This window comes from Natrialba swarupiae (genome assembly GCF_008245225.1).
In the GTDB taxonomy this organism is placed as follows: Archaea; Halobacteriota; Halobacteria; order Halobacteriales; family Natrialbaceae; genus Natrarchaeobius; species Natrarchaeobius swarupiae.
This window is the reverse complement of the sequence record NZ_VTAW01000010.1, coordinates 55,063-110,127: the sequence shown is the minus strand read 5'-3', so window position 1 is coordinate 110,127 and position 55,065 is coordinate 55,063. Positions and strand designations below refer to the sequence as shown.

The window sequence follows — 55,065 nt, the reverse complement described above, 5'->3', positions numbered from 1 at the left end:
GGTGGCGGCCGCGCATATCGGTCCAGAATCCGCCATCGAGCCACAGCAACGTCTCGTGGCCGGACCGGTAGACGACGTTTCCCTCCTCGGTCAGACCGTCGACTGCCAGCTGTCGTCCGGAGAGCTGTGCACGAGCCAGGACAGCAACGAGTTGGCGTCGCGAGACTGGCGCGTGAAGCGCAACCTCGTCGATCGTCCGGCCGAAATACGTCTCGGCGAGGTCACACGCCCTCGAGAACTCGTCGAACGCGACTTCCTGGTCTCGTGCGATTTTCATGGTACGGATGAACGCAGTGTCTCGGTAATGAATCGAACAATACAAAAATCTATCTCCGCCCGGACCGGTTTTGGCCGACGTCGACGGCTCGGATCTCACGCGAAGCCCGGACTTAGGCGAGTGCGCTCGCCGCCTCGATCAGTTGCTTCTCGCCGAATGCAGGGCCGACGAGTTGGAGACCGACGGGGAGGCCGTCGGTCTCGCCCGCCGGAACTGAAATTGCGGGCAGATCGGCGAGGTTGACCGGCACCGTGTTGGCGTCCGCGAGATACATCTGGAGCGGGTCCTCGAGACCCTCCCCCAGTTCGAACGGCGGAACGGGCATCGTCGGCGACGCGAGCACGTCGGCCTCCTCGAGCGCCTCGTCGAAGTCCTGTTTGACCCACGCGCGAGCGTCCTGGGCTTTCTTGTAGTACTTGTCGTGGTAGCCGGCAGAGAGCGCATAGGTGCCGAGCAGGATTCGTCGTTTGACTTCGTCGCCGAACCCCTCCTCGCGTGCCTTCGAGAACGCCTCGTTCCAGTTACCGTCGTAGCCACCGGAGTTGCCGTACCGGACGCCGTCGAATCGCGCGAGATTCGACGACGCTTCGGACATCGCGATCACGTAGTAGGCTTCCACGGCGTGTTCGACCGACGGCAGCGAGACTTCGTGGTACGTCGCGCCGCGGTCTTCGAGGTCGCCGATCGTATCCCAGAACGTCTCAACGACGCCCTCGTCGGCCCCCTCGAGGAGCTCCGTCGGTACGCCGATCGAGAGACCGTCGACGTCGCCAGTGGCCGCATCGGCGTAACTCGAGTGCTCGGCCGCTCGAGTACCCGAGTCGTGTGGCGGTTCCTGTGTCGTCGCGTCCCGTTCGTCCTCGCCCGCGATGACGTCGAGGAGAGCAGCGGCGTCCTCGACGCTGTCGGCGAACGGACCGATCTGTTCTAAGCTGTTGCCGTAGGCGACGAGTCCGTACCGCGAGACCAGTCCGTAGGTGGGTTTGATGCCGACGACGCCACAGAACGCGGCCGGACAGCGGATCGAGCCGCCGGTGTCCGACCCGAGCGCGAGATCCGCCTCACCAGCGGCGACAGCCGCCGCGGAACCGCCCGACGAGCCTCCAGGGACGTATCCGGGTGCGGCCGGGTTCTCCGTTGGTCCGAACGCGGACGTCTCCGTCGTCGTTCCCATCCCGAACTCGTCCATGTTGGCCTTACCGACGATGGTCGCACCGGCCTCCTTCAGCCGGCTGACGACCGTCGCATCGTACGGCGGCACGTACTCGGAGAGCATCTCGGAGCCACAGGTCGTTCGGACGCCCTCGGTGGAGATGTTGTCCTTGACGGCGACGGTTTGGCCGGCGAGTGGGCCGTCGTCGTCGCCTTCGATCGTCTCCTCGGTGATGAATAGGTTCTCGGTCATGATCAGGAGACGTTCGGTCCTTTGAAGTAGCCGTCTTCGGTGTCGGCTGCGTTCCGAAGCGCCTCCTCGCTCTCGAGGGAGTCGCGTTCCACGTCGGGCCGCATCACGTTCGCGAGGTCGGCTTCACGGTCGACTTCGGGCACCTCGTCGAGCGTCTCGAAATACTCGAGAATGTCCGCGAATTGGCGCGTAAACTGGTCGACCTCGTCGTCCGCGAGGCCGACGCGAGCCAGTTGCGCCACGTGGCGAACCTCCTCGGGGTCGGCGGTCTCCGGGCTCTCACTCATGCCCGAGAGCAGTCGCCTTCGCAGAGTAAGAGTTTCGATACCGGTGCGTGCCACGCTCGTGTGATACGGATTCCTGTCGCGACGGGTTACCAACCGACAGTAAACCGTCTGAATGTGCGATACACCGCCATCTTCCTCAGTATGGCCACAGTTTTAAGTGCTCGAGAAACGTTATAAATTATCACGGCAACCCGTTTTCATCGATATTTCACGGTTCCAATACAATGACCGACTCCAGCATTCGAACTCGTAGTGACGAGCGGGGCCAAACCACAGCAGAACAAGAATCATCCGAGCGAACTGACGAACTCGAGGCCTGTCCGGAGTGCGACGGTCGATTGGTCAGCGACGCCGAACACGCCGAGACCGTCTGTGAGGACTGTGGACTCGTCGTCGAGGAAGACGAAATCGACCGCGGGCCCGAGTGGCGTGCGTTCGACGCCGCCGAGAAAGACGAAAAGAGCCGCGTCGGCGCGCCGACGACCAACATGATGCACGACCAGGGGCTCAGCACGAACATCGGCTGGCAGGACAAAGACGCCTACGGCAAGGCGCTCTCGAGTCGCCAGCGACAGAAGATGCAACGGCTTCGCACCTGGAACGAGCGCTTCCGAACGCGAGACAGCAAGGAGCGCAACTTAAAACAGGCGCTGGGCGAGATCGATCGCATGGCCAGCGCACTCGGCCTCCCCGAGAACGTCCGCGAAACTGCAAGCGTCATCTATCGGCGCGCACTCGAGGAGGACCTCCTTCCGGGACGGTCGATCGAGGGCGTCGCGACCTCGGCGCTGTACGCCGCTGCCCGCCAGGCGGGCACCCCACGCAGCCTCGATGAGATCTCGGCCGTTTCCCGCGTCGAGAAAGACGAGATCGCCAGAACGTACCGGTACGTGGTCCGGGAACTCGGGCTAGAGGTCCAGCCCGCCGACCCCGAGAGTTACGTCCCGCGCTTTGCGAGCGATCTCGAGCTCTCGGACGAAACCGAACGTCGCGCCCGTCAGTTGCTCAAAACGGCCAAAGAGTCGGGGATTCACAGCGGCAAGTCGCCGGTTGGCCTCGCGGCCGCCGCCGTCTACGCCGCCGCGTTGCTCACCAACGAGAAGGTCACCCAGAACGAGGTCAGCGAGGTCGCCAGCATCTCCGAGGTGACGATCCGCAACCGGTATCACGAACTGCTCGAGGCCGAAGGCGGCGTACCGGCGTGACCGAACGAGGACACCCTCACTCCGTCTCGAATACAGCCGGAATCGGATCATCCACGCAATGCGATGTTGACGCTAGTTAGTACGGGCTTTCTCGAGGAGAAACCGGTCTAAGCGGGGCATACTCAAGGGGGTAGTCGGTGCCTTCGATCGATATGCACGCCGATACGACCGTGGCGACGGACCGCGACGAACCGAGCGTCGACAGGACGTGTGACAACTGCGAGTCCGACGCGGAGATCGCGTACACGCTTCGGACGTACGTCGACGGAAATCCCGACGAACCGATCGACCTCCACTTCTGTTCGAACGATTGTCTTCGCGTCTGGACGTGAGCGGGCTCGGGAGACGTCACACCCGGCTCGGTTCCACGTCGAACCGTATCGGCAACGTCGTCCGTCGAGGGTACCCAGTTTTGATGGGGTATCAGGACGAATCGCCGACGAACGAATGACGTCGATTCCGGCAGAGGACGACACCGCTATCGCGGCGAGCCAGCCCGCCGACCTCGAGTCGACGCACCACCGGGTGAACGGGGTTCGGCTCCACGCCGTCACCGCCGGGAAAGATACCGATCCGCTCGTCGTGTTGCTCCACGGCTTTCCGGAGTTCTGGTACGCCTGGCACCGACAGATCGAGCCGCTGGTCGAGGCCGGCTATCGTGTCCTCGTTCCCGACGGACGCGGTTACAACCGGAGTGAGAAGCCGGAGTCGATCCGAGAGTACCGACGAGAAACACTCGCTCGAGACGTTCTCGAACTGATCCGAGCGGACGGACGCGACGCCGCCCACGTCGTCGGTCACGACTGGGGCGGAATCGTCGGCTGGGATCTCGCGATCCGCCACCCTCGGGCGGTCGAGACGTTCACCGCGATCAACGCGCCCCACCCCGTCGCGTTTCGACGACAGCTGACGTCGAACCCGGAGCAGCTCCGCCGAAGCTGGTACGCCATGGTCTTTCAGCTCCCGTGGCTTCCGGAACGGGTCTGCCGGTACGACGACTTTCGACCGCTCGAGCGAGCGCTTCGAGGCCCCACAGCTCCCGGTACGTTCACCGATGCCGACCTCGAGCGGTACCGGCAGGCGTGGCGACGCGAGGGTGCACTCTCCGGAATGCTCGCGTGGTACCGGGCGAGCGCTCGGTACCCCTCGATGCTTCCGCGGACTGGTGTGGATACGCCGACCCTCGTGGCCTGGGGACGGGACGACGCCGCACTGGTCTCCGAACTGGCGATCGACAGCTACGACTGCTGTACGGACGCCCGCCTCGAGTTTCTGCCCGACACGAGCCACTGGGTTCCCCACGAGGAACCCGACCGAACGACGGCGCTGATACGTGAACGGATCGACGGGTGAGAACGATCGGCGAAATCCGTGCGATCCGTCCGTCGGTTCGCCGGTACACCGAGTCGGTTACCTATAGTAGCCACTGACCGTCAATGCACACCTGATCGCACGACAGCTGTGCGATCAGTGTGTAAATCGTTTCAGTTGTTACTATAGTGCTTTGGCAAGCCTGCACTGCAGGGTCGAACTCGGTGGCGTCGGGTCGGTTCGACCCGGCAGTCGACGTTTGGAACGGTACTAGAGAATTCGGTCCCGGAGCTGGTCGAGCTGTTTGGCGTTGTAGACCAGCTTTACTTCGTCAGTCGTCGGCGTGGCGACGCAGGTCAACCGCAGGTTCATCTCGTCTACCTCCTCGTCGGAGAGGCTACGGTTAACCTCCATCTCGACCTCACCATCAACCAGTGTCGCTGCACAGTTGATACAGCCACCACCTCGACAGAAGAACGGCCAGTCGTAGCCTTCGGCCTCGGCCGCCTCGAGGATGTACTCCCCTTTTTCGACAGTCATCGTCCCGTGGGTCTCCGCCGTCAGGTCGGCCTCGGCCGCCTTCTCGAAGAGGTCGTCGTCCTCCAGCGACCAGTCGTTGTCCGCTATGACTTCGTAGTCGAGGAACTCGACGGTGGCGCCGGCCGACTCCGGTTTCACGGAGACGACTGGGACTGGTGAGAACCGAACTGTGCGTTCTGTGACGCTCCCGAGCAGGTATCGTCTGAGACCGGTGCGGCCGTGGGTCCCCATCACGACCACGTCGATCTCAGCCTCTGCCGTGTACCCGGCGATCGCCTCGTGTGGTCGACCGCTTCGTGTAGCCGAAACGACCTCCACACCGGCGGCTTCGCCCCGATCACGTACGTCGTCGGTCGGCGACGATTCCGCTTCGGGTCCGGAGGTGACGTAGAGCGCGTGGATCGTCCCACCGGTTTCGGTCACGAGATCGATCGCGTGCTCCGTAGCGGCCTCGCTCCCCTCACTCCCGTCGGTCGGAACGAGGACGTTGTCTATCTCGAAGTCGATGACGGTATCCTCGTGAATGGTCACGACTGGAACCGGCGACTCCTGAAGGAACTGTTCGGCTACGCTCCCGAGCAGGAATCGACTGATGCCCGTCCGGCCGTGGGTCCCCATCACGACGACGTCGACGCCGTGGTCCTCGGCGTAGTCGATGATCGCCTGGTGGATCGCCGATTTCTCGTCGTCGATAATCTCGGTTTGAGGGGAGAGTCCGGCTTCGATCGCGGCCTCCTCGATATCTCCCACGGCGCGTTCTGCTTGCTCTTCGGTGCCCGGCTCTCGAACGGAGACGACGGTCAGATCCGCGCCGAAGAGTTCGGCCATTTGAACGGCGACGGTTCCGGCTCGCTCGGCTACGTCGCTCCCATCCGTCGGGACGAGTATCTCGTTGTACATACACCGAACAACATCTTCCAAACCTTATCAAACCCGTCCGTTCTTCCACTCGAGTGAGTGCCTCTACTCGTCGGATTCGTCAGAATTGGCGGGGTAGGCGATAGTAGCCACAGATACTGGCTGTTATCAGTCGTCGACGGTGAAACTGCAGGACTGCGTGCGGTTGCACTGGTACATCGGCACGGCAGACCGTATGAAAGTCAATGCATACCCGATCGCCCGACGGATCGGTGATCGGTGTGTACACCGATTCAGTTGTTACGATACTTCTCGACGACGTCCGATCCCGTTCGAAAGGAACGATACACCGTCGGGACAGGACCCGAATTCGGGTACGACTCTGGTAGTGGCATCCCGGTCCGAGAACGATTCGATGGCGCCCGAATCGAATATCTCAACACTTCTAGTACAAACATGTCCCCAAATTCACAAGCTCATCAGACAGTATCTGTACGGAAACGCTCGTTCTATTGGTCGGGGCACAAGTAGAATTTTAATGGAGAGCACCGAATACCGTCGTTGAGAAAGATATGTCGGTAGATACGAACAACGAACTCACCCACCATCTGGTTGTGGGTGCCGGAAGTGTCGTCTTCGCCGTGTTACTGTGGGTGGCTGGATATCACGAGCAGCGGGTCGTGGGTGCAGTTCCGTGGTTTCTCCTCGGCTTGGTGATGATCGTCGGGCCAACCGTACGGCTCTGGCCCGCTATCAGACGCCGGTTCTCGGGGAATTTCCCCGTCAACTGGCGGGCAGAGTTAGGGATCTGGTTCGCTATCTGGAGTGTCGTTCACCTGCTCTTCGTGTTCCAGGCGAGAGACTGGGACGTCGTCGGCTACCTGGCCGACATGAGTCCCTGGGCGTTCGGTTCGCTCGTGGCCGTGATCATCGCGGTTGGGCTCGCGGCTACCTCGAACAACAGCGCCTACGATTACATGGGCGGAAAGGCGTGGAAGTGGCATCAGACCGTCGGAGCGTACACGATCTTCTGGCTCGTCACCGTCCACATCTACGACAGGGCCTATCTCCGACCCGGGTTCCCGTCCGACGACCCGCTGCACTGGCTGTACCTGGTCACGATCGTTCTCGTCGTCGCGCTCCAGCTCGCCGCGTTCGCCACGGTTGTCTCTCACTACCGGAAGACCGGTGAGTATCCCTCCGGACTGAACTGATCGACTCAACAACGTGTTCACAGCCATCCCAGTCGTCGACTGACGAGCGACGTCCACCGCATGCGTTCGCCCAGCAGTGCAGGCGTGAGACGCCAGTACAGTGTTCGGCACCAACGACGCAGCATTCGGTATCAACGACGGCGCGATCTAAGCGTGTTCGAGGAGGACGTGCCACGTCCCGTCGTCTCGTTTCTCGCTGTCGTGGTCGAATCTCCGGCCGTCGAGGTCGCCGTAGAGCGGAGCCGGCTCGAACCGGGCGATCAACTCGAGCCGTTCGTCGTCCGCAAGGTCGTCGAGCGCGGCGACGATGTCGTCGAACGGTGGGCCATCGATCTCTCTGACGTCGAGCGTTCGGTCGGCGGCTGGAGACGTCATGAGCGAGCGAACGGTTCCGTCGCCAGTTGGATCTTCGGCCGAATCGGTTCGTGACGGGTTCCCAGTCGGTAGGAATGACGGCGAATATATTCGTAACTGTGGGTTCTCAGCCTTAGACAGTAGGTGTTCACCTCCAATGGCCCAGGCGACACTCACGGTGACGATGCCCGAACAGGTCTGGATCCAGCAGGTGTCCGTGGCGTATCCGGACGCCACGTTTCGCGTGCTGGCCGCGGTTCCCGGCTCCGAATCCGGCTTCGCACTGGTTCGGATTACCGGACGGAACGTCACTGATATCGTCGACGACATCACCGACCATCCCCAGATCACGGAGTTGACGCTCGTCGAGTGGAGCGACAACGAGGCGACGATCCACTTCGAGACGACGGCACCGCTTCTGTTGTTCTCCTCGCGAGAATCGGGAATGCCGATCGAACTCCCCGTCGAGATCCAGGACGGCGAGGCGACGATCGACGTCACCGGCTCTCGAGAACGCCTGGCGGAACTCGCCGAGCAACTCGAGCGGTTCGGTCTCCAGTATCGAATCGAGAACGTCAGCGACCGGTTACACGAGAGTCAGGTCCTCTCTGAGCGCCAGCTCGAAGTCGTCGTCGCGGCCGTCGAACAAGGCTACTACGATACGCCACGCCGGTGTTCGCTGACCGAACTCGCAGAGCATCTCGGGATCGCCAAATCGACCTGTAGCGAGACGCTTCACCGGGCGGAGGAGTCGATCGTCAAACGGTTCGTCGAGGATCTTCCGGGCCTCGAGGACGACGAACCGCTCGACGGACAGTTGCCGACGAACTGAGGCCGTCCCTGGGCGTTGGTATTAATATATACGAACCTGTTCGGTCTAGTTCTCACGGCGTGGAAATCGAGTCCATACTTCAACCACATCTAGTCGTGAGTTCGGGGTAGTGGATCCCAAATGAACGTATTCAAGTATCTGTCGCTGAGTATCCACTCCGTGAGAGAGACCGATGCCAGGAGGTGTGCTACGTAGATGAGTGCGGACGACGAATCGTTCCACCCGCTCGGCGAGGAGTGGGAGGGAGAGCTCGAGACGATGCTCGACGATACCGAGTACGACAGCGACCTCGGTATGGAGATGGCCAAAGACGCGATGCGCGTCACCAAAGGCGAGCTGTCCGAAGCCGAGTTCCACGAGATGTATCACGACGACGTGATGGAGGAGTTCGGCGAGGACAACCGCCCGACGGAGGAAGCCTACGAGGAAATGCAGGCTGCGGAGGAAGGGACGGTTTCCCGGATGCTCTCGAAGTTCGAGGGTGACGGCGAAGACAGTCGGCGCGACGCGATGAAGAAGATGGGGGCCGGCGCGGCGGCCGTCGGACTCGGTGCGTGGGGCACCGTCGACGACGGCGAACCCGAGGCGGCAGTCGCGGATACCCAACAGCAGGTCGAAGAACCGGACGGCACCCAGTGGGGGATGACGATCGACCTCGAGCGGTGTGACGGCTGTCTCTCCTGCGTGACTGCCTGTCAGCAAGAGAACCAGACCGACCAGGGCGTCAACTGGATGTACGTCCTCGCGTTCGAGGACGACACCACCGAAGGCGGCTCGCCGGCCCCCGACGTTCGAGGCGGGATGGACGGCTACAACATGCTCGTCCGACCGTGTCAACACTGTACAGACGCACCCTGTGAGAAGGTCTGTCCGACGACGGCGCGCCACACCCGTGAAAAGGACGGTCTCGTTCTGACGGATTACGACGTCTGTATCGGCTGTCGGTACTGTCAGGTCGCCTGTCCGTACGGCGTCAACTACTTCCAGTGGGACGAACCCCAGGAAGCCACCGAAGAAGAAATCGCCGATCAGATGGGTGTCGAACCCGGCGAAGAAGGCGATCACATGATGGACGAGCGCGGTCGATGGGTCGACAGTCGCGCACCCCGTGGCGTCATGAGCAAGTGTACGATGTGTCCGACCCGACAGGACGGCCTGATGGGCGACGACCGCATCGGAACGACGGCCTGTGAGGAAGCCTGTCCACCGGACGCGATCCAGTTCGGCGACGTCAACGACGAACGCAGCGACGCGCACCAGCACGGCGAGTATCCGAGCAAAAGCCGAGCAATTATCGACATCGTCCGCAACGTCCCGTCGCCGGAGGCGATCGACGGCATTCTCAGCGAAGACGACGATCTCGAGTCGGCGATCGAGGCGTTCGAGGATGACGAAGACGACGACCTCGATCGAGAACTCGTCAGCATCATGAAGGCGATCGAGATCGTCAGCGACAGAGAAGAGCCGCCCGAGGAGACGAACGACACCATCCTCGAGCAAGAACAGACGGTCCTCGAATCCGTCGACGCGCTCGAAGAGTACGTCGATCTCGAGAGCGAGGACGTACTGGCCGAGTTACAACTCGGTGACGGGAGCGAAGACGACGCCAACCTTCGACTCCGTCAGTACGCTGGGGTCGCCGGGTCGTCGTTCAAGCTGCTCGAGGATATCGGTACGAATCCGAACGTCACGTATATCGGACAGAACCCCGGACCGAACGCCGAACAGGTCGACGGTCCGGTCGCCTACGACGACATCGGTCAGACCGACGACCGCAAAGAAGTCCTCGACGAGGGGACCGTCGGTGACGCCGGGGTGTCGCTATGAGCACGAAGACACCCACCGAAGAAGACATCCTCCGACCGACCGAGGGATTCAGCAAGAAGTACTTCGTCCTCTTTGGCGTCTGTGCGCTCGCTCTCGGAGCGTTCCTGGTCGGATGGATGATTCAGCTCAGAGACGGGATGGTCGTCACCGGCCTCTCCGACTGGGGCAGCGGTGGCGGCGTCACCTGGGGGCTGTACATCGGCGCGTTCATCTGGTGGGTCGGGATCGCCCACGGCGGGATCATCCTCTCGGCGGCCGTTCGACTGCTCGGCATGGATCGGTACATGCCGGTCGCTCGTCTCGCGGAGATGTTGACGCTGGCTGGCCTCTCGGCGGCCGGCTTCTACATTCTCGTCCACATGGGTCGACCCGACCGGATGGTCACGAGCGTCCTCGGTCACTACCACATCACGGTGAACAACTCGCCGCTGGTGTGGGACGTGACGGTCATTACGGCCTACTTCGTGCTGACGGCGACCTACCTCGGGCTGACGCTCCGATACGATATCTCTCGACTTCGTGGTCAGCTCCCGTCGTTTGCGCCACAGGTCGGTGGCGTCCAGTTTCCCGACCTTTACGGGAAAGTCTACGATATGTTGACCCTCGGTTACACCGAGAAAGAAGACGAGGTCATCGAGCGGATGGTCTGGTGGGTCGCGCTGGCGATCATCATCATGGCGCCGCTGTTGCTCCACGGCGGTGTGATTCCGTGGCTGTTCGCCGTCCTGCCGAACTATCCGAGCTGGTTCGGGGCCATTCAGGGTCCACAGTTCCTGACGATCGCGCTGACGTCGGCGATCAGCGGCGTTATCCTGGTTTCGTACGCCTTCCGTCGCGCCTACGACTGGGATCACATCATCACCGACGACATCTTCCGTGGGCTCTTGCTGTGGCTCGGCTTCTTCTGCCTGCTGTTCCTCTGGCTTCAGCTCCAACAGCTCACCGCGGGCAGCTTCGCGCCGACGGTCGACCACGCGACTGCGACCGACTCGAAGTTCTCGCACCCGATGTACGTCGTCCCGATGCTGATGGTCGTCAGCGTCCTCGCGTTCATCTTCGCGACGGTCCTTCGTCCATCGCTGTTTAGCAAAGGGCGAGCGATCGTGGCGGGCGTGCTCGTGCTGATCGCGACACTCGTCGAGAAGACGTACTTCGTTCTCTCCGGGTTCTGGTATCCGACGTTTAGCATCTACGAGGCGACGCCGGGGGACTACTTCCCGAGTGCGATCGAACTCCTCTCGCTGGCTGGAACCATCGGAATGGTGGTGTTGTTCTTCCTCGTCATCTCGAAGCTCGTTCCGGTCGTCGAACTCCACGCAGTCGAACATCTCCGTGGCGATCACGGCCACGGCGAGCACGAGCCATCGGATGAGCACGCGGGCGAACCGGAGGTGGAAGCATGATCGCCCCGGCGACGCTCATGAGCGCGCTCTCGTGGGTCCTCTATCACGGAGAAGGCGGAACTGAGGGACTCACCGGCTTCCCGAACATCGGAACCTACCTCATCTTCGGCGTCATCCTGGTTCCGGTCTACGTCATGATTATCGCGTGGTTCGTCGGCGAGCCACGTAACTCCAAGACCGGCCTGATGGGCGTCGGCTACCTGGTCGGAATTACGGCCCAGATGTGGATCGGGATGTTCATCCTGACGATGATCATCGCCGTCGTCTTCTACGGCGGACTTCCCGAACCCATCGGTTCCACCGGACCGTAACCCGACCGACCGCGTTCTCGTTTTCCGTCTCGATCAGTCGAGTCACGAGGCTCGTCTCCACTCACGCTGCCGTCTCTCGAGTCACACCGATCGCTTGACATCGACGCTGATGCGGTGGTTCCCTGTCATCCGAATCCGACCATGCGAGTGCAGGCAGTACCACGACCGTGTTCGGTGGTGGCACTAGCTGTAGACGCATGTCTCCGTCGTCCGCGCTCGCGATCGTCCTGTATCACGGCTACGAGGCCACCGAAGGGGTCACCGGCTTCCCCAACACCGGCTCTTGGCTCATCTTCGGGGTCGTTCTCGTCCCCATCTACGTCATGGTCACCGCGTGGTTCGTCGGAACGCCTCGCGATACGAAAACCGGGCTCCTCGGGGTCACGTATCTCGTCGGACTGACGACGACGATGTGGGTTTCCATGCTGGTCATGACCCTCGTTATCGGCCTGGTATTCTTCGGGCGACTGCCCGAACCCATCGGTTCGCCCGGACTGTAGCCGCGATCGAACGCAGTTCGTCCTCGAGTCGTCCAGATCGTCCGCTCTCGAACGCGACGAAACCGCCAGACGGAACGGGCTAGGGGCCCGAACCATCACACGTATCCCGCTCGACACCGTTCGTTCCGATAGGATTACCGACGCACTATGAGTATTACAGAACACGAACTCAAAATCGAACTCGAGGGGATCGAAGATCCGGACATCGGCGAGGATATCGTCTCGCTCGGACTCGTCAACGACGTCACCATCGACGACGAGACCGCACGGATCTCGCTCGCGTTCAACGCTCCGTACGCGCCCTCCGAGATGGAGATCGGCAACCGGATCCGGGAGGTCGTCGACAACGCCGGCCTCGAGGCGGACCTACGAGCACACGTCGGGACCGAACACGGGTTCGACGACGAAGTGCTCCCGCGGGTACGCAACGTGATCGCGGTCGCCTCCGGCAAAGGCGGCGTCGGTAAGACGACGGTCGCGGCCAACCTCGCCGCGGGACTCGAGAAACGCGGCGCGATGGTCGGCATTCTCGATGCGGATATTCACGGGCCGAACATTCCTCGAATCCTGCCGGTCGAGAGCGATCCTGGGGTCACCCCCAACGAAGACATCGTCCCGCCGCGATCCGACGGCGTCCGCGTCATCAGCATGGGGATCATGATGGAAGACGAAGACGATCCCGCGATCCTCCGTGGACCGATGGTCAACAAGTTCATGATGAAGTTCTTGGAGGGCGTCGAGTGGGGTCGACTCGACTACCTCATCGTCGACCTCCCGCCAGGGACCGGCGACGCGACGTTGAACCTCCTGCAGTCGATGCCCGTCACCGGATCGGTCGTCGTCACGACGCCACAGGAGATGGCACTCGACGACACCCGCAAGGGCATCCAGATGTTCAACAAACACAACACGCCGGTGCTGGGAATCGTCGAGAACATGAGCACGTTCATCGCGCCGGACACCGGCAAGGAGTACAGCCTGTTCGGCACCGACGGCGCCCAACAGATCGTCGACAAGTACGACGTGCCGCTTCTCGGTCAGATTCCGATCCACCCGGACTTCGGCGCCGATGGTAGCGAGGGCGCGATCGTCAAGAACGACGAGAGCGCGGCCCAGGAGCCCGTCGAGGACCTCGTCGCCGAAATCTCCAACCGCATCGGCGAGATCAACCGTCGAACCGTCGACGAGAACACCTCCGACACCCCCGACGACACGCTCCCGACCGAACTCGAGGACTGATACGGTCTGCTGTAACGATGTACCGGTGCAACCGCGACCCGTGCGGCGGTTGCACCGGAAATGACTTACAGTAAACCGTATGACGGGCTTTCGGTTCCGTTCGCCAGGAGTTCGGTTCGTCGTCTCTCCCCGGGGTATTCGTTCCCTCTCGTTTTTCGGGTGCTGGCAGCAGTCGACAGGTTTCACCCCCATCAGCCGACGCTCGAACCGAGCGGAGTCCCGAAACCGTCCGCTTGCGGTGTATTTTATACGGTCCGTCGTCGAACGTCTCCTATGAGCCTCGACAGATACGCCGATGCGATCGACGAACTCGAACCGGCAGACGGCGAGATCGAAACCACCGAACTGGTCGTCGAAGAGGACGTCCTCGTGAAGGCGTTCGCCCTCGGGCCGGACGCGCAACTCGAACCCCACGAGCACGGTGACAGCACGAACGTCTTCCACGTTCTCGAGGGGACGGTGACGGTGCTCCAGGACGGGGAGAGCGAGGCCATCGAGGCGCCCGGCGTCGTGCTTCACGAGCGCGGCGTCGAACACGGCGCGAGAAACGAGACCGACGAGACGGTGGTTTTTACGGCGAGTCTCTGTCCGTTGCCGTCCTGACGAGCGCCGGCGTCCCGACGACCGCCGTCCAGGACTACTCCTGGGCCTCGAGCAGCGACGCGATGTACTTCGAGACGTGGTCGTCCATCCGCCGCTTGTAGCCCGCCTGTCTGGCGAGGCGGTCGAGTTCGCGAGCGACCAGGCTGCCGTACTGGACGGCCTTCTTGTCCCGGGTCGCGACGTCCTCGGGGAGATACTGCGACGCAACCTGTCGGAAGCCACGCTTTCGCGTCTCCTCGTCGGCCAGCAAGTCGTCCGGCAGCCGGAGCGCCGCCGCGACGACGGCGTCGTGTAACAGTGGTGCAACCGGCTCGAGGCCGGCCGCCTCGATCGTCAGCACGTCCCGTGGAAGCTGATCGGGGAGGCTTCGAATCTGCTCGCGAACCGCGCCGCGTGTCGTCGCCGCGTCGACGCGGTGGTCGAGGCGAACCACCTTCTCGTAGCCGCCGAACAGTTCGTCCGCTCCCTGGCCGACCGCAAGCGCGTCGAAGCCGTCGGCGGCGACGCGCTCGGCGACGAGATAGAGTGGGAGCGCGATCTGGACGTCCATCGCGTTCGTCCGCCCCGTCGCGCGGACGATTTCGGGAACCGCGCGCTCGAGGTCGGCCGGCTCGAGTTCGACGACGGTCAACTCGCGTCCCATCGCCGTCGCGGCCGTGCGTGCGGCCTCAACGTCGTGGCTGTCCGGAAAGCCGACGACGTACAGCGGAGCGTCGAGCAACTCGGCGACGAGCGCCGAGTCGACGCCACCCGAGAACGCGACCGCAACGTCGAGGTCGGCCGATCGAACGTCGTCCGTAGCCGAACGAATCGCAGTTTCGAGTTCCTCGAGAGCGACGTCCCGATCCGACTCCGGCTTCGGATCCGGCACCGTCCACCGCGGCTCGGGGAAGTCGTCGATCTCGAGATCGGTTCCGACCGCGACGAGTCGGCCGAGTTCGTCCGCGTCGACGACCGTCCCCGCTGGCACTGGGACAGGTACCTCGAGTCGCGTCGGTTCGAACGCCCACGCAGCTCTCGAGTCGGACGACGATCCGCCCTCGACCCCGGCGGCGTCGACGAACAGCGGAACCCGGCCGAGCACGTCCCTGACGAACGTTCCGTCGATCTCGCCCGCGAATCCACGGGTTCCTGGGAACGGATCGCCCGTCTCCAACGCCCGTCGGACCGTTTCCGGATCCGCGCCGCACAGTCTCATCGGAACAACCCCACGATACCGTTTCTGAACCGGCGTTTCGCACCGCCTGCGGCCTGGCGGACGCTGATGTGCCACGGCGTCCGCTTACCCTCGACGGAGGTTCGCCCGTCGCGGACCGCCGCGAGGATCGCGTCGACCGATCGCTCGTCCGCGTCGACTCTGGTCACTGCCTGGCCGACCATCTCGCTGATGTGAGCGTCGCTTCCGGCGGTCATCGGTAGACCGCGCGAGCGAGCGAAGCGCTCGGCCTGACGGTTCGCCCGCCCTGTCAGAAGCCGGGAGTTGTACACCTCGATGGCGTCACCCTCCGCGAGTTCGTCACGGGAAATTCGGGCGATCACGCCGTGGCGTGACTCCTGGAACGGGTGGGGAATCACCGCCAGCCCGTCCTGGGCGTGAATCGCCTCCAGCGTCGACTCGAAGGACAGCCCCGGCGGCACTTCCTCCTCGAGACCGAGGCCCAAGACGTGGCCCGCCTTGCTCGAGATCTCCATCCCCGGAATACCGACGAGCCCGTACTCCGGGGCGCGCTCGGCGGCCTCGAGGCTGGCTTCGATCTCGTCGTGGTCGGTGATCGCGATCGCGTCGAGCCCGACTCCCTTTGCCTGCTCTAAGATGAGATCGACCGGATCACGACCGTCGTAGGAGAGTTCCGAGTGGACGTGGAGTTCGATCGACAGCACGCGCTTACCTTCGTGTGGCTTGATGAAAAACGACTCGAAACACTCGACACGCTTTGCGTTCCTGACGACCCGTGTTTGCAGTCTTCGAAACGGAGAGAGTGCACTCGAGTGCCGATAATTCTCGAGTCCGGTGTCATCTCGTAAGCGTCGACGTTCGGGTGCAGAGGTCGCGCGAGAAGATACACGAACGTGCACATAGAAACCCCTTTACCGGCCACGGACCACCATTGACGTGAATGAGTTTAGCCGATTCGGACCGCGAACTCGTCGTCGAGGAACTCGAGCGCGAGCCCACCCCGGCCGAGGCGGCGCTGTTCGAGAACCTCTGGAGCGAACACTGCGCGTACCGCTCCTCGAGACCGTTGCTGTCGGCGTTCGAGAGCGAGGGCGAGCAGGTCGTCGTCGGGCCGGGCGACGACGCGGCGGTCGTCGCGTTGCCGGGAGACGACGACGGAGAGACGTACATCACGATGGGGATCGAGAGCCACAACCACCCCTCGTACGTCGATCCGTTCGACGGGGCGGCGACGGGCGTCGGCGGGATCGTCCGCGACACGCTCTCGATGGGCGCGTACCCGATCGCGCTCGCCGACTCGCTGTACTTCGGCGCGTTCGACCGCGAACACTCCCGGTATCTCCTCGAGGGCGTCGTCGAGGGGATCAGCCACTACGGCAACTGTATCGGCGTGCCGACGGTCGCGGGGAGCGTCGACTTCCACTCCGACTACGAGGGGAACCCGCTCGTCAACGTCGCCTGTATCGGCCTCACGGACGAGGAACGGCTCGTCACGGCCGAAGCACAGGAGCCCGGCAACAAACTCGTCCTCGTCGGGAACGCCACCGGCCGCGACGGGCTGGGCGGTGCGAGCTTCGCCAGCGAGGACTTAGCGGAAGACGCCGAAACGGAGGACCGACCCGCGGTCCAGGTCGGTGATCCCTACGCGGAGAAGCTGTTGATCGAGGCCAACGAGGTGTTGATCGAGGAGGGGCTGATCGAGTCCGCACGTGACCTCGGCGCGGCCGGCCTCGGGGGGGCCTCGAGCGAACTGGTCGCGAAAGGCGGCCTCGGCGCACACATCGAACTCGAGCGGGTCCACCAGCGCGAACCCAACATGTCGGCACTCGAGATCCTGCTCGCGGAGTCCCAGGAGCGGATGTGCTACGAGGTCGAACCCGAACACGTCGACCGCGTCGAGGAGATCGCAGAGCGTTTCGATCTGGGCTGTTCGGTGATCGGCGAGGTCACGGACGGCAACTACGTCTGCACCTTCGACGGGAGCGAAGCCCAAAGCGCCTCGGATGACCCTGACGGAGAGCAAAGCGAGCCGCGAAAGCGCGAGACCGTCGTCGACGTTGACGCGCACTTCCTCGGCGAGGGCGCACCGATGAACGACTTAGCACACGAGGAGCCGTCGGAGCCCGAAACCGATCTCCCCGAGGTCGATCTCGAGGCGGCGTTCGACGTCGTCGTCTCGAGTCCGAACACGGCCTCGAAGCGCTGGGTCTACCGCCAGTACGATCACGAGGTCGGCGTTCGGACGAGCGTCGGTCCCGGCGACGACGCGGCGATCGTCGCGATCCGGGAAGCCGAAACCGGCCTGGCGCTCTCGGCGGGCGCTGCACCGAACTGGACCGACGCGGCGCCGTACGAGGGTGCGCGAGCGATCGCCCTCGAGAACGCGACGAACGTGGCGGCCAAGGGTGCGACCCCGCTCGCCGCGGTCGACTGTCTCAACGGCGGTAATCCCGAAAAGCCCGACGTCTACGGCGGGTTCCGGGGGATCGTCGATGGGCTTGCTGACATGTGCGAGACGCTGTCGGCACCCGTTGTCGGCGGGAACGTCTCGCTGTACAACGACTCCGCGACGGGTCCGATCCCGCCGACGCCGACGCTCGCGCTCGTCGGGACGAAAGACGGCTACGATGCGCCACCGCTCTCTGTCGAGTCCGAGGGCGAACTGTTGCTCGTCGGCGACCGCGGCCTCGAGGCCGACGGGACGAGACTCGGCGGCTCGGAGTACCTCGCGCAGTTCGGCGGGAGTGACGCGTTTCCGTCCCTGCCCGAGACCCCATCGGAAATCGTCGAGACGCTCGCGGCGGTCGCAAACGACGAGGCGACGCTCGCGGTCCACGACGTCAGCCACGGCGGGCTCGCCGTCTCGCTGGCCGAGATGGTAAGCGAGGACGCCGGGCTCGAGGTGTCGATCCCAGCCGATAGCGAGCCCGCGGCCGCTCTCTTCCACGAACAGCCGGGTCGCGCGCTGGTCCAGACCGACTCCCCAGCAGCCGTCCGTGAGGCGTTCGACGGCGTCGCACCGGTCGTCGCCCTCGGCGAGGCGACCGACCGCGGAACGCTCGAGCTGTCTGTCGGTGATCGAACGCTCGAACGATCGGCCGGCGCGATTCGCTCGCTTCGGGACACGCTCGAGGCCGAACTCGAGTAACCTCGAACCGTCCCGCCGATTGTCGACGACGCGTTCGCTTTCCCGTATGAGCCCCTCCCGCCGTCGGTTTCGCCGGAGTTATCCTTTCGTTCGGTTGGATCCAACTGACGACGGTCCGGTATCTTGATGTGTGTACGGTACGCATGCGGAACCGAAAGGGTGGAGGGGGATCGTTCGATGGCAACCGACCGACCGTCCGTACTGATCGCCGAAGACGAGCCGGATCTCGCGAATCTCTACACCTCTCGGCTCGAGGAGCGATACGACGTCAGGACGGCCTACGACGGAACCGAAGCGCTCGAGGCCATCGACGGGGATATCGACGTCGTGCTCCTCGATCGGCGGATGCCCGGCCTCTCGGGCGATCTAGTCCTCGAGACGATCCGAGAGCGGAACCTCGACTGTCGGGTCGCGATGGTGACGGCGATCGAACCCGACTTCGACATCGTCGAGATGGGGTTCGACGACTACCTCGTCAAGCCGGTCTCGAAGCCGGAGCTGATCGAGGTAATCGATCAACTGTTGCTTCGATCGACGTACGACGAACAGCTCCAGGAGTTTTTCGCGCTCGCGTCGAAGAAAGTCTTGCTGGATAGACAGAAGACGGAGGCGGAACGAAAGAGCAGCGAGGAGTACGCCCGACTCGAGGATCGACTGGCGGTGTTGCGGGTACACCTCGACGAGACGGTCGCGGACCTCCTCGAAACCGACGACAGCAAACAGCTGTGTCGGGACCTGACGCGGGAATCGATCGCCGACGAGTGACGTGGTCGAGTGACGGCACTCGACTACGCGCGCGGCTCGAGGGTCATCACGCCGTCGACGACGATTCGCGTTCCGTTTCGTTCCGCCGTCTCGATCGAGAGTCGCCAGTCGTGAGCTTCGGCGATCGCTCGAACGAGGGTCAGTCCGAGCCCGTCGATAGCCGTCTGGTACTCGGTCGTCGGATCGAGCAGTCGATCGGTCGCCGTCGGCGGCGCATCGGCAGCGTCGTCTTCGATGTAGAACCCGCGGGGGGCGTCGGGGTCGTCGATTCCGGTAAGCCCGACACGAACCGTTAGATCATCGCCGGCCGTCCGGGCGGCGATGTCGTCGAACGCCGTCTCGAGGAGATAGATGAGACGGTCGGGATCCGCCCTCAGCGTCGCCGCTCGCTCGACGAACACTGTGCTCGCTTCGAGACGTGATGCACTCGCGGCCTCCTCGATTACGCGGTCGAGTCGGATTCGGCTGCGGGTTCGGACGGACGAAGCGTTGCGAGCGAACTCCCGGACGTCGTCGATGAGCCGCTCCGCACGGTCGAGCGTCGCTTCGACCGAGTCGTCCGAAAGTGGGAACTCCCACTTTTCGTGGTCCGTCCCGGTTCCACCACCGGTCGCCTCCGCTTCGGGAACGTCTCCGGTCGCCTCCTCATCCGAGCCCCAGACCGTCCCCGCCTCCAGGTCGCCCTCGCTCGCGGACACCTCGTGTTCGTCCACCTCCGTCTCCGACTCGAGCGGGAACTCCCACTCGTCGGAACCCGATCCGGATTCGTCGCTGGTCTCGGCCACCGTTTCGACGTCGCCACTGGCTCCGGCCGTCGACTCGGGTCCGTCACCGTCCGAGTTTGTCGCCGTGGCGTTGCTGTCTACGCTGCTCGCTCCGACTCCGTCGTCCGACTCCGAGCCGAGACCGACACTGCTCGAGTCCGTTTTCAGTTCGTCGGCGACGACCTGAAGCTGGCGCTTTAGATCGTTCGAGAGGACGTTCGCGACGCCCTCGAGACGTTCAGTCTGGCGCTCGAGTTCGTCGGTCCGTTTCCGGAGAACCTGCTCGCGATCGGCCCGATCGAGCGCCGCACGCGTGTTCTCGGCGAGCGTCGACACCAGTTCGACGTCGGTTTCGTCGAACTGATCGGCCTCGAGCGAACCGGTCATGATCACGCCCCGTGTACCGATGGGCGCGATGATCTCCGACCGAATCGGCGTCTCCCGATTGTAGAGACCGTCGACGGCCTCGAGGTCGTCGAATCGCTCGACTGAGCCGGATTCGAACACCTCCCAGACGAGCCCCTCGTTGGGATGAAATCGGGGGAGACCACCGAACTCGTCGTGAGCGCCCGCGGTTCCGGCGACGGGTTCGAGATAGCCGTGTTCCTGCTCGAGGAGCCAGACGCCGCTGATCGGGAGATCGAGCAGGTCGCTCCCGGCGTGGACGGCAATAGCACAGATCTCCTCTGGGTCGTCGGACTCGAGCAGCCAGCGGGTGATCTCGTGGAGCGACGCCGCGATGCGTTCGTACTCGTGTTGGTCGGTGACGTCTCGGACGACGACCGCGACGGTTGCGGTGTCGTCTTCGATCGGGACGAACCGGAAGTCACCCATCCGATCGGTTCCGTCGGCGTCGGTAAACGGTACCTCGACCTGGCGGCGACCTGCGGTCCCGATATCGACGTCGGTGATCGCACGGCCGATCTCGATGGCGTCCTCGTCGGCGATCGAAGCGAGTTCGGGAACGATCTCGACGTGTTCGCCCACCAGATCGTCTCGCTCGACGCCGAGAAACTCCTCGATGGCGGCGTTGACCGTCACGATCCGGCGATCCCGGTCGAGCGTGACGATTCCGTCGTGGACCGCTTCGACGACGGCCGCGTGTTGGGCGATCGTCGTCTCCTGGCGCTTTCGCTCGGTGACGTCGCGCATGTACACCGAGAGGCCGTCTTCGCCGGGATACGCCTGAGCTTCGAACCACGTCTCGAGTTGGGCGTGATAGATCTCGAAGGAGACGGGAACCTGCTCGTCCATCGCGCGGTGGAAGCCGTCAGGAAACTGGGTTTCGACGGTTTGGGGGAACTCGTCCCACATGACCCGGCCGATGAGATCGTCACGCGAACGTTTGAGCAACGTCTCTGCGCGGTCGTTGACGTACGTGAATCGAAAGTCCGTATCGAGCGCGAAGAACGCGTCGGTGACCCGGTCGACGATCGGGACAGATCGAGGCGTCACTGTCGCTGGCTCACCTCCAGTGGCGCGTTCGACGTCTCGTCGCCTCCGGGAGAGGCGGCCTTCGTGTTGAACATCGACGGACAGTCAGCAACTACTTTGCGAAGCCCGTATTTCAGTGTCGTGGCCGAGGAATCGGCCGCGATCGGTACCGTCCGATTGCTGGTCTCGTACCGACCGACTTATAATAAAACCGTCGTTCCGATTTCCGCCTCGTCCGCTCGATCCAAGACGTACTCTGCGGTCGCCGCGTCGAGAACCGCGGATCCGACCGACTCGAGGACGAGGATCTCGTCGTCCGAGTGCCGACCGAACTCGCCCGCGTGGACGCCGCCGAACGGCGCCACCTCGAGATCGGGATACTCGCGTAGATCGCCGGTTTCTGCGGCCTCGTCGGGAACGTCTCCGAAGACGCGATCCGCCCGTTCGATCGTCGTCGCGTCCAGTTCCTGCATCTCGGGGGTGTACGCGCCGACGGCGACCACGAGCGTGCCCGCAGCGAGCGTGTCGCCGGGAAACACCGGGTCCGCGCTGGTCGTCGCCGTAACGACGATGGTCGCACCGTCGACGGCTTCGTGGGGGCTCGAGACGGAGTCGACGGGAGCGTCGATCTCGGCAGAGAGGTCGGCCGCACACTCGAATCGTGAGTCGCTCGGCGCGTAGATCCGAACGGAGTTGAGGGCGGAGCCGATCGCGGCGGCGATCGCTCTGGTCTGCCAGCGGGCCTGTGTGCCGGCACCGATCACCGCCAGATCGATCGATCCGTCGACGGCGAGTTCCCGGGCGGCTAGTCCGCCAATACAGCCGGTCCGGGCGCTGGTGATCCGGTTTCCCGCCAGGTAGCCGGCGGGTTGACCGGTCTCCGCGTCGGCGAGTGAGATCTGGGCCGTAACGGTCGGCAATCCGCGTTCGGCGTTGTCCGCACAGACCGTCACGAGTTTCGTCGCAGTGTAGCTCGCTCCGTGGACGTACGCAGGCATACAGAGGCCAGTTCCGGTCGGCTCCGTCGGCTGGTCCGGGTTGAGCCCGGTTCCGATCGGGTAGTGAGGGCGATCCGGCCGGGTGACAGCCCCGACGTACTGGCGCTCGAAGGCGTCTGCGACGATCGGAAGCAACGCCTCGAGGTCGAGCACCGACGCGACATCCGAGTCCGAGAGGACGCGAACCATATTCGAACATCCTCGTCCGTCGACTTGAGTGTGATCGCAGATTGGAATGTCGATTGTGTGGCCGTTGAACAGAGCACGGTTCGCGGCGTGATCCAACGCGACGGAACGCTCGCTACCGACGATCTGGCCGCCCGACGCATCGCTAACGAGCGAGACGTCACCACCGTCGGATCGATCGGAGTACTCGTTCTGGGTGCAGATGAGAACGAGTCGACGGTCGGATCGACTAGTGCTTTGGCACGCCCACACTACAGGGTCGAATTCGGTGGTGTGGTCCGAGTCGACGCTTGTCGAAGTACTAGATCGCGGTTCCGGGCTGGTACTCGCCGAACTCCTCGCGGAGGACGGTACAGATCTCACCGACCGTCGCGTACGCCTTCACGGCGTCGATGATCGCCGGCATCAGGTTCTCGTCGCCGCGGGCGGTCTCGCGTAGCGCTTCGAGGGTCGCCTCGACGGCCTCGTCGTCGCGTTCCTCGCGAACGGACTCGAGGTGATCGATCTGGCGTCTTTGGTCTTCCTCGGTGACTTCCTGGACGTCCATCTCGGGGTCTTCGTCGACCTCGAACTCGTTGACGCCGACGATGATCCGTTCGCCCGACTCGATCTCCTTCTGGCGGTCGAACGCCGTATCCTGGATCTGGCGTTGGACCCACTGCTGATCGGCGGCCTCGAGCATGCCGCCCCGCTCGTCGACCGCCTCGAGGATGTCGTACGCGTCGGCTTCGACCTCGTCGGTCAGCGACTCGACGTAGTAGCTGCCGGCGAGGGGATCGACCGTGTCGGCCGCGCCGGATTCGTGAGCGAGGATCTGCTGCGTTCGCAGGGCCGTACGGACGGATTCCTCCGTTGGCAGTGCGAGCGCCTCGTCTTTGCCGTTGGTGTGGAGACTCTGGGTGCCTCCCAGAACCGCCGCAAGCGCCTGATACGCGACGCGGACGACGTTGTTCTCGATCTGTTGGGCGGTCAGCATCGAGCCTGCGGTCTGGGTGTGGAATTTGAGCTGTTTGGATTTGGGGTTTTGCGCGTCGAAGCGCTCTTCCATGATGTCGTGCCACATTCGGCGGGCGGCACGGAACTTCGCGACTTCCTCGAAGATGTTGTTGTGACCGTTGAAGAAAAAGGAGAGCTGGGGTGCGAACTCGTCGACGTCGAGCCCGGCGTCGATCGCTGCCTCGACGTACTCGATGCCGTTGCCGAGGGTAAAGGCGAGTTCCTGTGCTGCGGTCGAACCAGCCTCGCGGATGTGGTAGCCGGAGATCGAGATCGTGTTGAATTTCGGCGTCTCCGCGGCACAGAACTCGAAGATGTCGGTGATGATCCGCATCGACGGCTCCGGCGGATAGATGTAGGTGTTGCGTGCGATGTACTCCTTCAGGAGATCGTTCTGGATCGTGCCTCGCAACTCCGCGCGGTCGACGCCCTGCTCGTCACCGACCGCGATGTACATCGCGAGTAACACGGACGCTGGCGCGTTGATCGTCATCGACGTCGACACCTCGTCGAGCGGGATGCCGTCGAACACCGTCTCCATATCGGAAAGCGAGTCGATCGCGACGCCAGCCTTGCCGACCTCGCCGGCGGCCATCGCGTCGTCCGAGTCGTATCCCATCTGCGTCGGTAGGTCGAACGCCATCGAGAGCCCCGTCTGGCCTTGATCGAGCAGGTAGTGATACCGCTCGTTGGTGTCTTCGGGCGTCGAGAAGCCGGCGTACTGACGCATCGTCCACAGCCGACCGCGATAGCCCGTCGAGTAGACGCCGCGGGTGTACGGTGGTTCGCCTGGGTTTCCTAGATCGTCCTGATAGTCCAGATCGCCGACGTCGGCGGGCGTATACAGCCGGTCGACCTCCTGGCCCCCCGTATCCGTCGTGAACGTCTCCTTTCGCTCGCCGAACCGATCAATCACCGGCTCGACCGACTCCTCGTGCCACTGCTCGTGACCCGCGCGGATCTCCTCGAGCTCGTCGGGGTCGAACATTGTCGGAACGGAGGGGATGACGGTGCTTGAAGGTTGGTGACCTGATTCTCTAACCTGTTGGACATCTAACCCGAGCCGACGGTTGGAGGGACAAAAGAGACAGCCACGGCGTCATCGCGAAATCGGTCGACCCGCGTCAGCGGCCGGTGTCGTACTTGTAGGTCGCCGAGTCGGGATCGATGCCGAAGTCCTCGGGCGTCTCGTCGGTCGAGGCTTCCTCCCGTCCCTCCGGTGCTCGCTTGAACGCCTCTCGAAGCCGATCCGGCATTCGGAACTCCACGACGTCGATCGCGAGCGGCTTCGCATCGGGATCGACGCCGTCCCGTTTTTCCTCGAGGCGCCGTTGGAGCGGCTCCGGCAGTCGAGATTCGTCGATGCGCTGGAAGCCAAACTGGGCGAGGTAGCCGCCCTCGCCGGTCAGCGTGTAGACGGTCTCGAACCCCTGGTCGCTCGCGTACTCGACGAGGCGCTCGACGACGTGGGCCCCGACGCCTTGTTCGCGCCATCCCTCGAGGACGCCGATGCTGGTCAGTTCGCAGACCTCGTGGATTTCGTCGTCGTCCGAGTCGGGGCCGAACTTGTGGACGCGGATTCGCCCGAATCCGGCCTTTTCGCCGGACTCCTCGTCGATCGCGACGACGTAGTCGCGCGAGCGGAACGCCGTGTCGTCGAGCCCCATCGACTCGATGTGGTCGAGCAACCAGACTTCTTCCCTGTTTTTCGCGTCCCGCACGTACATACTTCGACGTAGGGCACGTGCGGGCAAAAGGGTTTGCGGGTCACCGTCACGGCGAGGACGCCGTCGGGAGTCGCGTCCCTCGATTCGGACGGACTGCTGTCGGGTACGGATCGATCTCGGGATTGCGCCGATCGACGCTCAAAACGAGACCGTCGTTGGATCGATCGGCGTCCGGTCGGAGTCCGGCGAACTCGAGACGGCGAACTCGTATCGGGGATCGACGTTGCCGTCGGTCAGGACGATTACGCTGTTCGCGAGCAGCGGTGCGATCACGCCTGCCGTGACGACTCGAGGGTCTGTAAGCGACTCGTGGACGACGACCCGATCGCCCGCCCCGATGCCGTACTCCTGGACGATCGTACGCGCGGCCGCGAGGACGTCGCCGTGGCTTACGGTTCGGTTGCCGTCGGTCAGGATCTCGGTGTCGGGATCGATCGACAGCGGCGGGAAGGAGGGGTTTTCGCTCCAGAGGCCGGCGTCGAAGTGATGAATTCCCGGTTCGGCGGGCGCGTCGCCGTAGCCGACGCGCTGGGCACCCCGCGGGAGGTCGTACCGGTCGGACTCGAGGTCGTCGACTGGGGCGACGAGCGCCCGGAACTCGTCGTCGTCCGCGAGGTCCGTCGGGGGACCGAATCGGGTCCGTCCCTCGAGCAGCGTCGTCCCGAGGAACGCAAACAGCGCGAGCGGGCCCTCGCCGACGACGCCGACGGTGACGCCCTCGCGGACGCCCGCGTGCCGGAGGAAGTTGCCGGCCTTCCAGGACGTCGTACAGAACCAGTGGGCGTCGAACGACCGGCCCGTCGCGTCGATCAGTACCGTCCGTTCGTCGCGGCGGTCGCGGGCGAGCAGGTCGTCGACGGTCGCGACGGTCATACCTCGAGGTGCTCGCTCGGAGCAAAAAAGCACGCCGACTCGCGTCCGTTCGGGTGCGGTGACAACCAGTTACAGCAGACCGTACCATACGGACCGCGACGAGTCGGTACCGGTCGATCGCAGACCGACGAGCGATCGACCGCCAATCAGTCATCGCAGACCGTATCAATCGTCCGCAGCGGCCGGTTCGGCGTGGTCGATGTCGGTCCCGAGCACTTCGAGGAACTCTGCGAGCCACTCGGGATGGTCGGGCCAGGCCTGCCCAGTCACGAGGGTTTCGTCGCGGGTGACGCCGTCGGCCCACTCCGCACCGCCGAGGCGGACGTCGGTCTCGAGGGCCGGATAGCCGGTACAGGTTCGCCCCTCGAGGACGTCCGCGGCGGCGAGTAGCTGGACGCCGTGACAGAGCGCGGCGACGGGTTTCTCCGCCTCGAAGAAGTGTTGGACGATCTCGAGTACCTCGTCGTACGTTCGGAGATACTCCGGCGCGCGCCCGCCGGGAATGACGAGCGCGTCGTACTCCTCGGGATCGATCGAATCGAAGTCGTGGGTCAGTTCGAAGTTGTGCCCCGGCTTCTCGGTGTAGGTCTGGTCGCCCTCGAAGTCGTGGACCGCCGTAGGACAGACGTCACCGGCCTCCTTTTCGGGACACACCGCGTGGACGTCGTGTCCGACCATCTGTAGCGCCTGAAACGGTACCATAATCTCGTAGTCCTCGACGAAGTCGCCTGCGAGGAGCAGTATCTGTCGTTCTGTCATCGGAAACTCCACAGGTTCGATCAACGAGGACGGACTTAATTTTACGTGTCGCCAGTTGGGACGGTGCTAGTACTTCGACAAGCGTCGACTCGAACCACACCACCGAATTCGACGCTGTAGTGTGGGCGTGCCAAAGCACTAGTGGTGAGAACGGAACGAGAACCGATCGTCTAGAACGCTCGCTTGATCTTCTCGAAGAACCCCTCCTTGACTTCGATCTCGTCGCCGCCGGCTTCGGCGAACGCCTCGAGGGCCTCGCGCTGTTCGTCGTTGAGCGACTGGGGCGTGACGATCTGGACCTGGACGTAGAGGTCACCCTGGCCGCGTCCGCGCAGGCGGGGCATGCCCTTTCCCTCGAGGCGGAAGACCTCGCCGCTTTGGGTACCGCGTGGAATCTCGAACTCCGCCGCACCATCGAGCGTCGGGACCTCGACGTTGTCGCCGAACGTCCCCTGCGGGAACGAGATCGGAAGCCGGAAGCGCAGGTCGTCGCCTTCACGTTCGAACTCCTCGTGATCGCGGATCGCGACGTCGATGAGGAGGTCCCCGTCGGGTCCACCTTCGGGGCTGGGTGCACCCTCTCTCTCCATTCGGAGGGTCTGTCCGTCCTGGATACCGGGCGGAATTTCGACGGTCAGCGTCGTTTCGTTTCGCACGTAGCCCTCGCCATGACACTCGCTACACGTCTCGGAGTACAGTTTCCCCTCGCCCTCACAGCGAGGACACGTCGTCGTCTGCTGGACGCGGCCAAGCGGCGTCTGCTGGACCTGGGTTACCTGCCCCTGTCCCTGACACTCGGGACAGGTCCTGACGTCCGCGTCCGGGGGGTGGCCCTCGCCGTCACAGGCCTCACAGGTTTCCGGCCGTTCGATCGTAAACTGCTTTTCGGCACCGTCGAACGCCTCCTCGAGATCGATCTCGAGGCCGGTTCGGAGGTCCTGACCCTTTCGTGGACGGCGGCGTCCGCGGCCGCCACCGCCGCCGAACACCTGCTCGAAGATGTCGCCGAGACCGCCGCCCATGCCGCCACCGCCCATGCCGCCGAACGGATCGCCGCCCATGCCGCGGGCACCGCCAGATCCGGCGTCGTAGCCGTGTTTTTCGGCCTGCTCGTAGCGATCGTGGCCCATCCGGTCGTAGGCCTGGCGCTTCTCCTCGTCGGTCAGAACCTGTTTTGCTTTCTGGATCTTCTTGAACTTCTCCTCGGCGTCCGGATCGTCGCTGACGTCCGGATGGTACTCCGTCGCCTTCTCCCGGTAGGCCTGTTTGATCTCCTCGGCAGAGGCGTCTGGGCTCACGCCGAGAACGTCGTAGAAATCCTCGCTCATTCGTTGCCACACGGTAATCGGTTGATCCACTTGAAACGACCGTTCCCGAATGAACCCCGCTTCGACGGGCAGTGGCGGAATCTCCCCGGTGGCGCTTCCGGTGAAAGAAATGCCGTACGTTTGAGGGGATGCGCGCCCAACCGTCGCGCATGACCGAAGATCGGTACACGCTCGTCGGCGTCTACGTCTCGAGGCCCGTCTGCGACCGCCTCGGCGACTACCTGTACGAACGGGCCGGCGTCGTCGACATCGAGGAGTACTTCGACCCCGCAGCGTCCGGCGTCACGGTGGGCGATCCGGGAGCGGACGCGACCGACGACCTCCTCGCCGAGGTCGTCGCCGAGTTCGCATCCCTCTACGACGCCGCCGACTTCGACGCCGTGAACGCGGTCGATCCCGAGGATTTCGTTCTCACCTACCTGGCAGCCGAACCCGAAACCGTCGCGACCGCTCGCGAACTGTTCGAGGCGGCGGGGACGATCCAGAACGCCGGCCTCCGGACGGTACACACGGCGATCATCGACGCGTGGCTGGCCGACGCCTTCGAGGAATCCGATCGCCAGGTCGACGACTCGAGTGCTAGCGAGTGAGACGGGCTGGTAATTCGAAACCTGGGCGGGGGCGGGGCCCGCCCCGGCGTGAGAGACATGAGCTAACTCGAAGCGGGGGCGAGTCCACTTTCGAGCGATCCGGGCACGAACGCACGCAATCGGCTTGGCAGCACGGTGATGTCTGGGCCGAACGCATACCCGGCGGGGCCTTGTATCCCCGCGGGAGATTCGTCGGGTGCGTGCCCCATTGTTATGCGGACGGTTGGTAGACAGTAGCAACCGTCCACCGTCGGCAAGGGACGTGTAACGTCCGTATAGTACGAAGCTACGAATCGGTTGGGACGACGTTCGAATCGATAGTGTCGACCTATAACCGCTCGGTATGGCTGGACGCGCCTGGACTCGACAGCCACGATCGAGTTGTTGGTGTCGAGTGCGAGTAAGTGCATCTCCGAGTGCGAAACGACGGCGGTCGGGTCGTCAGGCGAGCGTCCGGTCGACGTACTCGAGGATATTTTCGGACTCCGCCATCGTGACTCCGCGGTCCTCATCGACGAGTACCGGGACGGCGCGCTGTCCGGAGATGCGCTTGATTTCGTCGCGTCCGGAGTGCAACGCGGGGACCCACTCGCACTCGTAGTCGACGTCGGCCTCGTCGAGTCGATCGGAGACGGTTTCACAGTACGGACAGCCCTCGAGGGCATAGATCGTGACCATCGTACCCCGTCGTTGTTGACCCGGTCGGAAAGCGATACGGGTTCGAATTGTGATACGGTTTACTGTACGTCATCACCGTCGCTCCCGGATACCGGGTCCCGGGAGCAGCGGGACACAGGTACAGCAGTCCGTATGAGAGAGTCCCGCACGTACAGGCGGTTCGAGGTGGTGGCGTCGGTATGGACGGATCCCGTTCGATCGCACCGATTCGGTCGGTATCGTTGGACTCGGATACATCGGAACCACTGTTGGCGGCCAGTTTCACACCCATGAAGACGCGGCAGTGAGCGCCCTCTGTGTTCTCGATGCTGACACCCTCATCGGCACCGGGCGTACGTTCGACGTTCCACGCGAGCCAGTACACCGACTCCCTCGAGTTGCTCGAGGAGGAAGCGGCCGACCTGGACGCGGTGGTGATCGGAACGCCACACACTCACCATCACGAGCAGATCGTCGCCGCGCTCGAGCACGACCGCCACGTCTACTACGACAAGCCCCTGGCGACCGATCTAGACGATGCACGCGACGTCTTCGAGATCGACGCCGACGTCAACGAGTTCGTCCCTTACGTCGATCCGCGCCAGGATCCGTCTCGCGCCGACGCGTTCGTCGATAGCGTTCTCGAGGGGACGGAGCCGCCGGCGACTGCACGAGACGCGCCGGGTGACGGCCCTACCGGAGGCCGCCTACGAGGCGGCTCGAACCGGCGAGCGGGTTCGGGTTGACCGATAGCTCGTGAGTACGCCGCGGATCTCGACCCATCCCGCGGCACCACGATCCGACCGTACAGACGACCACATCGACGAGGGAACCACGGGCGTGATCGTCGCTCTCTCGTCGGTACCACATCCTGAGAATCGGTAAGTAACTCCTTACACGCTCCATTTCGGCCAGCCAGCCCCGTTCTCCCGGAATATCGTCTCCGGGCGAGAATTCCACCGAGTGTCGTTTGTTTCCCAGGTAACACGGTATTACCTCCCGATCTGACCCCGAACGCGCGACGTATTGCACACGAGTGTGTGTTTCGTTAGCACGATAGGTGAACTGGCGGTAATCCAGCCGTAGAACCGGTTGCCCTCCCGTTACAAGCCGGATAACTACAACCGGTAGAACCTATCCGTCAGGTATGATCACCTGCACCAACTGTGACACCCCCCAGTTCCTGCAGATCACCCAGAGCCGCATCTACTTCGAGAACGGCGAGGTGATAAACGAGATATCCGAGACCTACGAGTGTACGCTCTGTGGGTCGACCGGACAGTACGTTTACGACGACGATCGGGACGAGGAGGTGGTCTCCGGCGACGTCGAACTCACGACCGAACGTCCGAAGTTCGCGTGACAGCCGATCGGGCCGTGGAGAGATCACACACGGTACCGTCCCAAACGAGTGGGGGTATCACCGCCGCCCGATCTGCTCACGAATCGCTCGATTTCTGTCCTCCAACCGTTTCGCGTTCACTCGGCCTCGACCGACCGACCCCATCCTCACTCGAGCGACGCGGCGCGTGCTGGCGGCGGGTTATCGAAGATCGGCGTCGTTCGACGTCCCACTCCTCGAAGAGGCCGTACTCGGTCATCGTCTTCATCCCGGCGATCGCCGCGGTGAGTTTGATCCCGACGAGCGGGACGTCCGCGACCGAGACGATCACGTCCGCCCGGAGGATCGCACCGTCCCTGAGCAGAACGTCGAGTACGTCGACGAGCGCCTCGTCGTCTTTTCTCGGTTTCATGATTGTGAAGAGCCGGTCGATTCGCCATCACCCAACTCCGGGGCGAAGGTGTACGGTGGCCACGGCCCGGTGAACCTGACCTCGAGTCCGTCGGTCGAGGCCACCTCCTCGAGAATCGCACCGATCGCGCCCTCGTTGTCTTCGTGGGCGAGCAGGGTGAGTCGACAGAGCGTTTCACCGCCGTTCTGGTCGGTATCCGAATCGGCTTCGTCTCCCAGCTCCGTCGAGAGCGACGCGGTGGGCGAGCGCTCGAGTGCGTGCACTTCGCGTGCCTCGGCCGTCAGGCGCTCTCTCACGTCGTCCGAAAGCGATTCCCGACGGGCCGCTCGCAACTCCGAGAGGCGACGGTCGAACTGCGTCTCGAGCAGGTGTGCCGTCCCCTCGCCGGCGTCGTCGATCCGGTCGCGAAGCTCCTGGAGCCGGTCGTCGCGATCGAGCAACTCGTTGTCGTCGATCGGGTCCGTCTCGACGACTTCGACGCGGTACTCCCAGTGACCGGCGAGTTCCGAGAGCGCTCGCTCGAGGGTCTCTGACTCCTCGTCGAGCCAGGTTCGGACGGCCTCGTCGTCCCCGCGGATGATCGTGTCGAACTGGAACGGAATCGGCGTCCCGAACGCTTCTCCGGCCCGGTCGACGACCAGCTGGTGGCGGACGAGCCAGCGTCTGATCTGCGCTATATCCGACGAGTCGTAGAGGCCGTCACAGCTGTGGAGGACGGCACCGATGCCGTTCTCGACGACGACCGAGACCGGTTCGTCGTCGACGCCTGTCGACTCGAGGCTCTCGCCGACGGACGGTCCCTCGTTCGCCCGAACGAGACAGTAGAGGTACCGACCCTCGTCGATCTCCGGTGGGCCGTCGGCTTCGGTCGCGGCGGACGGTGACTGCTGATTCGGGGCGTTCAGCTCCGTCTCCCGGTCGGGCACGCCGTCGTCGGTCACTCGCTATCACCCCCGAACACGGAGTAGCCGGGTGCCGACGCGACGTCTGGATCACCGCGAAGCTGCTCGATCGCGTCCGAGACGAGACCGTCGAGGTCGCCGTGGAGATCGTCGACGCTCTCCTCGATTCCCTCGTCGCGTTTGAGCTGATCGATCTCGGCTTCGATCCGGGCGAGTTGGCTCCCGAGACGTTCGATCTCCTCGTCGGAGAGCTCACCCGACTCCATGCGTCGAACCGCCTCTCGCTCTAAGGCGGCGATCAGGATCTCCACGACGGTGACGACCAGGGTAACGAGCCCGTCGCGTGCGCTCTCCCCGTCGCCGACGTCGATCTGTGTCACGTGTTCCCCTCCGTTTCCGCCGTCGCCGTTTCGTCGCCCGACTCGCCCTCGGCGGAGTCGTCCGCGCCGGTGTCCTCCAAGTCGGGGTCGTCGGCCTCGTCGCTGTCGCCGTCTCCGCCGATCATCTCGAGGCCGCCGCTCGTCGGCCGCTCGGGGTCCGGTCGCGCGCCGAGGCGTTCGGTTCCGCGGTTCGGGTGTTCGAAACTCGCCTCGTCGCCGCGGCTCTCGTCACCGCCGGTCGCTTCCTCCGCGTTCTCGCTCGAGTCGGGGTCGTCCTCGATCCGGGTTTCGTCCGCGTACCGCTCGTCGGGCGTGACGTTTACGCCCCTCGTCGCGTCGATCGGCGGCCTCGGCCGTTCCGTTTCGGCGAGTTCGGGCTCATCGACCGCCGCCGCGACCCGGCGCATGTCGGTCCCTTCGGGGAACTCGAGGCCGTACTTGGCGGCGGTTTCGAACGAGGCGATCGCGGCCCGAACCTGCACGCCGAGTAGCTGCGTGTCGCCGATCGAGACGGCGATGTCGGCGTTGATGACGATTCCTTTGTCGAGTAGCATCTCGACGACTTCGGCGAGGTCCGTCTTCTGGCGACTCGGCTGGAAGTCATCGACCACGCCGACCACCTCCGCCGATGGCTGGCTCGCCGACGAACGCCGAGTTGGGGACGCGACCAGCACATCGGATCCCCCCGCTGTTCGTGGTTCGCTTCGTCGTTCGAGGGGGGAGATCGGTGGTTCTCCGAACGGTGCGCCTGGTTCGAGTCGGTCGCGGTGGTGGGTCAGTCATCGTCGTTTCTCCGTTTCTTGCGCTCGCGTTCGAAGCGCTGTCCGTAAATCCGCGTCCGGCTGGGTGCCGTCGAGAGCCGGACGGACTGGGGGACCGTCGCGTGTTTGACGCCGCTTCCGACCGCCGCCCGTTCGGTCGGCATCGTCGAGGCCGCTGTCGGATTTCGAGAGTTCGCGCTCGTGTCTCGACGGCGCATCTTCTCGCGGTTGAACTCGTACAGGCGTTCGAACGTCGCGTGGGTCTCGAGCAACGCCTCGCGGAACGCGTCGATCCCTTCCATCGCGCCCTGCTGGATGGCGAACTGGTAGGCCTCCGGGTCCTCCATCACGTCGATATCGCCGAGTGCGTCCGACGGATCGACGTCGTCGATCAGGTCTCCGTCTCCGCCGAGTCCACTCTCGTCCGTCACTTCTGAGGCCGCCTGCTCGACGACGCCCGCGTCGTCACCGTCGTCTGCCAGATCGTCGACCGCCCCCTCGAGTTCGCGGCCCTCCTCGACGAGCGAGCCGAGATCGGAGGCGTTCCAGGCCGACAGCAGATCGATCGCCCGGAACAGTTCGTCGACCTCGACGAGTTCGTCGACGCCCGCATCGTCGTCCGCGAGCACCGCCGGAATCTCGCCCATCTCGATCGCCTCGAGCAGATCGTCCCCGTCGACGGCCTCCGGGAGGTCTCCGACGTCGACTGCGTCGATCAACTCCACCGCCTCCGTCGCGACGGTCCCGAGCGTCTCCAGATCGTCGAGCGTCGACTCGAGCGTATCGTCCTCGAGATCCTCGAGGGCGTCCGTGTCGCCGAGGCGGTCCTCGAGCGCTCCAAGACGTTCGGTCGCCTCCTCAAGGAGGTCGCCGAACTCGTCTCGGTCCTCGGTCGCGGACGACTCACTCATCGTCGACCTCCGTGTCGGTGGTCTCGTCTCCCTCGACGTCGTCTGTCCCGTCGCTACCTGCGTCGTCTGTCCCGTCGCTACCTGCGTCGCCTGCCCCGTCGCTACCTGCGTCGCCTGCCCTGTCGTCGGCTCTGTCGACCGCTGTGCCGTCTCTCCTCTCTTTCGATCCTGGCTCGACGCGAACCGTGAGAACGCCGTTTCTGATCCCCGCCTCGGCCGTGTGATCGCCCCAGGGAACCTCGATACGATCGAGTTCGCGACCCTCGAGTCCGACGACGAGCGTGCCATCCTCGAACCCCACCGTCACGTCCTCGGGGTCGGTGTCGCCGACGTCCGCCGTCACGAGCAGTTCGTCGTCGTACCGACGCGTCGCCACCGACGGACGACTCGAGGAACGCGTTCGCCGCTGTCTGCGGCTGGGTTCGTGACCGTGTGGATCTCGACGGTGGCCCGTCCGCTCACTGCCAGTCAGTGGGTCTCGACCGGACCGCGACTCGCCTCGCGACGCCTCGTCGGCACCGCGAACCGAGAGGTCGACGTCGAACACCGACCGCCCGCTTCGTCGACGGTTCGACGCCGAGAGCTCCTCGAGTCCCTCGAGCGCCGACAACAGGCTCGACAGCCAGTGGTCGTCGTCCTGCTCGTCGCGGTTGCGTTCGGTCTCATCGCCCGGTCCACCGGGTCGGTCGTCGGGATCGTGATCGTCTTCGGTCATTAGGATTTCACCTCCACGCGACCGCTCGCGAGCCGTTCGTGGACCTCGCGTGCGATCTCGAGTTCGTCCTCCAGCTCCGCCTTCCGTCGCCGATACTCCTCCTCGGAGCGCTCGCCGAGTTCGTACAACAACTGATTTTCCTTGAGTTCGTCCTCGAGGCCGTCGACGTCGTACAGCTCGTCGAGGGCGATCGTGTGGATCGCGTCGACGATGCCGACGAACGGCCGAAACAGGAGGTCGTCGAGGACGAACATGGTTATCGCTGGGCTCCGATGGTGACGTCGACGAAGCTGTACGGCGCGAACGGACCCGTGTAGCGGACGACGAGGTCGTCTTCGTCCTCCTCGAGTCGGGCGATCGCCTCGTCGAACGCCTCGCGGTCCTCGCGATCGACGAGATACGAGCGGTTCAACACGAGGCGGTCGCTGAACAGGTCGTTCCCGACGGACTGTGCGGCGATCGGCTCGAGTTCGTCGGCGATGCGCTCTGTGACGGCGTCGGCGTCGACGTCGGCGTCTTCCGCGCGGACGATCTTGACGCCGAGTTCGACGCGACCCTCGACGTCGTTCAGCGCGCGCCTGAACGCCGGGAGTGCGCCCCTGAGGACGTTTTTCAGCGCCCGGTCGCTCTCGAAGGCCATGCCGAACTGCATCGGGACGACCGCTCGACCGTCCCCGTCGTTCATGATCCGTCGAAGCACCTCGTCGTGGCGTGTAGCGTCCTCGTCGGTCTCCTCGGGATCGGTGGTGTCGATGTCGGAGACGACCGCGCCGAGTCGGCGATGTGAAATCGTGTAGACGACGCTCGCACCGCCGACGGCGTCCGTTTCGAACTCGATGGGATCGCCTTCGACGACCCCGTAGACGTACCGGTTGTTCACCGGGAACACACCCCGGTCGTCGCGTGCTGTTCGGCGACCGTCTCGAGGCGTCTAGATCGTGTCCGTATCATAGCGTGTGGGTTCCGAACCCGGAGACCGCACTCGCGGGTCTCGAGGAACTCGTCGGCGATGATTCGACGGCGCGGCCGGTGGTCGTACTGCTTGCAGTCGCAGTCTCCGTTTCCGGCACGGATCGAGACGACTGTCGGCGACGCGGTGATCACGAACGACGCGTGGTGGTCTCGAGTGCGAACGTCGACGAACGCGGTCTTCAGGACGAGACGTCCGCGGCCGTTCGGTCCGTTCGCTGGGTGGACCCGTAGATGCTTACCAGCGCGAGCACTGCGATCAAAACGCCGAGGACGACGGTGGCCCAGAACAGCAGTCCCTGCTCGACGCCGAGGACGAACGGGGAGGCGATCGCCCACAACCCCGCCAGGACGACGACGGCTGGTGGGGCGATACGCGGGAGACGGCCACCCGACGGAACCGCCGCGGTGTACGCGGCCGCGACCGCGACGATCGCGCCGGTTATCACGTTGTTGACGATGATCCACCCGAACCCGGTGAGAAACACCCCCGAGATCACCAGCAGGAAGCCGAGTCCGGCCGCGAGTCCGGCCGTCCGCTGTGCTATCGGCGACGTTCCGGCGGCCGGCGTCCGATCGCTCATACCCTCGATACGGCTGCGACCGGACTAAAACTGGTGCAGGCAGATCTCGGGTCCCTTTGGTGGTGCGCTCGAGGCTGGGCCTCGATCGAGTCCCGTTCCAGTGGGTCCGAGGCTGGACCTCGGTCGGGTCCCGTTCCGATGTGTTCGAGTCCGGGACCCGACGTCGAACCAGCAGTCGACGAAACCCAGGGACGAAACAGCAGTCGAACCGGCTTGCAGTCGCAGTGCACACCGTGTTACGAGCAGGTCGTGAACGGTCGGACGTCTCATGGCACAACCACAGCGCAGACCGGATTCCTCGAGTCTCGCGGAAGTCCTCGACCGAATCCTCGACAAAGGCGTCGTCATCGACATCTGGGCGCGGGTATCGGTCGTCGGGATCGAACTCCTGACGGTCGAAGCCCGCGTCGTCGTCGCCAGCGTCGACACCTTCTTACACTACGCGGAGGAGATCGCAAAAATTGAGCAAGCCACCGCCGAGGGCGAACTCGAGGAACTGGAAGAACTCGAGGTCGAGCGTCGACCCGAATCGTCACCCCAGTCAGCCTCAGAGTAACCCCGATGGCGGACGACTCCTCGCGAACGCGCAAAGTCCGCGGCCGGAAGATCAGGAGCGACCGCTCGAGCAAAGCGGGTCGCCGTGCGAAGAAAGAACTCGCGCGGACGGCGGCGGCGAACGCCCGCGACCGCGATGGCGACAGCCCGCTGTCCGAACCCGACGAAGTCGTCCCCGAGCTGTTCGTCGAGACCGACGCGGTCGCCTCGCTTCGCGACCGAATCACGGGCTGGCTCGAGGCCGACCAACCGGTACACCTGATCGGCCCCACCGGCTGTGGCAAGACGGCGCTCGCGCTGTCTGCGGCCGCCGAACGCGGACGGCCGGTCGTCTGGCTCAACGGCGACGAGGCCGTCGACACCGCGGCGCTCGTCGGCGCACACGCGGGCGGAGAACGGTACAAAGAAGACGACCGCTTCGTCGGCGGCGTCAGCAAACAGACCGAAATCGTCCGCGAGCGCTGGGTCGACAACCCCCTCTCCGTGGCAGTTCGAGAGGGCGCGACGCTCGTCTACAACGAGTTCTCGCGAAGCGATCCGTCGGCCCACAACGTCTTGCTCTCGGTGTTCGAGGAGGGCGTCCTCGAGCGTCCGGGAAAGCGCGGCGAGGATCGAACGATCGACGTCCACCCCGAGTTCCGGGCGATCGTCACCTCGAACGACGTCGAGTACGCGGGCGTCCACGATCAGCAAGACGCGTTGCTCGACCGATTCGTCGGCGTCCACGTCGACTACTACGACGAGGAGACCGAACGGGAGATCGTCAGCTCGCACGTCGACCTCCCGGAGGAGGACGTCGAGACGATCGTCCGAGCGACACGAGCGCTTCGCGACGAACTCGACGTCGTCGTCGGAACGCGGGCGGCGATCACCGCGGCCACGGGGATCACGGTGTTCGACGGCGACGAGGAGGCGATCGACGAGGGGTTGCTGACGGAGCTCTTCACGGACGTCCTCGCACCGAAGATCGCCGGCGGGAACGGCAGTATCGAGGAGCTACGAGCGAGCATCGGTGAGACAATCTGACGTTCAGCTATGGCCGAAGCCGACACCCAGGGGTCGACCGACCAGTGTAAGGCGCTCACAGCCGACGGTGAGCGCTGTTCACGACCGGCCGCTGAGGACGGCTTTTGCTACCAACACGACGAGAGTGATCCAACCGTGAGTGACAGTCAAACAGCCGACGAAGGCGAACAGAAACAACAAGACGCAGAGACCGAACGCGAGAGCCGAAGCAGGGAACTCGGCCCCGATATGATCGCCGAGGAGAAAACCGATCCCGACTCGATCGACGCCGAGGACGTCGACGCCGACGAGACGATCGAAGGCGTCCTCGCCGTTCGACAGACCGTCCAGTCGAGCGCCGGCGATCTCATCGGCCGCGAGTTCGACGGGGTCAGCGAGATCGTTCCGACCGACGACGGCTGGCTCGCGATCGTCGAGGTCGTCGAGCGACGATCGGTTCCCGACACCCAGGACATCATCGGTCGCTACGAGGTCGAACTCGACGACGACGTCACAGTCCACGGCTACCGACGGCTCGATCGCTACCGTCGCGGGGATCCGGCCGCCTTCGAGTAGCGTCCTCGCTTTGGCCTCGGAGAAGCCAAGTCGATATCGGACGGGCCGCGTCGATGTCGGCCGAACTGCATCGGCGTCGGCTTCTCGAGTCCGGCAACGGTGAACTGGTAAGTACCGAATCGAGGGTGATCAGTATCGCTTCCGACCGTTAAGAGTGGTGTGTGGTGACGTCGGTCGAGGAGACCATCCCAACGTAGTCGTCGTCGACGACCGGCAGGTGTTTGATTCCGTAGGTGGTCATCATCGCAGCGACTTCCTCCATGTAGAGATCCGGCGTGGCGGTCTCCACGTCGGTCGTCATCACGTCGGCGACCTCGAGCTCCGAGACGTTTCGTCCGTCGGCAACGGCGTCGAGCACGTCCGTACTGCTGATTATCGCTCGAGGCGTCGTCTGTACGACCAGCGCGTTGATATCCTTCCCGCGCATCTGCTGGGTAGCTTCCATCACCGTGGCGTCCGGCGAAATCGTCTCGAGCGGTGTCGACATCACGTCTTCGACGGTAACCCTATCGGGAGAACTCATATCAGTACGAACGGATTCGATCGTTATGGTACTTTCCGTCGAGCCGTCATACGGATTGCTGTACCGATTTACCGGTGTAACTGTGACACGTCTGCGCTCGCACCGGCAATGGCGTACAGCAGACCGCATGAAACGTACGTTTTCTGGTTCAGGGTTATAGTAACAACTGCAACGATTTACACACTGATCGCCGGTCCGTCTGGCGATCAGGTGTGCAATGACGTGCAGTGGCTACTATAGTACTCCGACAAGCGTCGACTGCGGGGGTCGACTCGAACCACACCACCACATTCGACCCTGCAGTGTGGGCGTGCCAAAGCAGTAGGCGGTGACGGACCACCGGATGAAGCCGTGGTTTCGAGTACTGTCCCGGCCCGTCACCGCGAGATCAGTTCACATGCCCGTCGTGCACGGGCACGGACCTCCCGGTTTGGGTCGTCCGCCGCGAGTTCCGCGAGTCGGTCCCGCGTCCCCTCGAGCGTCGCGTCGGTCTCGAGGCCAACGCGGCCGAGCGTGGCCGCGGCGGCGGCCCGAACGTCCGGATCGTCGCTCTCGAGGGTCGTGGCGATCACCTCGGTGTGGTCGACGAGGGCTGCCGGTCGAGCGGTGGCGATCGACTCGAGACACCGGAGCAGATCCGCGGTCACCGCCGCTGGCGGGTCGTCGTCGACGAACGCGACGATTTCGTCGGCCGAGGGTGCCACGTCGACCGGCGACTCTGCTGCCAGTTCGGCGAGACAGTAGGCGACCGTATCGTGACACTCCAGAGACGGCTGTGCGAGAAGCGCCCGAAGCTTCGGAACGGCTGGAAGGCACACTCTCGGCTGTTCCTTGACGTTCTCCCGGATCGTCCGGACGGCCTCTCGCTGTGCAGTTGCCGTCCGGTCATCGAGCTGTACGAGAACCGACGGCAGATCGAACGAACAGGAGTTCGGTCGCTGCTCGACGGACTCTCCCCCATCCCTATCCATGATCCCGGTGGGAGCATGATTGATAGAAGGTAAAAGCCTTCCGGCAGTTTAATTCGAAACGTCTAGGAAGAAAGGAGAGTCACGCGAGCCACTCGTCGGGCTTCGTGTCGTAATCGACGTCGTCGGCCGCGAGGTGTTCGACCTCGTTCCACGACACATCCTCCATCGTGACCTCCTTGCCGTCGTAGCGAATCAGCTTGCCGCGTTCCTCGGCTTCCGGTTCGCGATTCCGACGCTTCGCCACTTCGATGTCGTGTTCGTCGACTTCCTTGACGATCGTCAGCAGGTTCACGGGGCGACCCCACAGCTCGAAGATCCGTCTGAGGGTCTCTCGAGCCTGGCCGATGTCGAGCATGACACCGTTGTACTGGTGGCCCAACAGGAGCTCGTTGGCGTTGTTGTAGTTGCCGTCGTAGACCGCGATCGTCGGTTTGCCGAAGTTGGTGAACTGCAACAGGAGCTTCTTTTTGACGTCCTCCGCGGCGTCGCTTGCCACGTGAAACTGCCCGGTCGCCTGGGAGTGTTCGTAGGTGAAGTAGTCGTTTTCCGTGATGAACTCCTGGGTGAGAAACTCGTCCAGGAAGGTCACGTCGTTGTGGCTCTCCCGGACGTCGAACATCCGATCCCACCCTGCAGTGAAGTCGACCTCCGCGAGCGCCTCCTCGAGCGACGAGTAGCGGGCGTCGTCGAACAGGTAGCGGCCGATCCGCTCGAGTTCGTTCTGAGTGACCCGCGAGAGGAACCCGCGGTTCTGTCGTTTGACCAGCGAGTAGTGGCGGCGCGCCAGCCCCTCGTCGGTGAGCACTTTCCAGGGGTACTTCGCGACGTCGATCTCTCCCTCGCGCGCCCGCTCGAGTGCTTCGCGGTCGACCCACTCGTCGGGCGCGTCCTCGAGCTGGTCGAGCGTCTCGCGGGTGATGGTGTCGATCGATTCGGGTGGCTCGAGCGTCTCGAGGACGTCGTCGACGTCGACGACGTCGGTGAGGTTTCGCCAGGATATGCCCTCGACGCGAAGGAGCCGCTCTAAGACCTCGCGACGGTTGGTGGTGTTTTCGACGTACTCCCACAGCTCCATGCCGAGACTGTAGGGATTCAGCCCGCCCGAGGCCAGCACCTTCGCCATGTGATCGGCGTAGTTCAGGAACTCGTCGTCGCCAGCGAAGACCTCGTCGGTCATCATCGTCGACTCCCAGTAGGCCGCCCAGCCCTCGTTCATCACCTTCGTCATCTTCTGGGCGGCGAAGTAGTACGCCTCCGCACGCATCATATCGAGGACGTCACGTTGCCACCCCTCCATCTCGACGGCGCGTTCGGACTCTCCGTCGTACTGCTTGCCGTGTTCGCGGACGAACGCGAGTAGGTCCTTCTGGGGCTCTTCCGGGAACGTCACCTGGCCGTCCTCGGCCTCGAGTTTCTCGAGCCACTCCTCGTCGAACACTTCGCCTTTGATCTCCTCGGAGAGCTCGAGTTCGTCGAGCTTTTCGGCGAGATCCTCGTCGATCTCTGCGGCCGGGCCGTCGACGTCGAGTCGGCGCTCGAACACCCGGTGTTGATCGATGTTGTCCTCGAGGGAGAGGCAGTGGTCGATCCACTTTTCGACCTCGGCGCGGTCGATCTCGGGATCGGACATGTACTCGTCGATCGCTCGAGCGTGGCGCTCTAACATCGCGGCGGCGTTGACCTGATCGTCGTCCGACCGGCCGCTCGTGAACATGCCGAACCACTCGTTGTTCGCGAAGAAATCGGAGTGGGCCTCGACGTGGGTGATGACGGCCTTCTGGTCGGCCAGCGTGTTCGACTCCTGTAAGAAGGCGTGGGCCGGGTTGTCGTTGTTGACGATCTCGAAGGCCTTCCCGCCGGTGTACTGGCCCTGTTTCTGCTGGCGGTCGTACTGCATTCCCCACCGCCAGTGGGGGTACCGCGACTGGAACCCGCCGTAGGCGATGAGTTCGTTCATCTCGTCGTAGTCGATGATCCAGTAGTTGACCGGGTACGGCTCGAGGCCGAGTTTCTCCGCGAGATTCCGGGCTTCGCGCACCGGTTCCTCGAGTTCGCCGGCGATCGCCTGTTTGCGGAACCGGTCCGCGTTGGAGTTTGAATTACTCATGAAAATCACCGATTTCCGTGAGTTCGAAGCGAACGACGTTTGCTTCGTTACTCATCGTCGTCACCTTCCGTGCTGAGAATGCGGTAGATCGCGTCGGTTACGTCGCTCTCGCCGTTGACGTACGCGACCGCGACGTCGTCGGAATCCGTGCCGAAGTGGCGCTCGAGTTCCTCGGCGTGGGTCGCGTTGATCGCGTTGCCGCTTGGCTGGGTCTCGACGTAGGCGTGGAGGTTGGCGTCGATCTCCTCCATCATCGGGATGACCCGCTCTTCGGTGTCATTGGAAGAGTTTTCGGAGTCTCCTGCAGCGAAGACGTACCGGTTCCAGTCGCTCCAGGGGTACTCCTCTAACAACTCGGCGGCGAGTTCGTACGCGCTCGAGATCTTCGTCCCGCCGCCGGAGCGGATGCCGAAGAAGTCCTCGCGTTCGACCTGCCAGGCGTCGGCGTCGTGGGCGATGTAGACGAACTCGGCGTTGTCGTACTTCCCGGTCAGATACCAGTCCAGCGGCGTGAACGTCCGCTCGACGAGTTCGCGTTTCTTCTCCCGCATCGAGCCGGAGACGTCGCGGATGTTGACGACGACGACGTTCTTCTCTTTTTCCTCGATGATCTCCGGGTAGCGGTAGCGTTCGTCCTCGCGCCGGAAGGGGACGTGTTTGATCCCTTCGCGGCGGATCTGCTGGTGGACCGACTGGCGGTCGACGTTCTCCTCGACCGCCTCGATCGAGGACCACGTCCCCCGTTCCTCTTCGGGAATGTCGGCGTACGCTTCCTCGATCCAGGCCATCGAGACCGGGAGGTTCTCCCCGCGGGCCCACTCGAAGACCTCGCGAGGCGTGATCTCCTCGACCTTACAGACTTCCCGCACGAAGTCCTCGTCGAAGTCCATCGCGAGCTTTCGCTTGAGTCCCTCCTTGAACATCCGCTCGAAGTCGAGCGTGCTGTCGGGCCCCGTCCGCGTGAGATCCGTAAACGGCCCCTCTTTCTCCTCGATTACCTTCTTCCCTTTCGGCTCCAGGTCGAGGCCGAGTTCCTCGTCGAGTTCCTGGGCGAACTCCTCGGGGTCCATCTCGTAATACTCGTGTTCCCCGCCTTCCTCGCCGGGTTCGCCCTCGTCGCCGTCCTCGTCACCCGGCTGTGGCTGGGGCTGGCCGACCGGCTGGCCGACGTCGGGCGTTCCGCCGTCGCCCTGGCCGACGCCGCCTTTGTCACGCTGGTCGTACTCGAACTCCGGAAGCGAGACGATCTTGACGGGGATCTTGATCTCACCCGGTCGGCTCTGGCCGAGGTCGCCGTACTGGATGAAGTCGGCCAGGTCCTCGCGGCGCTGTTCGCCGACCTCGCGGAATCGCTCCAGGTCGTCTCTCAGTCCCATCGGTAGCTCACCTGTCCCATGACGTGTCTGCTGGTCAGTTCGGCCGACGCCTCGGAGTAGTCGAACTCGGAGACCATCGTTTCGATCGTATCCTCCTTGACGGTCTCCGTCTCCGTCCCGCTCGGCGGGTCGTCCCACTGGCGCGGATCGAAGTCCTCGAACGTCCGCCTGACGTCCTCCCAGTCGTGGCTCTCGAGGACCGACTTGATAACCGGAATTGCGGTGAGGTCGACGTTCTGGACGGCGAAGTCCTCGTTGCGGTGTTCCCAGGCGTGGCGATTCAGCGACGTGATGACCTTCTCACGACGGAAGTTCTGGACGCTCTCTCTGGGAAGGTTGCCCTGGTACTCCTCCTCGGAGAACCGTCCGAGGTGTTCGACCTCGAAGAGTTTCATCTTCAGTGGATCGGGTTCGACCTCCTCGCCGCGGTCGTTGTACAGCGGTTCGTCGGTCTCCCACGCGTAGACGTGTTCGACGTACTCGGCGACGGTCTCCTCGTCGACGCGTTTCTCGTGCATAATGGCCTCGATGACGTCCGACTCCTGTTGGTCGAAGATGTAGTTTTTCACCGGGACGACGCGGTTCTCGAACTCGGAGCGCTCGCCCGACGAGAACACCGGCGCGTCGGCCATCTGCTCGGCCATCCCGTTTAACACGTCACGGGGCATCACGACGTCCTCGACCGGCAACTCTGCGTGGTGGCGCTCCCGGTCGGTCTGGAGCAACTCGGCGAGCGTGTCGCGAGTGTAGGTCACCGGGATCCCGTGTTCGCCGTCGTGGGCGCCGTCGGCGAAATCGAACTCGTCTTTCTCGCGTCGCGTATCTCCCTCCTGTAGGTACCCCTTATCGTAGATCAACGCTTTATCGACCAGATCGAGTCCGTTCGGAAGATCTTCCTCGTCGAGTCGGGTGACGACCGCGTACAGCGCGGCCGCCTCGATGGCGTGGGGCGCGAACTCTTCTGTCCGCGTCTCGCCGTCGCTACCTTTGACCGTCACCGTCACCGGCTCGCGGATCCGATCGGCCAACTCGTCGTAGCCGTCGGCCTCCCAGACGCTTTTTTCGTTCGTCAGCTCCCGCCTGATGAGTTCACACTCGAGGCTCAGATTCGTCAGGTAGCCAAAGCGGTGCTTGTCGAGGCGTCGTTTGAGTGCCTTCAGCGGATCCATGCCGTTTCGGTCGGCGTGCTGGTTGAGCTGGGCCTCGAGATCCGGGTTCGAGATGATCAGCATCTGGGTGTCGACGTCCATCCCGATCGCCTTGTCCAGTTTCACGGACTGCTCGTCGGGGACGTTCAACAGCTTCTGAAGCAGGTCTGCGTGCTGGGCGGCGTCCTCGACGATCGTGAGGACGCCGTTGCCCTGCGAGAGGACACCGTCGTAGGAAAAGGCCTGCGGGTTCTTGCGTCCTCGCGAGTCGAGTTCCTGGAGCATGCCGTGCATCCACGAGCCGACGAGTCGCTCCTTGGGGCGGCCGTCGTCCTCGCTGTGGAGGACGCCGACGCCCTGTCCGAGGTCGACGACGTAATTTTTCACCCGCAGGTGGGTCTCGTCGGTGATCGCCGAGAACAACTCGTCCTTGCCCGCTCGGCGGTACCGCTCCTCTAAGAACTCGTACGCTTCCCGGGAGAACGGATCGAGCTGGGCGTCGACTCGGACGGGGACGTGGTCCTCGAGTTCGCCGTTGAGATCGGCCAGAATCCGATCGCGGACGTCCTCGGGGAACACCGAGAGCGGGTGTGCCTGGACCGGACTCTCGTACCAGTGTTGGTCGTCCGAGGCGGTGGGGTCGCCGCCGTAGCTCAAGCTCCGCTCCTCGGCGTCGGCGGTCGTGACGTTCCACTCGACCGTGTACCGACGCCCCTCCGGCGTCTTCGAGTACTCTCGGAGGCCGTTGACCAGACAGCGTTTGAGCTCCGATTTCCCGGTCGCGGTCGGCCCCTCGAACCAGACGATCTTCTCGTCTTTCGCCCGGCCCGCCGCGATCGATCTGAGGTCGTCGACGAACCCGTTTAGCACCTCGGTGTTGCCGAGAATTGCGTGTTCGCCGTCGTTGTACGGGTCGTCGAAGAATCGGTAGCGCTCTTTCTCTTCGCCTTCCTCGACGACCGTTCGCGTTCCGGCGGCTTCGATCGCCTCGAGGAGGTACTTCGAGGCGTGGGAGGCGATCGTCGGATTCTCGAAGATCCGATCGACGTACGCTGGGAGGCTCATCGGCTCCTCGTAGGTCTCCTCCAGCGCGCGGTCGGCCTCGGTAACGTAGTCGGTGCCGGTCATGTTAGTCTTCGATCTCTGCTTTGGCGACCTCCGCGCCGGCGAACTCGAGTACCTCTTTTGCCCCTTCCTCGGAGTAGCCCTGTTCGATCAGGGCGTCGATCCACGAGGACCGCTCGTCGTCGTCGAACTCGTTGGCCGACACGAGCGCGGAGAAGTTGATGTTGTGTTTCTTGTCCTCCCAGAGTTTGCGTTCGAGTGCGCGGCGCAGGCGCTCGTTGTCCTGTGGGTTGAACGCCTCGCCCTCTCGAGCGCGCCGAGAGACCCAGTTGCTCACTTCCTGACGGAAGTCCTCCTTGCGATCTTCGGGAATGTCGAGTTTCTCCTCGACCGAGCGCAGGAACGTCTCGTCGGGTTCTTGTTCCCGGCCGGTCAGTTCGTCCTCGATCGTGTCGTCGTCGATGTAGGCCATCACGTGGTCCATGTACTTCTCGCCCTGGCGCTGGATCTCGTCTAAGTCGTAGGCCAGCGCGTGACGGACGTCCTCGATCGCGCGCTCGCGGTACTCCTCGCGAACCGTCTCGAGATAGCGGTAGTAGGTCTCGAAGTTCTCCTCGGGGACCGAGCCGTGATGCTCGAGATTCTCCTCGAAGAAGTTAAACACCGTCAGTGGCGAGAGAAAGCCCCGCGAGCGGTGTTTCGAGTCCATGATCGCCTCGGCGATCTCGTCGCCGATAAAGCGCGGCGAGATGCCGACCATTCCCTCGCCGATCTCGGCTTTCGCTGCGGCCTCCTCGCGAAGCTTCTTGACGTCGATGTCGTCGCCCTCGTCGATCTCGCCGTTGTACGCCTTTGCCTTTGTCAGCAGTCCGACGGTCTCCGTGTCGGGCTCTTCGATCCGCGTGAGCACGCCGAACAGTCCGGCCATCTCGAGAGTGTGGGGCTCGACGTTGATGTCGGGGACGTCGGCGTTGTTCAACATCTTCTGGTAGATGCTGGCCTCGTCCTCATAAGAGAGGACGTACGGGAAGTCGATCCGCTTGGTGCGGTCGTTGAACGCCTCCATCTTCTCGTCGCCTTTCTTGTCCTTGTACTCGGGCATGTTCGTCCGGCCGACGATCACCTGGTCGATGTCGATCCGGGGATTGTTTTTGGGCTTGATCGTCTGCTCTTGGGTCGCGTGCAGGAAGTCATAGAGGAACTCCCGCTGGAGTTTGAGCAGCTCTTCGCCGGAGAAAATCCCCCGGTTGGCGTTACAGAACGCCCCCGAGTAGTCGAACGCACGCGGGTCGCTCTCGCCGTAGATGGCGATCTTCGAGTAGTTGACGTCGCCCGTCAACTCGGTCTCGTCCTGGTTTTTCTTGTCCTTGGGCTCGAACGTCTCTAAGCCCTGGCGTTTGTTCTCGTCGGCGATGAAGCGGATGATCTCGATGTGGTTCTCGAGTACCTGCTGGAGGTCGTCGTCGTAGTACGCCAGCAGTTTGTCCATGTAGAACTCGCTTTCTGGATCGAGTGCCTGCTCGTTCTGGATAGTGTACGGTGCCTCGAGGCGCTCGTTTAGGTCGTCGATCACTCGCTGGCGTTGCTCGCGTGGGAGGAGCACGAGCGGATCCTGGTTCATCGGCGACCGGACCGTGTCGTCGGCGGGGTCCTGGTCCTTGATGACGTCACAGAGGTTCGTCCAGCGGAACGTGTACATCCGACCCTCCTCGCGGAGCGTGTAATCCTCGAAGTACTGACGAACCTGCTTATCGAAGTGAGACTTCCCCGACCCGACCGGGCCGAGCAGGAGCTTGATCCGTCGTTCGGGTCCGAGCCGTCGAGCACCCGATTTCACCTTGTTGACGAACTCGTGGATCGACTGGTGGATCACCTTGCCGTAGAAGGTGTTCTCGCCGTCGTTTAACGGATCCTCGCTGGCGAGCTGGTACTCGACGACACCCTCGGTTTCGTCGTAGGTCGTGCCGTAGTAATCGAACATATCTGCGACGCGCTGGTGGGCGTTGCGGGTGATCTTCGGGTCCTCGTAGGTCTCCGCTAAGTACCAGTCGAACGATTTCGTCTCCCGCAGGTCTGCGGGCATCGATTCCTTGTAGTCCGAACTTAGCTTCTCGAGCGTCTCGATGTCTCCGTTCATGGTATCATTGCCAGTTGTCGCTTCTCGCCGGCTGAGAGGCTGCATCCGCGCGACGTCGTCGACCCAGAACTCCTCGTGCGTTCGCCGTCGAGACGAGCTCGCGCGGAGGGTGCGACCCCCTTCGGGCGGTCTGTCGTTTCATGGGTACTCGCGTGCCACGTGTCGGCGCTCGAGACGGTGTGTCGGTCTCGAACGACGTGCGCCGGGGACGGGCGCGACGTGGATCGACCCGCCGTACGGATATCGATAGTATTTAATGATTGAGTAATCCAGCTACTTAACCTTGGCCCCAAAAGGTATTTACCAAGAATAAATTCCAGGCAATATATGCAGGTATGTTTGTATGCCAATAGATACCACACCTCCCGTCGGGGATCTCTCATCATAAGTCACTCGCCTGCATTGCCGCGGTTCGGTCGCGCGCGGTGTGGGTGATAATAGCACGATATCGCCCCTATATCTCCCGTCGGATTGCACGCGATGAGAACGGAGCGAAACCAGAGACGCGATCAGGACCAGCCGCCGTCGACAGCGGCTGGGGGACACAAACCTGTGATCGCGTACCCGTGACGACGACGATTTAGGGCGGGCGACCGTAACCGAGACCATGACCGATCTGGCGACCCTCCCGCCGGCTTGGGAGATCTGGTCCGACGGCGAGGACGGACGCCTCGTCCTCGCCTACCGGCCGGACGTCTTCGACGGTGACGAGTTTCCCGCGGCCTGTCTCCCGACGCTGTATCTGACACACGGTCGTCGGACGAGACGTCCCGGTCAGAATCCAACCGATTCGACCGGCGACGACGACTGGTTCGTTACGCTCTATCTCGAGCCGGACGTCTCGCTCGAGGGCGGCGAACGATTCTCGACGCGAGCCGACGCCCTCAAGTCCGTCGTCGAACTCGCAGACCGCTTCGACGACGGCGAGATCGATTACCGAGGCCTGTATCAGGTGCCTCGAGAGCGGTACTTCGATCGATTGGACGAACTGACGGGGTGAACTCACGGGGTCGAGTGGGAACCGATACGTCGGCCGACGAACCGACACACTCGAGAGTGAGGCTTAACCGGCGGTGGCGAGTAGTGGACTGCATGTCCACCGTCACCCTCGTCGGCTCACGTCTCGCGCAGCCGGGGACCGAATTCGTCTATCACGGCGAAGCGGATGCCTGTGCCGGCTGTCCGTACCGAAGCCAGTGTCTCAACCTCTCGGCCGATACCCGCTATCGAATCACCTCCGTTCGGGAAAACGCACAGACACTCGAGTGTGCGATGCACGACGGCGGCGTCCGAGCGGTCGAAGTCGAACCCGTCTCGGTGCGAGCGAACATCGTTTCGAAGGGTGCGTTCGCCGGAAGCAAATCGAGTCTTCCAGGCCCGTGTCCGTACGTCGAGTGTCCGAGCCACGAGTACTGTGACCCCGACGGCCTCGCGTTCGACGAGGAGTACAGAATCAGCGAGATCGTGGGCGATCCACCCCACGACGTCTGTCACCTCGACAGAGGTCTTCAGCTAGTCGAACTCGAGCCCGATGGCTGATTCGGCCGCTTCAGTTTCGGTTCGATTCGTCGGCTGCCTCGAGCCAACTTCCGGCCCAACACTCGATTTCGTCGAACACCGGCTCGAGCGACCGACCCTTGTCCGTGAGGCTGTAGTAGGTCGCGATCGGCGCGTCTTCTTCGATGCGGCGTTCGACGAACCCCGTCTCTCCCAGATCGTCGAGCACCCGCGAGAGCGTCCGCGCGTTCGCACCGGTCGAACGCTTGAGTTCGTTGAACCGTTGCTCGCCGGCGAGTAGTTCGTGTAAGACGGCCAGACGCCACTGCGACCCGATCTGTTCGAGCGATTTGATGACGGGGCAGGCCTCCGGATGCTGGTCGTTCGATTGCGGTCGTTGCGATGACATCAGGTTTCCCGTCGACGTTCGGTCGGGAGCCCCATAGCAGTTCGGAATCGAACGAGATAACACAGTGTTATCTATTGGCGTTGCAGATCACTGGTCCGCCTCGGGTTCTCCGGCTGCCGTTCGGTCCTCCGCGAGGGCGGATTCGATATTCTCGAGCGCCTCGAGACAGATCGGAACCGATCCCGCGGCGTGGAACGGAACCTCGAAAACGACGCGACAGCGCCGATCACCCAGGTCGTCGACACGGTGGCCAGCCGACGGTACGCACGGCACACGCCACGTCCAGCGGCGGTCCGTCCGCGAGGTGACGGTAAACGGGAGCCAGACACCGGGTACCCGGATTCGACCGGTGGTCCCCTCCCGAACGCAACGATCGGTCGACTCCACCTCGCGGACGACCGGCGACCAGTCGGGCCACCGCATCGTATCGGCCAGCAGTTCCCAGGCTCGTTCCGGGGCCACTGCGAGGACCTGAGAGATCTCGACTCTGTCGCCGTCGGGTGTCCGCCGTCGCTGGACGCGAGTCATTCGTATACGAACGTACGTCCGCCGCGAATATGGCGTTTCGGTCGCTCGAGTTCGCAACCCGAACTGTCCGTAGCCGCTAGACTTTACTTGCGGGGCTCCCTGCCTCGAATCGAGTGATGGCGATAGTCGAAGTCGAAAACCTCCGCAAGGAGTACGGGGGGTTCGCCGCCGTCGAAGGGAGTACGTTCTCGATCGAACGTGGCGAGGTGTTCGGCATCGTCGGCCCGAACGGGGCCGGGAAGACGACCACGTTGAAGATGATCGCCGGTCTGATCGAGCCGACCGACGGGACGGCGACGGTGGCCGGCCACACCCCCGGCGAGCCGGCGATGCAACGCCGACTCGGTTTCCTCCCCGAGGAGTCGCCGCTGTACGAGGAGATGACCGCCCTCGAGTATCTCACCTTCTTTGCGGACCTCTACGACGTCCCCTCGGAGGTCGCCCGCGAGCGGATCGACCGGACGCTCGATCGGCTCGATCTCGAACATCGGACCCGGCGAATCGGCAACATGTCGAAGGGGATGAAACGGAAAGTCGCCATCGCCCGGGCGCTCGTGAACGATCCCGAGGTGCTCATCTTCGACGAACCGGCGTCGGGACTCGACCCGCTGACGACGAACTACATCATCGAGTTCACCCGCGAACTCAGCGAGGCGGGAAAGACGATCATCTTCAGCGCACACAACCTTTTTCACGTCGAGAGCATCTGCGATCGGGTCGCGGTGATGAACCACGGTCGGATCGTCGCCCGCGGAACCGTCGACGAGATCCGCGGGACTCACGGCGGTACCGAGTACCACGTTTACGCGACCGTCGACGCGAGTCACGCACTCGGCGAGATATCGGCCAGCCGCGAGAACGACCAGGTTCGGCACGTCGTCGGTGGGATGGACGACGTCGAGTCGATCCGCGAAGCCGTCGACGCGGAAGGCGGACGCATCACCGACATCCAGACGACGACGCCGAGCTTAGAGGAAATCTTTCTCGAGATCGCCAGCGGTTCCGACGCCGAGGGAACAGCCCGTTCGGATACCGAAACGGAGGCGGACGCCGACACGACTGATCCCGAGGAGGAACTCGAGGCGTGAGCGACGACCGGTCATCGTCCGAGTCGATCCGACGGCACCTCGCCTCGCTCCGGCGTGGGGCGGTCGGTTCGTTCCGACGGACTGCACGGATCGCCCGCTGGGAAATCTCCCGAAGCGCCGGAACCGTCGATCGGCGGACGATCGTCGCGGTGGCCGCGATACTCGTCGTCGTCGGCGGTGTCGGACTCTCGGTCGCCGAGGACGGCATCGGCCTCGAGGACGAACTGTACGTCGTCGGCGTCGATTCGGACGATCCCTACGCCGATGTCGCCACTGAGAGCGATCGGTTCCGGACGATCGCGCTCGAGGACGTCCGGATCGACGAGGGCGGAGACTCGAACGTCGACGTCGTCGTGACCCGTGACGGTGAGTTGGGGTACGTTGGCGACAACGGCGAACAGGCGTTCCACGCGTTCCGCGAGGCGATCGAAGCGGAAAACGCCGACCGAATGGCCGCCGAGGACGACGACGTCGCCGCCTATCCGGTACTCGTGACCGTCGAGTATCAGGAGCGTGAGACCGGTATGGCAGCCGAAAGCGGTGACGGTGGGTCCGACACAGGAGGAGACGTGATCGGCACAGACGGTGTCGATGCCGACGAGAGCGCAGCCGATGATGACACCGAGATAGTCGATACGGACGGCGACACAGCCGTTGCTGACAGCGATACAACCAGTTCGGACAGCGAAGCGGCCGATTCCGGCGGAGATAGGGGCGCTTCTGACGACGATACGACCGACGCTGCCGGGGATGTGGTCGGTTCCGACGGGTCCGGATCAGACGACGACGTCGGGTCACCGGAGACGACGACCGACGTCACGAGCCCGACGGCGGACGGAGAATTCCAGGTTCCCGACGTCGGTGCCACGGCAACAGAAGAGACGAGTCCCGCGACGCCCGATACGCTGTCACCGCCGTTTCCGTTTCAGTCGCTCGTGCTCGCCTTTCTGTTTATCGTGCCGATGAACTTCGTCATCCAGACCTACGGGAGTACGATCATGGACGAACGGATCAAGCGCCGCGGCGAGTTGCTCCTGGTGTCGCCGTCCTCGCGCTACGAGATCGTCGCCGGAAAGACGCTCCCGTATCTGCTCGGCCTCGTCGGTATCGTCGTCGCGACCGCCGCGGTGATCGGTGGGCGGACGCTCTCGGTCGCCGCAGCGATTCCGATCGCGCTGGTGTTTCTCGCGTCGACGTTCGCCGGCGCGATGCTCGCCCGTTCGTTCAAGGAGCTGACATTCGTCACCGTGACCATCAGCGTCCTCCTGACGACGTACACGTTCGTGCCGGCGATCTTCACCGAAGTGACGCCGATCGCGTTGATCTCGCCGCTGACCCTCGTCGTAATGGATCTTCAGGGCGAGTCGGTCCGTCTCGTCGAGTACCTCTTCTCGACCACCCCGTTTTACCTCAGCGCAGCCGTTCTCTTCTTGCTCGGGATCGGCATCTACCGCGAGGAAGACATGTTCGCCCAGAAGCCGGTCCCCGCGAAGATCGTCGACGCGATCACGAGCCAGATCGACGCCGTCTCGAGGCGCGTCTCCAGTTACTGGAGCCCGTTCGTGCTGTCGGTCGTGTTCATGCCGTTCGTCTTCGCGGCCCAACTGCTCGCCGTTGCGCTGTTGTTCGTCGTCCCCGAGTCGATCGCACTGATCGTCATGTTCGTCCTCGCCGCGGCGGTCGAGGAGTTCGCAAAGAGCATCCACGTCTACGCGGGATTCGCCCGCTCACGATTCGAACCGACGATTCGAGTGGCCGCGATCCTCGGCGCGCTCTCCGGACTGGGCTTTTTCGTCGGCGAAAAGATCACCCACGTCGGTCAGTTCGTGGGACTCTCGGATCTCCCGATCAGCGTCGCCGCGTTCGGCCCGGAACTCGGTGCCGACCTGCCGCTCGTCGTCTTGCTCGCTCTCTTTCTCGCTCCGCTGGCTCTCCACGTGGTGACGGCGATCATCTCTGCCACGGGTGCGAGACGCGGCCGAGGGACGTACGCCGTGGCGTTCGTCGTCGCGACCCTCGTCCACGCCCTCTACAATCTCGGGGTGATCCTCCTTGTCAGCTGATCGCGACGAGTGGCGATCCGACGACGACACCTCGGTACCCCGCGGGCCGAACCCACCCTCGAGAGACGACGGTGACGACCGACGCTCGAGCGGCGTCTGGCGGGCACGCCGGGCGATCGTCCGCCGACAGCTTCGCTCGCTTCGCTCGGAGAAGACGATCCTGCTCGCGATCGCGATCCAGCTGTTCATCGCGGCGTTCTCCTCGTTTCTCGTCGTCGGACTCGTCTCGATGTACGAACCCGACTCCGTGGACGGCTACGAGGCCGACGTCGCCGTCACGGGAAGCGACACCGACGAACTCCTCGCCGTCGCCGACCAGCAGGGCGGAATCGATCCACGGTTCTACGACGACCGGGCGGCGGCCCACCACGCGTTCGACGAAGGATGGGTCGACGCCGTCCTCGACGCGAACCGAGACGACGACGGCAGACTCGTCGTCAGCGTGACGGCACCCGACGGCGGACTCGAGACGACGCTGCTCGTCGTTCAGATTCGCGAGACCCTCGAGACGATCGAGCACGTCGAGCGGATCGAGAACGCAGACAGCTTCGAGGAGCCGCCGCTGTCGGTCCCCGGGGAGACGGACGCCAGCCCCTACGCCGAGTTCACCTACACCGTGTTGCTGCCGCTGTTGTTGTTCCTGCCGGCGTTCATCAGCGGTTCGATCGTCGTCGACTCGCTCGTCGAGGAGCGCCAGCGTGGCACCCTCGAGTTGCTTCGCGTCTCCCCCGTCTCGTTCGGCGACGTCGTCGACGCGAAGCTGGCCGCCACCGCCGCGCTCGCGCCGATACAGGCGATCGCCTGGCTCGCGTTGCTCGCGTTCAACGGAACGGGTATCGCGAACCCGTTCGCGCTACTCGTGCTCGTCTCGGCGCTCGCCGTGCTCGTCGTCGGCGTCGGTGGCGCCGTTGCACTCACGGCTCCGGATCGGCGCCAGGCACAACTGCTGTACTCGACCGGTATCGTCGGTGCACTCGTCGTCTCGACGGTGTTGCCCGAACATCCGGCGAACACCGTCGCGAAGTTCGCCATCGGGAGCGCAACGACGGTCACGTGGCTTTCGCTTGCACTGTACTGTCTGCTCGCCGCGGTCGCGTTCGGCGCGGTCCGGGTCGTTCTCGCTCGAGTCGATCACGACTCGCTGTGAGAACGATTCGGCTGGCACAGCGTTCACTCGAGACGCAGTGCCACAACGAAAAACGCGAAAGACGGAGTCGAACGGCGGCTATCGACCAGTTCAGCGTCGGCTGAACACGCTCTTGATGCGCGAGACGATACCACTGTCGTCGTTCTGGTTCCCCTGTCGATCGCTGTCCACAATTGGGCCGTTGTGAATCGTTTTCGATGTTGCTACGACCAATCTGGAATGCCATCGGAAAATCGGAACGACAGTTCCTCTGCGGACCGATAGTCGGATTAGAGAATCCGTTTACCCCCGAATCCCCCGTCTCACGACCGGAGTATCTTCCAAAA

The 55,065-nt window shown here is 63.7% G+C and carries 57 protein-coding genes and 1 pseudogene (2 of these 58 cut by a window edge); 25 read left to right on the top strand and 33 right to left on the bottom strand.

All coding sequences use genetic code 11. The features are described 5' to 3' along the window. From FYC77_RS09800 to gatC, 3 genes are all read right to left on the bottom strand, one after another. Positions 1 to 277, bottom strand: partial view of a hypothetical protein gene (locus FYC77_RS09800; protein WP_149081322.1) — the 5' portion only. The gene continues 137 nt to the left of window position 1, outside the view; the window shows 277 of its 414 coding nt (coding positions 1–277); its start codon is at positions 275 to 277; the stop codon falls past the left edge of the window. Between the two features lie 112 nt (positions 278 to 389). Then, on the bottom strand, positions 390 to 1,682 hold the full coding sequence (gene gatA, locus FYC77_RS09795; RefSeq protein ID WP_149081321.1) for an Asp-tRNA(Asn)/Glu-tRNA(Gln) amidotransferase subunit GatA: 1,293 nt from the start codon (positions 1,680 to 1,682) through the stop codon (positions 390 to 392). A gap of 2 nt (positions 1,683 to 1,684) precedes the next feature. Further along, complete coding sequence (gatC, locus tag FYC77_RS09790) at positions 1,685 to 1,969, bottom strand: Asp-tRNA(Asn)/Glu-tRNA(Gln) amidotransferase subunit GatC (RefSeq protein WP_149081320.1); 285 nt, start codon at positions 1,967 to 1,969, stop codon at positions 1,685 to 1,687. A 224-nt stretch (positions 1,970 to 2,193) separates the two neighbouring features. Here gatC and FYC77_RS09785 point away from each other — a divergent pair, with 224 nt between their 5' ends. The 3 genes from FYC77_RS09785 (at position 2,194) to FYC77_RS09775 (ending at position 4,527) form a co-directional block, all read left to right on the top strand. Further along, complete coding sequence (locus tag FYC77_RS09785; protein WP_149081319.1) at positions 2,194 to 3,174, top strand: transcription initiation factor IIB; 981 nt, start codon at positions 2,194 to 2,196, stop codon at positions 3,172 to 3,174. 152 nt (positions 3,175 to 3,326) lie between these two features. Beyond that, the gene (locus FYC77_RS09780) at positions 3,327 to 3,506 is read left to right on the top strand and encodes a DUF7576 family protein (protein ID WP_149081318.1); all 180 of its coding nucleotides are present in this window, start codon (positions 3,327 to 3,329) and stop codon (positions 3,504 to 3,506) included. Positions 3,507 to 3,621: 115 nt separating this feature from the next. Further along, positions 3,622 to 4,527: an alpha/beta fold hydrolase gene (locus tag FYC77_RS09775; protein WP_149081317.1), complete on the top strand. Its 906-nt coding sequence runs from the start codon at positions 3,622 to 3,624 to the stop codon at positions 4,525 to 4,527. Between the two features lie 228 nt (positions 4,528 to 4,755). Here the strand turns inward: FYC77_RS09775 and fer are convergent, their stop codons facing one another. Beyond that, the gene (gene fer, locus FYC77_RS21030) at positions 4,756 to 5,925 is read right to left on the bottom strand and encodes a ferredoxin Fer (RefSeq protein ID WP_149081316.1); all 1,170 of its coding nucleotides are present in this window, start codon (positions 5,923 to 5,925) and stop codon (positions 4,756 to 4,758) included. Positions 5,926 to 6,455: 530 nt separating this feature from the next. On the opposite strand from fer, the gene FYC77_RS09765 reads away from it, so the two are divergent. Next, positions 6,456 to 7,097 (top strand): hypothetical protein, encoded by a 642-nt coding sequence (locus FYC77_RS09765; protein WP_149081315.1) that lies wholly within the window; start codon positions 6,456 to 6,458, stop codon positions 7,095 to 7,097. A 147-nt stretch (positions 7,098 to 7,244) separates the two neighbouring features. On the opposite strand, the gene FYC77_RS09760 is transcribed toward FYC77_RS09765, so the two are convergent. Next, the gene (locus FYC77_RS09760) at positions 7,245 to 7,472 is read right to left on the bottom strand and encodes a DUF2249 domain-containing protein (RefSeq protein ID WP_149081314.1); all 228 of its coding nucleotides are present in this window, start codon (positions 7,470 to 7,472) and stop codon (positions 7,245 to 7,247) included. Between the two features lie 136 nt (positions 7,473 to 7,608). On the opposite strand from FYC77_RS09760, the gene FYC77_RS09755 reads away from it, so the two are divergent. The 7 genes from FYC77_RS09755 (at position 7,609) to FYC77_RS09725 (ending at position 14,166) form a co-directional block, all read left to right on the top strand. Continuing rightward, positions 7,609 to 8,283, top strand: coding sequence for a helix-turn-helix domain-containing protein (locus FYC77_RS09755; RefSeq protein WP_149081313.1), 675 nt, complete (start codon positions 7,609 to 7,611; stop codon positions 8,281 to 8,283). Positions 8,284 to 8,478: 195 nt separating this feature from the next. Beyond that, a complete protein-coding gene (locus FYC77_RS09750) occupies positions 8,479 to 10,110 on the top strand; it encodes a 4Fe-4S ferredoxin N-terminal domain-containing protein (RefSeq protein ID WP_149081312.1) in 1,632 nt (543 codons plus the stop codon). Next, positions 10,107 to 11,513: an NrfD/PsrC family molybdoenzyme membrane anchor subunit gene (nrfD, locus tag FYC77_RS09745; RefSeq protein ID WP_149081311.1), complete on the top strand. Its 1,407-nt coding sequence runs from the start codon at positions 10,107 to 10,109 to the stop codon at positions 11,511 to 11,513. The genes FYC77_RS09750 and nrfD overlap by 4 nt, the downstream gene beginning before the upstream one ends. Then, the gene (locus FYC77_RS09740; RefSeq protein ID WP_149081310.1) at positions 11,510 to 11,824 is read left to right on the top strand and encodes a hypothetical protein; all 315 of its coding nucleotides are present in this window, start codon (positions 11,510 to 11,512) and stop codon (positions 11,822 to 11,824) included. Before nrfD ends, FYC77_RS09740 begins: the two co-directional genes overlap by 4 nt. A 197-nt stretch (positions 11,825 to 12,021) precedes the next feature. Further along, positions 12,022 to 12,324, top strand: a complete 303-nt coding sequence (locus tag FYC77_RS09735) for a hypothetical protein (RefSeq protein ID WP_149081309.1) — start codon at positions 12,022 to 12,024, stop codon at positions 12,322 to 12,324. A gap of 147 nt (positions 12,325 to 12,471) precedes the next feature. Then, a complete protein-coding gene (locus FYC77_RS09730) occupies positions 12,472 to 13,563 on the top strand; it encodes an Mrp/NBP35 family ATP-binding protein (RefSeq protein ID WP_149081308.1) in 1,092 nt (363 codons plus the stop codon). A gap of 273 nt (positions 13,564 to 13,836) precedes the next feature. Then, entirely contained in the window at positions 13,837 to 14,166 is a 330-nt protein-coding gene (locus FYC77_RS09725; RefSeq protein ID WP_149081307.1) for a cupin domain-containing protein, read from the top strand. A gap of 34 nt (positions 14,167 to 14,200) precedes the next feature. On the opposite strand, the gene FYC77_RS09720 is transcribed toward FYC77_RS09725, so the two are convergent. Together FYC77_RS09720 and FYC77_RS09715 are read right to left on the bottom strand one after the other, a co-directional pair. Continuing rightward, a complete protein-coding gene (locus FYC77_RS09720) occupies positions 14,201 to 15,364 on the bottom strand; it encodes an asparagine synthase C-terminal domain-containing protein (RefSeq protein WP_149081306.1) in 1,164 nt (387 codons plus the stop codon). Further along, on the bottom strand, positions 15,361 to 16,047 hold the full coding sequence (locus tag FYC77_RS09715; RefSeq protein ID WP_149081305.1) for a PHP domain-containing protein: 687 nt from the start codon (positions 16,045 to 16,047) through the stop codon (positions 15,361 to 15,363). Before FYC77_RS09715 ends, FYC77_RS09720 begins: the two co-directional genes overlap by 4 nt. A gap of 236 nt (positions 16,048 to 16,283) precedes the next feature. Between FYC77_RS09715 and purL the strand changes: the two genes are divergently transcribed. Further along, positions 16,284 to 18,491, top strand: coding sequence for a phosphoribosylformylglycinamidine synthase subunit PurL (gene purL / locus FYC77_RS09710; RefSeq protein ID WP_149081304.1), 2,208 nt, complete (start codon positions 16,284 to 16,286; stop codon positions 18,489 to 18,491). 177 nt (positions 18,492 to 18,668) lie between these two features. After that, positions 18,669 to 19,256, top strand: a complete 588-nt coding sequence (locus tag FYC77_RS09705; protein WP_149081303.1) for a response regulator transcription factor — start codon at positions 18,669 to 18,671, stop codon at positions 19,254 to 19,256. Between the two features lie 23 nt (positions 19,257 to 19,279). Here FYC77_RS09705 and FYC77_RS20675 read toward each other — a convergent pair whose 3' ends face one another. From FYC77_RS20675 to dnaJ, 7 genes are all read right to left on the bottom strand, one after another. After that, positions 19,280 to 21,475 (bottom strand): PAS domain-containing protein, encoded by a 2,196-nt coding sequence (locus FYC77_RS20675; protein WP_238386878.1) that lies wholly within the window; start codon positions 21,473 to 21,475, stop codon positions 19,280 to 19,282. 179 nt (positions 21,476 to 21,654) lie between these two features. Next, positions 21,655 to 22,641 (bottom strand): ornithine cyclodeaminase family protein, encoded by a 987-nt coding sequence (locus FYC77_RS09695; protein WP_149081302.1) that lies wholly within the window; start codon positions 22,639 to 22,641, stop codon positions 21,655 to 21,657. 298 nt (positions 22,642 to 22,939) lie between these two features. After that, complete coding sequence (locus FYC77_RS09685) at positions 22,940 to 24,622, bottom strand: acyl-CoA mutase large subunit family protein (RefSeq protein WP_149081301.1); 1,683 nt, start codon at positions 24,620 to 24,622, stop codon at positions 22,940 to 22,942. 136 nt (positions 24,623 to 24,758) lie between these two features. Then, entirely contained in the window at positions 24,759 to 25,361 is a 603-nt protein-coding gene (locus tag FYC77_RS09680) for a GNAT family N-acetyltransferase (RefSeq protein WP_149081300.1), read from the bottom strand. A 138-nt stretch (positions 25,362 to 25,499) separates the two neighbouring features. Then, on the bottom strand, positions 25,500 to 26,234 hold the full coding sequence (locus FYC77_RS09675) for a hypothetical protein (protein WP_149081299.1): 735 nt from the start codon (positions 26,232 to 26,234) through the stop codon (positions 25,500 to 25,502). Between the two features lie 165 nt (positions 26,235 to 26,399). Then, the gene (locus FYC77_RS09670) at positions 26,400 to 26,993 is read right to left on the bottom strand and encodes a DJ-1/PfpI family protein (protein ID WP_149081298.1); all 594 of its coding nucleotides are present in this window, start codon (positions 26,991 to 26,993) and stop codon (positions 26,400 to 26,402) included. A 170-nt stretch (positions 26,994 to 27,163) separates the two neighbouring features. Next, positions 27,164 to 28,321 (bottom strand): molecular chaperone DnaJ, encoded by a 1,158-nt coding sequence (gene dnaJ / locus FYC77_RS09665; protein ID WP_149081297.1) that lies wholly within the window; start codon positions 28,319 to 28,321, stop codon positions 27,164 to 27,166. Between the two features lie 149 nt (positions 28,322 to 28,470). Between dnaJ and FYC77_RS09660 the strand changes: the two genes are divergently transcribed. Then, positions 28,471 to 28,911 (top strand): hypothetical protein, encoded by a 441-nt coding sequence (locus FYC77_RS09660; protein ID WP_149081296.1) that lies wholly within the window; start codon positions 28,471 to 28,473, stop codon positions 28,909 to 28,911. Positions 28,912 to 29,352: 441 nt separating this feature from the next. Here the strand turns inward: FYC77_RS09660 and FYC77_RS09655 are convergent, their stop codons facing one another. Then, complete coding sequence (locus FYC77_RS09655) at positions 29,353 to 29,589, bottom strand: glutathione S-transferase N-terminal domain-containing protein (RefSeq protein WP_149081295.1); 237 nt, start codon at positions 29,587 to 29,589, stop codon at positions 29,353 to 29,355. A 187-nt stretch (positions 29,590 to 29,776) separates the two neighbouring features. Here FYC77_RS09655 and FYC77_RS09650 point away from each other — a divergent pair. Both FYC77_RS09650 and FYC77_RS09645 read left to right on the top strand, forming a co-directional pair. Beyond that, positions 29,777 to 30,321 (top strand): annotated as a pseudogene (locus FYC77_RS09650) (Gfo/Idh/MocA family oxidoreductase). Positions 30,322 to 30,715: 394 nt separating this feature from the next. Then, positions 30,716 to 30,931 carry a hypothetical protein gene (locus tag FYC77_RS09645; protein ID WP_149081294.1) on the top strand — a complete coding sequence of 72 codons (216 nt, stop codon included), beginning with the start codon at positions 30,716 to 30,718 and terminating at the stop codon, positions 30,929 to 30,931. A gap of 76 nt (positions 30,932 to 31,007) precedes the next feature. On the opposite strand, the gene gvpM is transcribed toward FYC77_RS09645, so the two are convergent. From gvpM to FYC77_RS09605, 8 genes are all read right to left on the bottom strand, one after another. Then, positions 31,008 to 31,322: a gas vesicle protein GvpM gene (gene gvpM / locus FYC77_RS09640; RefSeq protein WP_149081293.1), complete on the bottom strand. Its 315-nt coding sequence runs from the start codon at positions 31,320 to 31,322 to the stop codon at positions 31,008 to 31,010. Next, positions 31,319 to 32,227 carry a gas vesicle protein GvpL gene (gene gvpL, locus FYC77_RS09635; protein WP_202911806.1) on the bottom strand — a complete coding sequence of 303 codons (909 nt, stop codon included), beginning with the start codon at positions 32,225 to 32,227 and terminating at the stop codon, positions 31,319 to 31,321. Before gvpL ends, gvpM begins: the two co-directional genes overlap by 4 nt. 32 nt (positions 32,228 to 32,259) lie before the next feature. Beyond that, entirely contained in the window at positions 32,260 to 32,604 is a 345-nt protein-coding gene (locus FYC77_RS09630; protein ID WP_149081292.1) for a gas vesicle protein K, read from the bottom strand. Then, complete coding sequence (gene gvpJ, locus FYC77_RS09625) at positions 32,601 to 33,215, bottom strand: gas vesicle protein GvpJ (RefSeq protein WP_149081291.1); 615 nt, start codon at positions 33,213 to 33,215, stop codon at positions 32,601 to 32,603. Before gvpJ ends, FYC77_RS09630 begins: the two co-directional genes overlap by 4 nt. A gap of 164 nt (positions 33,216 to 33,379) precedes the next feature. Then, positions 33,380 to 34,276: a hypothetical protein gene (locus FYC77_RS09620; RefSeq protein WP_149081290.1), complete on the bottom strand. Its 897-nt coding sequence runs from the start codon at positions 34,274 to 34,276 to the stop codon at positions 33,380 to 33,382. Further along, complete coding sequence (locus FYC77_RS09615) at positions 34,269 to 34,991, bottom strand: Hsp20/alpha crystallin family protein (protein ID WP_202911803.1); 723 nt, start codon at positions 34,989 to 34,991, stop codon at positions 34,269 to 34,271. The genes FYC77_RS09620 and FYC77_RS09615 overlap by 8 nt, the downstream gene beginning before the upstream one ends. Beyond that, positions 34,991 to 35,245: a gas vesicle protein GvpF gene (gene gvpF, locus FYC77_RS09610; protein WP_149081289.1), complete on the bottom strand. Its 255-nt coding sequence runs from the start codon at positions 35,243 to 35,245 to the stop codon at positions 34,991 to 34,993. The genes FYC77_RS09615 and gvpF overlap by 1 nt, the downstream gene beginning before the upstream one ends. A 2-nt stretch (positions 35,246 to 35,247) precedes the next feature. Next, positions 35,248 to 35,871: a GvpL/GvpF family gas vesicle protein gene (locus FYC77_RS09605; protein WP_149081288.1), complete on the bottom strand. Its 624-nt coding sequence runs from the start codon at positions 35,869 to 35,871 to the stop codon at positions 35,248 to 35,250. Positions 35,872 to 35,894: 23 nt separating this feature from the next. Here FYC77_RS09605 and FYC77_RS09600 point away from each other — a divergent pair, with 23 nt between their 5' ends. Next, positions 35,895 to 36,194 (top strand): hypothetical protein, encoded by a 300-nt coding sequence (locus FYC77_RS09600; protein ID WP_149081287.1) that lies wholly within the window; start codon positions 35,895 to 35,897, stop codon positions 36,192 to 36,194. Here the strand turns inward: FYC77_RS09600 and FYC77_RS09595 are convergent. After that, complete coding sequence (locus FYC77_RS09595) at positions 36,143 to 36,544, bottom strand: SPW repeat domain-containing protein (RefSeq protein ID WP_149081286.1); 402 nt, start codon at positions 36,542 to 36,544, stop codon at positions 36,143 to 36,145. The genes FYC77_RS09600 and FYC77_RS09595 overlap by 52 nt on opposite strands. Before the next feature lie 268 nt (positions 36,545 to 36,812). On the opposite strand from FYC77_RS09595, the gene gvpA reads away from it, so the two are divergent. From gvpA to gvpO, 3 genes are read left to right on the top strand one after another with little or no spacing between them, the layout of a single operon-like run. After that, entirely contained in the window at positions 36,813 to 37,100 is a 288-nt protein-coding gene (gvpA, locus tag FYC77_RS09590) for a gas vesicle protein GvpA (protein ID WP_149081285.1), read from the top strand. A 5-nt stretch (positions 37,101 to 37,105) separates the two neighbouring features. Beyond that, on the top strand, positions 37,106 to 38,125 hold the full coding sequence (gene gvpN, locus FYC77_RS09585; RefSeq protein WP_149081284.1) for a gas vesicle protein GvpN: 1,020 nt from the start codon (positions 37,106 to 37,108) through the stop codon (positions 38,123 to 38,125). A gap of 9 nt (positions 38,126 to 38,134) precedes the next feature. Continuing rightward, positions 38,135 to 38,680, top strand: a complete 546-nt coding sequence (gene gvpO, locus FYC77_RS09580; protein WP_149081283.1) for a gas vesicle protein GvpO, halophile-type — start codon at positions 38,135 to 38,137, stop codon at positions 38,678 to 38,680. Between the two features lie 148 nt (positions 38,681 to 38,828). Here the strand turns inward: gvpO and FYC77_RS09575 are convergent, their stop codons facing one another. The 6 genes from FYC77_RS09575 to FYC77_RS09550 form a co-directional block, all read right to left on the bottom strand. Continuing rightward, on the bottom strand, positions 38,829 to 39,203 hold the full coding sequence (locus FYC77_RS09575) for a CBS domain-containing protein (RefSeq protein WP_238386876.1): 375 nt from the start codon (positions 39,201 to 39,203) through the stop codon (positions 38,829 to 38,831). A 377-nt stretch (positions 39,204 to 39,580) separates the two neighbouring features. Further along, positions 39,581 to 40,174, bottom strand: coding sequence for a HEAT repeat domain-containing protein (locus FYC77_RS09570; protein ID WP_149081282.1), 594 nt, complete (start codon positions 40,172 to 40,174; stop codon positions 39,581 to 39,583). Positions 40,175 to 40,253: 79 nt separating this feature from the next. After that, on the bottom strand, positions 40,254 to 42,281 hold the full coding sequence (locus FYC77_RS09565) for a SpoVR family protein (RefSeq protein WP_149081281.1): 2,028 nt from the start codon (positions 42,279 to 42,281) through the stop codon (positions 40,254 to 40,256). A gap of 47 nt (positions 42,282 to 42,328) precedes the next feature. Next, positions 42,329 to 43,657: a YeaH/YhbH family protein gene (locus FYC77_RS09560; protein WP_149081280.1), complete on the bottom strand. Its 1,329-nt coding sequence runs from the start codon at positions 43,655 to 43,657 to the stop codon at positions 42,329 to 42,331. Further along, positions 43,648 to 45,933, bottom strand: a complete 2,286-nt coding sequence (locus FYC77_RS09555) for a PrkA family serine protein kinase (RefSeq protein ID WP_149081279.1) — start codon at positions 45,931 to 45,933, stop codon at positions 43,648 to 43,650. Before FYC77_RS09555 ends, FYC77_RS09560 begins: the two co-directional genes overlap by 10 nt. 1 nt (position 45,934) lies before the next feature. Further along, complete coding sequence (locus FYC77_RS09550; RefSeq protein WP_149081278.1) at positions 45,935 to 48,007, bottom strand: PrkA family serine protein kinase; 2,073 nt, start codon at positions 48,005 to 48,007, stop codon at positions 45,935 to 45,937. A 607-nt stretch (positions 48,008 to 48,614) separates the two neighbouring features. On the opposite strand from FYC77_RS09550, the gene FYC77_RS09545 reads away from it, so the two are divergent. Both FYC77_RS09545 and FYC77_RS09540 read left to right on the top strand, forming a co-directional pair. Continuing rightward, positions 48,615 to 49,007: a DUF5820 family protein gene (locus tag FYC77_RS09545; protein WP_149081277.1), complete on the top strand. Its 393-nt coding sequence runs from the start codon at positions 48,615 to 48,617 to the stop codon at positions 49,005 to 49,007. A 92-nt stretch (positions 49,008 to 49,099) separates the two neighbouring features. Continuing rightward, complete coding sequence (locus tag FYC77_RS09540; protein WP_149081276.1) at positions 49,100 to 49,546, top strand: UPF0179 family protein; 447 nt, start codon at positions 49,100 to 49,102, stop codon at positions 49,544 to 49,546. 10 nt (positions 49,547 to 49,556) lie between these two features. Here FYC77_RS09540 and FYC77_RS09535 read toward each other — a convergent pair whose 3' ends face one another. Next, positions 49,557 to 49,913 (bottom strand): winged helix-turn-helix transcriptional regulator, encoded by a 357-nt coding sequence (locus tag FYC77_RS09535; RefSeq protein ID WP_149081275.1) that lies wholly within the window; start codon positions 49,911 to 49,913, stop codon positions 49,557 to 49,559. 87 nt (positions 49,914 to 50,000) lie between these two features. Further along, entirely contained in the window at positions 50,001 to 50,441 is a 441-nt protein-coding gene (locus tag FYC77_RS09530) for an SRPBCC family protein (protein ID WP_149081274.1), read from the bottom strand. 116 nt (positions 50,442 to 50,557) lie between these two features. Here FYC77_RS09530 and FYC77_RS09525 point away from each other — a divergent pair, with 116 nt between their 5' ends. From FYC77_RS09525 to FYC77_RS09515, 3 genes are read left to right on the top strand one after another with little or no spacing between them, the layout of a single operon-like run. After that, positions 50,558 to 51,529 (top strand): ABC transporter ATP-binding protein, encoded by a 972-nt coding sequence (locus FYC77_RS09525; protein ID WP_149081273.1) that lies wholly within the window; start codon positions 50,558 to 50,560, stop codon positions 51,527 to 51,529. Beyond that, positions 51,526 to 53,592 (top strand): PrsW family glutamic-type intramembrane protease, encoded by a 2,067-nt coding sequence (locus tag FYC77_RS09520; protein WP_149081272.1) that lies wholly within the window; start codon positions 51,526 to 51,528, stop codon positions 53,590 to 53,592. The genes FYC77_RS09525 and FYC77_RS09520 overlap by 4 nt, the downstream gene beginning before the upstream one ends. Continuing rightward, on the top strand, positions 53,582 to 54,739 hold the full coding sequence (locus FYC77_RS09515) for an ABC transporter permease (RefSeq protein ID WP_149081271.1): 1,158 nt from the start codon (positions 53,582 to 53,584) through the stop codon (positions 54,737 to 54,739). Before FYC77_RS09520 ends, FYC77_RS09515 begins: the two co-directional genes overlap by 11 nt. 302 nt (positions 54,740 to 55,041) lie before the next feature. Here the strand turns inward: FYC77_RS09515 and FYC77_RS20410 are convergent, their stop codons facing one another. Continuing rightward, positions 55,042 to 55,065: the 3' portion of a hypothetical protein gene (locus FYC77_RS20410; protein WP_202911802.1), read on the bottom strand. Its footprint extends 123 nt past the window's final position; 24 of the gene's 147 nt are visible here — the last part of the coding sequence; the start codon falls outside the window, past its right edge; the stop codon is at positions 55,042 to 55,044.

What these genes read in the sequence shown, in the direction of transcription:
- FYC77_RS09615 (WP_202911803.1), bottom strand. Translation starts at nt 34,991, where the DNA reads ATGACCGAAGACGATCACGATCCCGACGACCGACCCGGTGGACCGGGC.
- gatC (WP_149081320.1), bottom strand. Translation starts at nt 1,969, where the DNA reads ATGAGTGAGAGCCCGGAGACCGCCGACCCCGAGGAGGTTCGCCACGTG.
- FYC77_RS09785 (WP_149081319.1), top strand. Translation starts at nt 2,194, where the DNA reads ATGACCGACTCCAGCATTCGAACTCGTAGTGACGAGCGGGGCCAAACC.
- gvpF (WP_149081289.1), bottom strand. Translation starts at nt 35,245, where the DNA reads ATGTTCGTCCTCGACGACCTCCTGTTTCGGCCGTTCGTCGGCATCGTC.
- FYC77_RS09755 (WP_149081313.1), top strand. Translation starts at nt 7,609, where the DNA reads ATGGCCCAGGCGACACTCACGGTGACGATGCCCGAACAGGTCTGGATC.
- FYC77_RS09775 (WP_149081317.1), top strand. Translation starts at nt 3,622, where the DNA reads ATGACGTCGATTCCGGCAGAGGACGACACCGCTATCGCGGCGAGCCAG.
- FYC77_RS09560 (WP_149081280.1), bottom strand. Translation starts at nt 43,657, where the DNA reads ATGGGACTGAGAGACGACCTGGAGCGATTCCGCGAGGTCGGCGAACAG.
- FYC77_RS09695 (WP_149081302.1), bottom strand. Translation starts at nt 22,641, where the DNA reads ATGGTTCGCGTCCTCTCGGACTCGGATGTCGCGTCGGTGCTCGACCTC.
- FYC77_RS09540 (WP_149081276.1), top strand. Translation starts at nt 49,100, where the DNA reads ATGTCCACCGTCACCCTCGTCGGCTCACGTCTCGCGCAGCCGGGGACC.
- FYC77_RS09750 (WP_149081312.1), top strand. Translation starts at nt 8,479, where the DNA reads ATGAGTGCGGACGACGAATCGTTCCACCCGCTCGGCGAGGAGTGGGAG.
- FYC77_RS09525 (WP_149081273.1), top strand. Translation starts at nt 50,558, where the DNA reads ATGGCGATAGTCGAAGTCGAAAACCTCCGCAAGGAGTACGGGGGGTTC.
- nrfD (WP_149081311.1), top strand. Translation starts at nt 10,107, where the DNA reads ATGAGCACGAAGACACCCACCGAAGAAGACATCCTCCGACCGACCGAG.
- FYC77_RS09550 (WP_149081278.1), bottom strand. Translation starts at nt 48,007, where the DNA reads ATGAACGGAGACATCGAGACGCTCGAGAAGCTAAGTTCGGACTACAAG.
- FYC77_RS09670 (WP_149081298.1), bottom strand. Translation starts at nt 26,993, where the DNA reads ATGACAGAACGACAGATACTGCTCCTCGCAGGCGACTTCGTCGAGGAC.
- FYC77_RS09645 (WP_149081294.1), top strand. Translation starts at nt 30,716, where the DNA reads ATGATCACCTGCACCAACTGTGACACCCCCCAGTTCCTGCAGATCACC.
- FYC77_RS09760 (WP_149081314.1), bottom strand. Translation starts at nt 7,472, where the DNA reads ATGACGTCTCCAGCCGCCGACCGAACGCTCGACGTCAGAGAGATCGAT.
- FYC77_RS09595 (WP_149081286.1), bottom strand. Translation starts at nt 36,544, where the DNA reads ATGAGCGATCGGACGCCGGCCGCCGGAACGTCGCCGATAGCACAGCGG.
- FYC77_RS09565 (WP_149081281.1), bottom strand. Translation starts at nt 42,281, where the DNA reads ATGAGTAATTCAAACTCCAACGCGGACCGGTTCCGCAAACAGGCGATC.
- FYC77_RS09620 (WP_149081290.1), bottom strand. Translation starts at nt 34,276, where the DNA reads ATGAGTGAGTCGTCCGCGACCGAGGACCGAGACGAGTTCGGCGACCTC.
- FYC77_RS09680 (WP_149081300.1), bottom strand. Translation starts at nt 25,361, where the DNA reads ATGTACGTGCGGGACGCGAAAAACAGGGAAGAAGTCTGGTTGCTCGAC.
- FYC77_RS09720 (WP_149081306.1), bottom strand. Translation starts at nt 15,364, where the DNA reads ATGAGACTGTGCGGCGCGGATCCGGAAACGGTCCGACGGGCGTTGGAG.
- FYC77_RS09655 (WP_149081295.1), bottom strand. Translation starts at nt 29,589, where the DNA reads ATGGTCACGATCTATGCCCTCGAGGGCTGTCCGTACTGTGAAACCGTC.
- FYC77_RS09530 (WP_149081274.1), bottom strand. Translation starts at nt 50,441, where the DNA reads ATGACTCGCGTCCAGCGACGGCGGACACCCGACGGCGACAGAGTCGAG.
- FYC77_RS09555 (WP_149081279.1), bottom strand. Translation starts at nt 45,933, where the DNA reads ATGACCGGCACCGACTACGTTACCGAGGCCGACCGCGCGCTGGAGGAG.
- FYC77_RS09725 (WP_149081307.1), top strand. Translation starts at nt 13,837, where the DNA reads ATGAGCCTCGACAGATACGCCGATGCGATCGACGAACTCGAACCGGCA.
- FYC77_RS09735 (WP_149081309.1), top strand. Translation starts at nt 12,022, where the DNA reads ATGTCTCCGTCGTCCGCGCTCGCGATCGTCCTGTATCACGGCTACGAG.
- FYC77_RS09730 (WP_149081308.1), top strand. Translation starts at nt 12,472, where the DNA reads ATGAGTATTACAGAACACGAACTCAAAATCGAACTCGAGGGGATCGAA.
- gvpN (WP_149081284.1), top strand. Translation starts at nt 37,106, where the DNA reads ATGGCGGACGACTCCTCGCGAACGCGCAAAGTCCGCGGCCGGAAGATC.
- FYC77_RS09765 (WP_149081315.1), top strand. Translation starts at nt 6,456, where the DNA reads ATGTCGGTAGATACGAACAACGAACTCACCCACCATCTGGTTGTGGGT.
- gvpA (WP_149081285.1), top strand. Translation starts at nt 36,813, where the DNA reads ATGGCACAACCACAGCGCAGACCGGATTCCTCGAGTCTCGCGGAAGTC.
- dnaJ (WP_149081297.1), bottom strand. Translation starts at nt 28,321, where the DNA reads ATGAGCGAGGATTTCTACGACGTTCTCGGCGTGAGCCCAGACGCCTCT.
- FYC77_RS09575 (WP_238386876.1), bottom strand. Translation starts at nt 39,203, where the DNA reads ATGAGTTCTCCCGATAGGGTTACCGTCGAAGACGTGATGTCGACACCG.
- gvpO (WP_149081283.1), top strand. Translation starts at nt 38,135, where the DNA reads ATGGCCGAAGCCGACACCCAGGGGTCGACCGACCAGTGTAAGGCGCTC.
- FYC77_RS09705 (WP_149081303.1), top strand. Translation starts at nt 18,669, where the DNA reads ATGGCAACCGACCGACCGTCCGTACTGATCGCCGAAGACGAGCCGGAT.
- FYC77_RS09780 (WP_149081318.1), top strand. Translation starts at nt 3,327, where the DNA reads ATGCACGCCGATACGACCGTGGCGACGGACCGCGACGAACCGAGCGTC.
- fer (WP_149081316.1), bottom strand. Translation starts at nt 5,925, where the DNA reads ATGTACAACGAGATACTCGTCCCGACGGATGGGAGCGACGTAGCCGAG.
- FYC77_RS09660 (WP_149081296.1), top strand. Translation starts at nt 28,471, where the DNA reads ATGACCGAAGATCGGTACACGCTCGTCGGCGTCTACGTCTCGAGGCCC.
- FYC77_RS09675 (WP_149081299.1), bottom strand. Translation starts at nt 26,234, where the DNA reads ATGACCGTCGCGACCGTCGACGACCTGCTCGCCCGCGACCGCCGCGAC.
- gatA (WP_149081321.1), bottom strand. Translation starts at nt 1,682, where the DNA reads ATGACCGAGAACCTATTCATCACCGAGGAGACGATCGAAGGCGACGAC.
- FYC77_RS09740 (WP_149081310.1), top strand. Translation starts at nt 11,510, where the DNA reads ATGATCGCCCCGGCGACGCTCATGAGCGCGCTCTCGTGGGTCCTCTAT.
- FYC77_RS09570 (WP_149081282.1), bottom strand. Translation starts at nt 40,174, where the DNA reads ATGGATAGGGATGGGGGAGAGTCCGTCGAGCAGCGACCGAACTCCTGT.
- purL (WP_149081304.1), top strand. Translation starts at nt 16,284, where the DNA reads ATGAGTTTAGCCGATTCGGACCGCGAACTCGTCGTCGAGGAACTCGAG.
- FYC77_RS09535 (WP_149081275.1), bottom strand. Translation starts at nt 49,913, where the DNA reads ATGTCATCGCAACGACCGCAATCGAACGACCAGCATCCGGAGGCCTGC.
- FYC77_RS09545 (WP_149081277.1), top strand. Translation starts at nt 48,615, where the DNA reads ATGACCGATCTGGCGACCCTCCCGCCGGCTTGGGAGATCTGGTCCGAC.
- gvpM (WP_149081293.1), bottom strand. Translation starts at nt 31,322, where the DNA reads ATGAAACCGAGAAAAGACGACGAGGCGCTCGTCGACGTACTCGACGTT.
- FYC77_RS09685 (WP_149081301.1), bottom strand. Translation starts at nt 24,622, where the DNA reads ATGTTCGACCCCGACGAGCTCGAGGAGATCCGCGCGGGTCACGAGCAG.